Origin of the sequence: Caldovatus aquaticus (genome assembly GCF_019458025.1) — a bacterium.
Taxonomy (GTDB): Bacteria; Pseudomonadota; Alphaproteobacteria; order Acetobacterales; family Acetobacteraceae; genus Caldovatus; species Caldovatus aquaticus.
In genome coordinates, this window is sequence record NZ_JAHZUY010000028.1 from 1 (window position 1) to 43763 (window position 43763).

A 43763-nucleotide genomic window follows, 5' to 3' on the forward strand; every position below is an offset into this window, starting at 1 on the left:
CGCCCCGCCCGGCTCCGCCGCCGGCGCGGCGCGGCGCAGCGCGACCAGTTCCGCCTGGCGCGACAGGATCGCCCCGAACTCGGCGGCGAAGGCCTCGAGCCGCGCGGCGAAGCGGGCGAGGTCGGTGTTGAACTTGTTGTAGGCGAGCACCGCCGGGATCGCGGCGACCAGCCCCATCGCGGTCGCGAACAGGGCCTCGGCGATGCCGGGCGCGACCACGGCGAGGTTGGTGTTCTGCATCCCGGCGATCGCCGAGAAGCTGTTCATGATCCCCCACACCGTGCCGAACAGCCCGACGAAGGGCGCCGCCGAGCCGACCGAGGCGAGGAACACCATCCACCGCTCCAGCCGCTCCATCTCGCGCTGGATGGTCACCGCCATCGCCCGCTCGACCCGCTCCTTGAGCCCGGTCACGGCGAGCTCCGAGCCGCCGACGCGCTCCGCGCTGCGCCGCCACTCCCGCATCCCGGCGCCGAACACGGCGGCGAGCGGGTGCGCGGGCTGCGCGCCCTCGCGCTCGTAGAGTTCCTCGAGCGAGCCGCCGGACCAGAAGCGGTCCTCGAAGGCGTCGCCGGCGCGGTTGACGCGCCGCAGCGTCGCGATCTTCTCGAACACCACGGCCCAGACCCAGATGCTGGCGAGCAGCAGCAGGATCATGACCGCCTTCACCACCCAGTCGGCCTGCAGGAACAGGCCCCAGAGCGAGAGGTCGTGCGCCGCCTGGCCGAGCGCGGTCGCGGTCACGGTGCGGTCCAAGCCTGATCCTCCTTCGGTCCCCTGTGGCGCGGCCGCTGCCTAGCCCCCAAGCCCCCCTGGGTCCACGGCCTGCCGCGCCCGGCGACGACGGCCCCGCCCCCCGGGCGCCGCGGGCCGTCCGCCCCGAAACTCTACCCCGCCCGGCGCGGCCCGCCCCCCGCCGCCGCATCGCCCGGCGCGGCGGGCGGCGAGACCAGGCCGCGGAGGGTGGTCCGCCACGGCTCCGGGATCGGCGCGGGGCGCAGGCTGCCCCGCGCCACGCAGACCAGCCCGACGAGCAGCCGGGCCAGCGCCTCTCCCGCCCCGGCTTCCTCCGCTCCGTCCCCGGCCGCCGGGCCGGCGGCGCGGCGCACCGTCTGCTCCACCACGAGCCGGGCCCCGGTGGCGCGCAGGACGGCGGTCTCGACCACCAGCGACTCGTCGAGCCGAGCCGGGCGGAGATACTCCACTTCGACGCGCCGCACCACGAGGAAAGTCCCGTGGCGGTCCATCATCTCCTGGTGGGGCAGGCCGAGGGCGCGCAGCGATTCGGTGCGCGCCCGCTCCGCCCACCGGAGATAGGAGGCATGATAGGCCATCCCCCCGGCGTCGGTGTCCTCGAAATAGACCCGGACGGGATGGCGATGGACGCGGCGGGGAGATGGGGAGGGCGCTGAGAAGGGGTCGGGATCCGGAGGCATGGCGTTCGCGCCCGGCGCGGCCGCGATGGCCCCGTTGCCGGGGGACACGGAAGCGGGCGGCGCGGAAGCGCGCCCGGCCGGAGGGTTAGGCATAGCGGCACTGCCGCCCGCCGCCAATGGCGCGGGCGCGCCATGGCCCGGCCCGCGCCGCGCCCCCTCCGCGCCCGCCTTCGCCCCGCCGGAGCCGCGGCGGCCGCCCCGCCGCGCCGTCCGCTGGGCCGATCGGTGCCGGCGCGGGTCGCGAACGCCCGCCGAGCGGGCGGGACGGGCGGTCCGCGCCCGGAACGACGGACCGAAGCCGTTGGCGCGCACACGGCCGCAGCGCAACGGGCCGGGGGAGGGCGAACGGCATGCGGTGGGCCCGCCACCGGTTCGCCCTCCTTCGCGCTCCGGCCTCCGCGCCCGGTCCCATCGGATGCCGCGCCGTCACCGAGAGCCCCGCCTGGGCGCCGTCGCCGGCGTTCCGCGAGGAGAGCGGAGAGGACGGCCCTTGCGCCCGCGCGTCCTCCCCGGCGCGCCGCGCACCGCCTACTTCCCCGCCGCGTCGGGCGTCGCCAGCCAGTCCATCTGCACCGCCGCCCCGGCCGGCGGCGTCAGTCCGAGATGCCGCCACCCCGGCTCGCCCAGCACCCGCCCACGCGGCGTGCGCAGCACGAACCCCTCCTGGATCAGGTAGGGCTCCACCACCTCCTCCAGCGTGTCCCGGCTCTCGGCGAGCGAGGCCGCCAGCGTCTCCACCCCCACCGGCCCGCCGCCGTGGTGTTCGGCGATGCGCCGCAGGTAGCGCCGGTCGAGCGCGTCGAGCCCGAGGTGGTCCACCTCCATCCGCAGGAGCGCCGAATCCGCCAGCGCCCGGTCCGCCGCCACCCCGGCGACCAGCGCGAAGTCCCGCACCCGGCGCAGCAGCCGCCCCGCCACCCGCGGCGTCCCGCGCGAGCGCCGCGCGATCTCCATCGCCCCGTCCTCGGAGAGCGCGAAGCCGAGCTTCTGCGCCCCGCGCCGGACGATCGCGTACAGCTCCTCCACCGCGTAGAATTGCAGCCGGAGCGGGATCCCGAACCGGTCCCTGAGCGGCTGCGCCAGGAGCCCCGAGCGCGTCGTCGCCCCGATCAGCGTGAAGGGCGGCAGGTCGATGCGCACCGTCCGCGCCGCCGGCCCCTCGCCGATGATGAGGTCGAGCTTGAAGTCCTCCATCGCCGGATAGAGGGTCTCCTCGATCGCCGGCTGCAGGCGGTGGATCTCGTCTATGAACAGCACGTCGCGCGGCTGCAGGTTGGTGAGGATCGCCGCGAGGTCCCCCGCCCGCTGCAGGATCGGTCCGGAGGTGGCGCGGAACCCCACCCCGAGCTCGCGCGCCACGATCTGCGCCAGCGTCGTCTTGCCGAGACCCGGCGGCCCCGAGAACAGCACGTGGTCCATCGCCTCGCCGCGCGCCTTCGCGGCCTCGATGAACACCTTGAGGTTCTCGCGCAGCGCCTTCTGCCCGATGAAGTCGTCGAGGCTCTGCGGCCGCAGCGCGCCCTCGCCGTGGTCCTCCTCCAGCCGCTCGCCGCTCGTGAGGCGCGCTTCGGGCTCGGCGGGGCTCATCGGTTCGACAGCTCCTTCAGGCTGTCGCGGATCACGCTGGCGAGCGGCGCGTCCTCACCGAGCCGCCCGATCGCCCGCGCCACCGCCGCCGCCGCCTCCGGCCGCTTCCAGCCGAGGTTGAGCAGGGCGGAGACCGCGTCCGCCTCGACCCCCGGCGCCATCTCCGGCCCGGCCGGCCCGCCGGCGCCGATCCCCGGCCCGCGCCCCCTCGCCTGCGCCCCCGCCCAGTCGCGCAGCTCCGTCAAGAGCCGGCTCGCGAGCTTCGGCCCCACGCCCTTCGCGCGCCCGAGGCTCGCCTTGTCGCCGGTCCGGATCGCCTGCGCGAGCTCGTCCGGCGACAGCGCCGAGAGCACGGCGAGCGCCAGCGTCGGCCCCACCCCCTGCACCCGGGTCAGCGCCCGGAAGCAGGCGCGCTCGCTCTCCTCGGCGAAGCCGTAGAGCACGATCGCATCCTCGCGCACCTGCGTCTCGACCAGCACCGTCCCCGTCGCCGGGGGCGGCGGCAGCGCCGCGATGGTGCGCGAGGAGCAGGAGAGGAGATACCCCACGCCCCCCACGTCGAGGATGCAGCCGCCCTCGACCACACCGTCGAGCCTGCCCGTCAGCTTGCCGATCATGCCCCGACCGGCCCCTCCTTCGCCGCCGTCCGGCTCCACGCCAGCCGCGTCGCCCGGTGGTGGGCGTGGCAGATCGAGACCGCCAGCGCATCGGCGGCGTCCGCGCGCGAAAGCCGCGCGTTCGGCAGCAGGCGCCGCACCATCATCTGCACCTGCTCCTTGGTCGCCGCCCCGGTGCCGACCACGCTCTGCTTCACCAGCATCGCGCCGTACTCGCGCACCGGGATGCCGATCAGCGCCGGCGCCAGCATCACCACGCCGCGCGCCTGGCCGAGCTTGAGCGCCGATCCGGGATTGCGGTTCACATAGGTCTCCTCGACCGCCGCCTCGTCCGGCCGCCATTCCTCGAGCAGCGCGACCAGGCCGCGATGCAGCTGCACCAGCCGCTCGGCGAGCGGCAGCCGCTCGTCGGTGGACACCACCCCGTCGCCGAGATGGCGCAGCCGGTTCCCCGCCGCCTCGATCACCCCCCAGCCGGTGTGGCGCAGCCCGGGATCGAGCCCGATGACCCGAACGACGGCGCCGCCATGCGGGGCCCCAGGGCCGCTCACCCGCGCCGCGCGCCCGCGCTACGCCGCCGAGGAGAGCCGCTGCATCACGGCCTCCGGCACCTCGTAGTTGGCGTAGACCTGCTGCACGTCGTCATGCTCCTCCAGCGCGTCGAGCAGCTTGATCACGGCCGCGGCCTGCTCCTCGTCCAGCGTGACCGTCGTGATCGGCCGCCACTCCAGCCGCGCCGCCTCCGCCGGCCCGAAGCGCGCCTCCAGCGAGTCGCGGACGGCGAAGAGGTCCTCGGGCGATGTTCTTACTTCGTGCCCGTCGGCGCTGCTGTCAACATCGGCCGCCCCCGCCTCGATCGCCGCCTCCAGCATCGCTTCCGGCGAGGCCGCGGAGGCCGGATAGCGGATCACCCCGAGCCGCTCGAACTGGAACGCCACCGAGTTGGTCTCGCCGAGCACCCCGCCGTTCTTGGCGAAGATCGCGCGCAGGTCGCCCGCAGTGCGGTTGCGGTTGTCGGTCAGCGCCTCGACGATGATCGCGACGCCCCCCGGCCCGTAGCCCTCGTAGCGCACCTCCTCGTAGTTCTCGCCGGGCCCGCCCTGGTGCGCGCGCCGGATCGCGCGCTCCACCGTGTCGCGCGGCATGTTCGCCGCGCGCGCCGCGTTCACCGCCGCGCGCAGGCGCGGGTTCGCCGCCGGATCGGGCAACCCCTGCCGGGCCGCCACCGTGATCTCGCGGATGAGCTTGGCGAAGGTGCGCGCGCGCTTGGCGTCCTGCGCACCCTTGCGGTGCATGATGTTCTTGAACTGCGAATGGCCGGCCATCGCCGCCCGGTCCTCCGAGAAGCCCGCAAGGGAAGGGTGCTGACTGGGCCCGGCTTATACCGGCGCGCCCCGGCCCACGCCACCGAGGCCGGAGGTGCCGCGCCCGCACGGGCAGGGGCGCCTTCCCCCGTCTTCCGCGACCGCCGCGCCGGCTCAGGCGGCCGAGGCGCGGTCGCGCTGCACCCGGTAGGGACTCGGGTCGAGCACCCGCACCCCCTCCGGATTGGCCTCGGAGAACTCGTAGACCGGCCCCTCCCAGGCATCGAAGTCGATCGGGTCCGAGGCGCCCGACCCGGGAAAATAGTACTGCGTGTCGCGGGCGGCGATCACGCGCGCCCCGCTCCACAACGCGAGCTCGCCGCAGAAGCGCCTGCCGTCGCCCCAGGTGCCGCGGTTGGCCTCGTAGGTGTCGGCCGGGGCGCAGGCGAAGATCACGATCAGGTCCACCAGACCCTTCCAGGACGCGGTGAGGCCGACGTTGAACAGGCTGAGCCCCTCGCGCCCGAGCTGCAGGCCGAAGCCGCCGTGCGCGGAGGGCACGCAGGCACCGCTGCCGAGGTCCCAATTGGCTTCGAAGCCGTGGCAGAGGATGTGCAGGCGGGCGAGCCTGCGCCGCTGGCGCGCGCGCCGGGCCACGGTGTCCACGATGTGGCGGATGCCGGTGTTCGCGTTCACCTGCATCACGAACGAGTACCAGGTCGGCGTGGCGCCGGTCAGCCGGCGGTCGTGGACGATCATGGAGGCCATGGGCGCTCCCCGGTAATCCCTCCGGTCCCTGGCGCCGCTCCCGCCCGGCCGAGCGGCGGCGGCGGCTCCGGCTCGTTGTCCGTGAAGCGGGTCCGCGCAGCCGGCTGCCTGCGGCCGTCCGCGCTCCGCTACATTTCCGCAATCACGCTCCGCGAACAACAACGATCGCAGTCCCGTGACGAGGGCGCGCCTGGCCCGGCCGAGGGCGCTGCCGCCGCCTCCGCGCCGCGGCATGCCGCCCGACGGTCGAGGCGCAGACGCGCACGCACCGGCCCTGTGCCGCCTCCCGTCGTCGCAGCCCGGCGCAAGGGCGGCGAGGCTGCGGGGACCCGCGTCGCCGCTTCCTCGGCCGCCGTGGCGGCCGCGCGGGATCGCCCGGGACCGTATCCCGCGCGCCGGGGTCGCGGCAGCGGCTCTATCTTCGCCGACCTTCGCGCGGACGGGCGCGCCGCGCGGTCTCCCGCCGTCCGTGAGCCGCGCTAGCGCGGGTCGGGCCCAGGCCGCCCCTGTCGCGCGGGCGACGGCGGCGCCGCGATCGGCACCGGCGGCGCTGGCGGCACCGCGCCCCTCCGCCGGGCAGCCGCGCGCGCGAGCGCGTCGCCGCGGGCTCCCGCGAAGCTCAGTCCGCAGGCCGCCCCGCCCAGGATCGAACGCCCGCTCGCCTCGCTGCCCGGCGCATCCTGCGGCATGGGTTGCTGCGGCATCGGTCCCTCCCTCGCCTGCGGCGGCGGCGCGCATCGCCGCCGCCCCGGCGCGCTTCTCTCCTTCTTCGATTCTTGAGGGCGCGGCCGCGCGCCCTGCGGTGACGATCGCGTGAAGCCGGGCGATGCCCCGCCCGTCACGCCTCCGGCATCGCCGGCGCGAGCCGCCCGCCGAGCCGCACCGGCGCGATCCGCCGCGCGAGCCCGGTCGCGTCGTCGGTCTCGACGAACACGCCGCACACCGTCGCCTCGCCCTCCGCCGGCGCCAGGCGCTCGGCCGGCACCTTGCGCCAGAAGCGCAGCGTCGCGCCGACCTTGTGCATGCCGATCACGCTGTCGTAGTCGCCGCACATGCCGGCGTCGGTGACGAAGGCGGTCCCGCCCGGCAGCACCTGGTGGTCGGCGCTCGGCACGTGGGTGTGGGTGCCGACGACGAGGCTCGCCTGGCCGTCGAAGCTGTGCGCCATCGCCGCCTTCTCGCTCGACGCCTCGGCGTGGATGTCGATCACCACCGCCTGCACGGTGCCGTGCGCGCCCAGGCGGTGCTTCGCGAGCTCCGCCTGCACGGCGCGGAAGGGGTCGTCGAGCGGCTCCATGAACAGCCGCCCCATCGCCTGCAGCACCAGCGCCCGCCGCCCGCCCGGCGCCTCGACCACCACCGCCCCGCGCCCCGGCGTGCCGGGCGGGTAGTTGAGCGGGCGCAGGAGCCGCGGCTCGGTCTCGATGTAGGGGACGATCTCCTTGCGGTCGAAGGCGTGGTTGCCGAGGGTGAGCACGTCCGCCCCGGCGGCGAACAGCGCCCGCGCCATCTCGGGGCCGAGGCCGAAGCCGTGGCTCGCGTTCTCCGCGTTCACCACCGCGAGGTCGAGGCGCAGCCGCGCGCGCAGCAGCGGCAGCGCCGCGGCCACCGCCTCGCGCCCGCTGCGCCCGACCACGTCGCCGAGGAACAGGATCCTCACGCCGCGGCGTCCACGCAGATCACGATGCCCTTCTCCGTCGCCACGCGGCGGAGGCGCACGTCCTCGGGTCCCGCCGGCACCTCCGGCAGCTCCTGCGCCGCATAGGCGCAGCCGAGCGCCTCCGCCTCGGGCAGCGCCGCCAGCGTCCGGTCGTAGTAGCCGCCGCCGTAGCCGAGCCGCCGGCCGGCGCGGTCGAAGGCGAGCAGGGGGACCAGCAGGAAGTCCGGCCGCACCACCTCGCCCGCCGGCGGCTGGCGCGTGCCCATCGGCCCGCGCCCGAGCGGCTCGCCCCAGCGCCAGCGGCGGAAGATCAGCGGCGCCCCGCGCCGCGGCGTCACCGGCAGGGCGAGCGCGTGCCCGCGCGCCTCGAGCGCGCGCAGCAGCGGGCGGATGTCGATCTCCGGGCCGATCGGCCAGAAGCCGGCGACGAGCGCACCGGGCGGCGGCGGCGCCTCGCGCAGCACCAGCGCCGCGAAGCGCTCGGCGAAGCCGGGATCGGCCGCCGCCGCCTCGGCCGCCGCCAGGCGGCGGGCCAGGGCGATGCGCCGCGCCTCCGCCTTCAGTTCGGCGAGCAGCACGTCGCAATACGGCGCGGAGGCCGGGGCCGGCGTGGCCGCCTCCGGCGCCGCGGCGGCGCGGGGCGGCCTGTCGGAACGGTGCGGAGCCGCCATGGCCGTCGGCGTATCAACCCTCCCAAGGCCTGCTTGCGCAGGTGGGCGCCAGGTACCCGGACCACGGCCCGGGCAGAGCCAGCTCCCAAGAGGTTGCTTACTGGCCCCGGGGATGAATTGCCAAACGCACCGGGCAGCCCCGCCGGTGCTACCTAGGGAGCCTCGAGCGCGGCGGCAATGCCCTCGAGGCGCTCGGCGAGGCGCGCGAGCCGCGCCGCGAGCTCGGGCTCGGCCGCGGGCGCGGCGGGCGGCGGCGCCGGCCCGGCGGCGCCGGCCTTCAGCGCCGCGAGCTCCGCGCGCAGGTCGGAGGCCTCGTCCGCCAGCTGCAGCGCGGCGAGCAGCAGCATCCGCGCCTCGCCGAACTGCATGCCCATGGCGCGCAGCGCGCCGATGCGCTGGTCCACCTCGGCGGCCATGCGCTGGAGGTGCTCCTCCTGCCCGTCCTGGCAGGCGACCGGATGGGCGTAGCCGCCGACGCGGATCGTCACCTGGCCCATGAGCCGGCTATCCCCCCTCCCGCTCCGCCACCGCCTCGGCCTCGTCGCCCTCCTCGCCGAGCGCCGCGCGCAGCTTGGCGATCGCCGCGTCGAGCCGCGCCGCCAGCGCCGCGATCTCCTCCCGCCCGGGCCCGGCCTGGGCGTTCCCGGCCGCGCCGCCGCGCGCGGCCGCCGCGCGCGACGCGGCCCGCGCCAGGCGTTCCACCGCCGCTTCCAGCCGGGCCATGGCCTCGGCGACCGTATCCTTCGCGCTCTCGCTCATCCGCCCCCGGTCGGTCGCCCCCTGTCCCGTCCGCCGCCGCGCCCTCGCCCCGGTGCGCGCGCCGAACAGCGATGGACGAGAGCGGCGTCGCCGTGCTGGAAGCCTTTGCATGCGTGGCGCGGCGGGTCAATCAGTCCCACCCGGCGACGCCGGCGCGACGGGCGGCGCGGGGCCCGGCGCGCGGGCGCCGGCGGTCGTGGTGCATGGCGCGGCGCAGGCCGCGGCGGCGCTCGCCGCGGCGGGGCCGGCGGGCGTCACGCTGCTCTCCGCGCGCGGCGCCGGCGCCTATCTCGGCCCCGCGGTGTTCCTGCGCCTCGTCGCGCGCGCCGCCGCCCTCAATCCCGGCGTGCCGCACCTCGCCGTGCTCGACTGCGCCGACGCGCCCGGCTTCGCGCTCGCCGCGCTCCGCGCCGGGCTGCGCGCGGTCGTGCTCGATCCCGCCTGCCCCGCCTTCGCCGCGGTGGCCGCCGCCGCCGCCGAGGCCGGCGCCCGGCTCCTCTCCGCGCGGCCGGAGGCGCTCGACCTCGGCCGGCTCGACCTGCGCCGCCCGGGCGGGCGGGCGCAGCTCGCCGCCTGGCTGCGCCGCTGAGGCCGGGCGCCGCGCCTCACCGGGGCGCGAGCGCGCCCGGCGCGCCGCCCGCGCCGGGCGTGATCGCCGGGACGTCGGGTGACAGGCCCCGGACCCTCCGCTAATTCGCCTGCGCCATGCCGCCGCGCCGTCCGGCACGCGCGAGAGGAGACGCAGATGCAGCTCACGCCGAAGGTCAAGGAGATCCTCTCCTGGTACGAGAGCGACAACCCCGGCACCAAGGCCAACCTCGCCCGCATCCTGATGCAGGGGAAGCTCGGCGGCACCGGCCGCATGGTGATCCTCCCCGTGGACCAGGGCTTCGAGCACGGCCCGGCGCGCAGCTTCGCGCCCAACCCCCCGGCCTATGACCCGCACTACCACTTCCAGCTCGCGATCGAGGCCGGGCTCAACGCCTATGCCGCCCCGCTCGGCATGATCGAGGCCGGCGCCGCCACCTACGCCGGCTGCATCCCGACCATCCTCAAGGTCAACAGCGCCAACTCGCTCTCCACCAGCAAGGACCAGGCCGTCACGGGGAGCGTCGCCGACGCGCTCCGCCTCGGCTGCTCGGCGATCGGCTTCACCATCTATCCGGGCTCGGAGAGCCAGTACGACATGATGGAGGAGCTGCGCGAGCTGGCCGAGGAGGCCAAGGCCGCCGGCCTCGCCGTGGTCGTCTGGAGCTACCCGCGCGGCGGCTTCCTCGACAAGACCGCCGAGACGGCGCTCGACATCTGCGCCTACGCCGCGCACATGGCGGCGCTGATGGGCGCGCACATCATCAAGGTGAAGCCGCCGACCGCCGCGATCTCGCTGGAGGCGGCGAAGAAGACCTACGAGAAGCACCCGGTGGAGGTGAACGACCCCGCCGCGCGCATCCGCCACGTGGTGCAGGCCTGCTTCAACGGCCGCCGCCTGGTGGTGTTCTCGGGCGGCGAGGCGAAGGAGACCGGCGGCATCCTCGAGGAGGTCAAGGCGATCCACAAGGGCGGCGGCAACGGCTCGATCATCGGCCGCAACACCTTCCAGCGCCCGAAGGCGGAGGCGCTGAAGCTGCTCGACGAGATCATCGCCATCTACAAGTCGCCGGTCGGCTGAACCGCCCGGCGCCCGCCCCGCGCCAGCGCGGCCCTTTCGCATCCGGCCCTTGCGCGGAAGGGCCCGCGCGCCACATGCGCGGCATGCGTGCCGACGCCGACCGCTGCCGCCTCTACCTCATCACCCCGCCCGCCTTCGACCCCGCGCCCTTCGCGGAGCAGCTCGCCCGCGCCCTCGATGCGGGCGACGTCGCGGCGCTGCAGATCCGCCTCAAGGACGCCCCCGACGACGCCATCCGTCGCGCCACCGACGCGCTGCGTCCGGTCGCGCAGGCGCGCGGCGTCGCGGTGATCCTCAACGACCGCGCCGACCTCGCGGTCGAGCTCGGCTGCGACGGCGCCCATCTCGGCCAGCAGGACGGCGACCACGCCGCCGCGCGCGCCCTGCTCGGCCCCGAGCGCACCCTCGGCATCACCTGCCACGGCTCCCGCCACCTCGCGATGCGCGCCGGCGAGACCGGCGCCGACTACGTCGCCTTCGGCGCCTTCTTCCCCACCGGCACCAAGGAGGTCGTGCACCGCGCCGACCCGGAGATCCTCGCCTGGTGGTCGGAGCTGTTCGAGCTGCCCTGTGTCGCGATCGGCGGCATCACGCCGGGGAACTGCGCCCCCCTGGTCCGCGCCGGCGCCGACTTCCTCGCCGTCGTCGGCGCGGTGTGGAACCACCCGGACGGCCCGGCGGCCGGCGTCAGGGCGATGAACGCCGCGATCGGCCGGGCGCTGCGCGACGGCGGCTAGAGCGGATCGCGGACGGCGGGAGGCAGCCCGGAGCGTGAATCCAACGCGCCGGAGCCGTTGCCGCGCGCCCGGCCGGGCGGAAGCGGCCCTGGCCGGCGCGCTCCGCCCTTCCCGCCGGGCCGGGCGGCCGCCGGCGGGCCCGCGGCCTCACAACGGCTTCTGCGCCCGCTCCAGCAGCCGCGCGAAGAAGCCGGGCTTCTTCGCCGGCTTCGCCGGCTCCGCCTTCGCCGCCCCCGGCGCCGCCGCTTCGCGCGCCCGCTTCTCCTTCTCGGCAAGCCACCGCTCGAGGCTCATCCCCGCCTTGGCCGCGCGGCGCGCCTCGTAGGCGCGCTGGCCCTCGCTCATCCGCCGCGGGTCGGTTCCGCCGCTCCTGCCGCTCATCCTCCGCACCCCCTCAAGGCGCGCGCTGTGTGGCGCGGCGGACGGCGCCCGGCAAGGGCACCCTTGCGGCGGCGCGCCGGGCCGCCACCATGCGCCCGATGGACGCACGGGTGAAATCCGGCATCTGGGTCGCGATGGCGCTGCGCCTCTCCGACATGGCCGGCCGCGCCGCCGCCGTGCTGCGCAGGGGCGACCCCGATGCCGGCGGCATCCTCTGCGTCCTGCGCGCCCCGCAGGGCCTCGTCGTCCTCAGCCAGGTGCGCGACGCCGCGGGCCGCCTCGCCTGGCTGCGCGCCACCGGCGCCGATCCGGTGGACCAGGCCGCCGCCGACGCCTACGTCGAGCGCCAGATCCGGCGCGACCCCGACCTCTGGGTGGTCGAGTTCGACGCCCCCGACCTCAAGCCGCCCTTCGAGAGCCGCCTGCTCTGACCGGCCCGGGCCGGGGGCCCGCCGCCCGCCGGCACGCGCGAGAGCCGTTGCGCCCGGCCGTGCCGCCGCGTCGTGTGCCGCGCCGGGCCCCGCTCCCGGCTGTCTGCGGCCGGCCGCGATCCGCGCGCGCCGCCCTCGCCCGGTCGCGCTCGCGCCGGCGGCTCCCGCCGCCGTCGGCCGCACCGGGTCCCGCCCGGGCCCGGGCGGCCGCGACCGCCGCTCAGCGCCGCCCCGGCCACACCCCCGGCCGCACCGACGCCGCCGTCACCGCCCCATAGGCCGTGATGCCGAGCGCCACGCCGAGGAAGTGCCCGTCCAGCCCCATCCCCGCCGCATGGGCCAGCAGCCATCCCCCGCCCGCCGCCAGGGCCAGCCGCGCCAGGCCCGCCGCCACCAGCCAGCGCACCCGCGCCGCGCCGAGCGAGGCGAAATACAGCGCCATCCCCATCCCGAACCCGCCATAGGCCGGCCCGACGATGCCGAGCGCCCGCGCCGCCACCTCCGCCACCGCGGGATCGCCCGTGAACAGCGTCGCGACCTGCCGCGGCATCGCCCCCACCGCGACCCCGGCCGCCCCCGCCACCGCCAGCGCCAGGACCCCGCCGGTCCAGGCGATGCGCCGCGCCGTCGCCCACTCCCCCGCCCCGACCGCGCCCCCGACCAGCGCCGTCAGCGCCGAGCCGATGCCGAAGGCGAGCGGGATCATCAGGAACTCGAGCCGCGCCGCGATGCCGTAGGCCGCCACCGCCGCCGCCCCGTACGCCGCCACCTGCGCCGTCACCAGCACCGTCGTCAGGTTCGCCACCGCCGCGAGGCCCGAGGCGACCAGCCCGACCGCCAGGATGCGCCGGAACAGCGCCGCCCGCGGCCGCACGCGCAAGGACGGCGCGAACCCCGCGCCGCCGCGCAGCACCGCCGCCGCCATCGCCGCCGCCGCCGCCCAGAACAGCCCGGCATAGGCCGCCCCCGCCCCGGCAAGCCCCATCCCGAGCGGCTCCATCAGCCCCCAGGCCAGCACCGGGTGGGCGATCCACACCGCGCCGAGCACCCGCGCCGCCAGCGCATGCCGCCCGCCGCCGCGCAGCACCGAGGCCAGCGTGTTCGCCACCCACGCCGGCACCGCGCCGGCCCCGAACAGCCAGATCGCGTAGGCCGCCCCCGCCTCCGCCGCCTCCGTCCCCGCCACCGCCCCGAGCACGGCGCGCGGGAAGGCGCCGAGCGCCAGCGCGAACGCCATCCCCGCCCCGAGCGCGATCAGCAGCGCGTGCAGCACCAGCGCCGCAGCCTCCTCGCGCCGCCCCGCCCCGAGCGCGCGCGCGACCGCCGAGGCCACGCCGCCGCCCATCGCCCCCACCGACATCTGCTGCATCACCAGGACGAAGGGCAGCGCCACCGCCCACCCCGCGAGCGCCGCCGTTCCCTGGCGCGCGGCAAGCCAGGTCTCCGCCACCTGCGCCGCCGCCTGCAGCGCGGCGTTGGCGCTGGTCGGCGCGGCAAGCGCGAGGATGCGGCGCAGGATCGTGCGCAGCGGCGGCGCGGCGACCGGCGCCGCCGCCTCCGCGCCGGCTCCGCCGTCCGTCACCGGTCGGTCAGCCGCAGCTCGATGCGGCGGTTGCGCGCATGGGCCTCCGGCGTGTCGCCCGGATCGAGCGGCTGGGTGTCGCCGAACGCCGTCGCCGCCACCCGGTTCGGCGGCAGCCCCTCCTGGATCAGCAGCTGCACCACCGCGATCGCGCGCGCCGCGGAGAGCTCCCAGTTGCTGGCGAAGCGCGGGCTGCGGATCGGGTTGCGGTCGGCGTGCCCGTCCACGCGCAGGATCCAGGCGATGTCCGGCGGGATCTGGCGCGCGATCTCGAGCAGCACGCGGGCGAGCTCGCGCACGCTGCGCTCGCCGGCCGGCGTCAGCTCGGCCGAGGCCGGCGGGAACAGCACCTCGGACTGGAATACGAAGCGGTCGCCGACCACGCGCACCTCCGGCCGGTCGCCGAGGATGCGGCGCAGCCGGCCGAAGAAGTCGGAGCGGTACTGCTGCAGCTCCTCGACGCGCGCCGCGAGCGCCGCGTTGAGCCGCGCCCCGAGATTGGCGATCTGCGCGTCCTTGCCCCGCTCCGCGGCCTCCGCGGCCTCGAGCGCCGCGCCGAGGCGCGCCAGCTCCGCGCGCAGCGCCTCGATCTGGCGGTTGAGCAGCGCGAGCTGCGCCCGCGCGCTCTCCGCGAGCCGCGTCTGCTCCGCGGCCTCGGCCTGCGCCGCCTCGCGCGCCCGCGCCGCCTCCCCGGCCCGCGCCTCCGCCTCGGCGGCGAGGCTCTCGGCGGCGCGGCGGCGCCGCTCGGCCTCCGCCGCGCGCCGCTCCGCCTCCACCGCCCGTTCGCCCGCCTGCGCGGCGGCCGCCTCCGCCGCCTGGCGCAGCCGCTCGGCCTCCTCCGCCCGCGCCGCCGCCTGCGCGCCGGCGCCCTCGGCGGCGCGCCGCAGCCGCGCCTCCTCGGCGGCGCGCGCCATCGCCTCCCGCGCCTCGCGCTCCAGCTCGTCGCGCAGCGCGGTCAGCGCCTGCACCTGCTGGTTCAGCCGCGCGATGTCGGACAGCCGCGCCTCGATCGTCTCGCGGTCCGCGCGCACCTGGCGGTCCAGCTCCGCCGCCGCCTGGCGCATCGCCGCGAGCTCGCGCCGCGTCGCCTCCAGCGCGGCGCGCGCCTCCGCAAGCTGCGCGCGCGTCGCCGCGAGCTGCTCGCCGAGCGCCGCGCGCTCGCGTTCCGTCGCCTCGCGCGCGCCGCGCTCCTGCGCGAGGCTGCGGCGCGTCTCGGTCAGCTCGCGCACCGTGCGCGCCGCATCCCCGCCCGCCGCCTCGGCGCGCGCCAGCGCCTCGGCGAGGCGCTGCTCGAGCGTCGCCACCCGCTCCGCGTTGCCGCGCGCGGCGAGGTCGAGGTCGGCGAGCCGCGCCGCCAGCCGGTCGCGCTCGGCGCGCGCCGTGTCGCGCTCGGCGCCGAGGCGGTCGCGCTCCTCGCGCAGCCCGGCGAGCTGGCGGGCCAGCGCCTCGCGCGCCGCCACCGCCGCGCGCAGCTCCTCGGTCGTGCGGCCGAGGCTCGCGCGCAGCTCCTCCGCCTGGCCGCGCTCGAGCGCCAGCATCTCGCCGAGCTCCGCCACCTGCCGGTGCAGGCGGTCGAGCGCCCGGTCGCGCGAGGACAGCGCGACCGAGAGGAATCCCTGCGCCAGCACGAACACCAGGAGGACGAAGATGATGACCATCAGCAGCGTGGACAGCGCGTCCACGTAGCCGGGCCACGGATTGAGCGCCCCGCGTCCCCGCCGTGCCCCGCCGAGGTCGGGCATGGCGCGCTAGCCCCGTGCGCGCGGGGAGGCGCCGCCCCCCCGGCCCCCCCCGCCGGGGGCGAGCCCGTCCCTCACCGCGGCTGCTCCTCGGCGAGCGCGGCGATGGTGCGCGCGACGAGCTTGATCTCGCTGCGGATCTCCGCCGTCGCCTGCGCCCGCCCCTGCGCCACCTCTTCGAGCAGCCGGGCCATGTAGAGTTCGAGGTTGCGGATGTGCGCCCGCGTCGCCTCGTCGAGCGCGCCCTGCGCCTGCGCCTCGGCGAGCCGCTGCAGCGTCGGCGCCAGCCCCGCCTGCGCCTCGGCGAGCCGCACCATGATCTGCTGGTTCGCGCGCATCTGGTCGGTCAGCACCGCGAGCCGCTCGGTCAGCGTCGTCAGCGCCTGGCTGGTCGCCCCGCGCGCCTCCTCCCCGCGCGCCAGGATGCGCTGCAGCCCCTCCAGGTTCTCCGCCGTCTGCTCGAGCAGCGCCTGCACGTAGACCGGCACCGGGGCCCCCTCGCCCTCGGCGCCCAGCACGCCGGAGGAGAGCCGCGTCACCCCGGCGAGCCACTCCTCGAGCTCGTTGTAGAACCGGTTCTGCGCCTGCCCCGCCGTGAGGTCGAGGAAGCCCAGCACCAGCGCCCCGGCGAGCCCGAGCATCGAGGCCGAGAACGCCGTCCCCATCCCGCGCAGCGGCTGCGCCAGCCCCGACTTCAGCTGGTTGAAGAGCTGGTTCAGGTCCCCCGAGCCGACCGACATCCCCTGGATCACCTCCGCCACCGAGCCGATGGTCAGCAGCAGCCCCCAGAAGGTCCCGAGCAGCCCGAGGAAGATCAGCAGCCCCGTCATGTAGCGCGACAGCTCGCGCTGCTCGTCGAGCCGCGAGCGGATGCCGTCCAGCACGCTCCGCATCGCCAGCGCCGAGAGCGTCAGCCGGTCGCTCCGCCGCGCCGCCAGCATGTGCGCCATCGGCGCGAGCAGCCGCGGCGGCTCCTGTTCCTCCACCTCCGGCGCCTGGCGGATGTAGGCCTCGATCCACGCCACCTCGCGCCGGAGCGCCAGCACCTGCCGCACGGTCCAGAAGATGCCGAACGCCAGCACCGCGAGGATCACCGTGTTCAGGATCGGGTTGGCGGCGAAGGCGTGCGCCAGCTCCGCGCCCAGCACCGCGGCGAGCACCGCGACCGGCCCGAGGAACGCCGCCATCTGCCAGAGATACCGCGTCGGCGCCGTCATCGCGTCACCGCGCCGCCCGCCGCCTCGCGCCGCGGCGCGGGCGGCGGCAGGATGTCCACCGCGTCCACCCCCTCCTCCGTCCGTCCGAGCGGCCGCAGATCGATCCGCGTCGGGTCCACCCCGCCCGCGACCAGCGCCCGCTTCACGGCGAGCGCGCGCGCCAGCGCCAGGCGGCGCTGCACCGAGACCTCCGTCCCCGGCGCCGTCGCCACCTGCGCCACCACCGCGATCCGCCCCGCCTCGCGCGCCACGCCTTCGGCCGCGAGCCGGCGCCCGATCGCCTCGGCGGCCCGCGCCGCCGCCGGGTCGAGCGGCGCCGCGCCGCCCTCCTCCGTCGCCGCGTCGGCCGCGATGCGCAGCCGGTAGCCGCCGGGGCGCCTCTCCACCCCTGCGGGCAGGTCGTCCGGCGTCGCCGGCGCCCGCGCCGCGCCCGCCCTCTGCGCCCCGCTCTCCGCCACCGCACGGGGCGCGGCGCCCTCCAGCGCCACCGGCGCCGGCGGCGCCGGCGGCGGCTCCGGCAGCGGCGCCTCCGCGCCCGGCCCGGCGCCGGGCAGCAGCGGCGCGCGCAGCACCTCGATCAGCGGCGAGGCCGCCGGCGGCCCGGGCGCCGGCGGGTCCGGCAGGGGCTGCTCCGCAGCCGCGGCGGCACCGACGCCAGAGGGCGCCTCCGCCCCCTCCGCCGCCATCGCGACGCCCGCCGCCATCGCCACCACCCCGAACCCCGCCGCCAGCCCCGCCGCGAGCCTCGCCGTCAGCCCTTCCGCCGCGGCGCTGCGTCTCCGCGGCGGCGCGACGGCGCACCGCCGCGCCGCCAGGCGAGGCCCCGATTCCCGCCGCCGGATCACGCGGCACACCCTAGGCCAGCCGGCGTCCCCGCGTCCATTCATCCGCCGGGCCGGCCGCCGCCGGGCAGGGCCTCCCGGGCCTCCTCCCCGCCGGACCGTTCCGCCGCGCCATCGCCTCTGCCGCCCTGCCCGCCGCGCGCGGCGGCCGCGATCCCTTCCGCCACCACCTCGCGCAGCCGCGGCTGCAGCGCCGGGTTCCCCGCCACCACGTTCCCGCTCGCGTAGGGGTCCCCGCCCTCGGGATCGGTCGCGAATCCCCCCGCCTCCCGCACGATCACCAGCCCTGCGGCGATGTCCCAGGGCTTCAGGTTCAGCTCCCAGTATCCGTCGTACCGGCCTGCCGCCACCCACGCGAGGTCGAGCGCCGCCGAGCCGAAGCGCCTGATCCCCGCCACCAGCGGCATCAGCCGCGCGAGGGTGTGGCTGAACTCCGCCTTGCGCGGCGCCCCCGCGAACGGGATCCCGGTCGCGAACACCGCCTCCCGCATCTCCCGCCGCGCCGAGACCCGGAGCCGCCGCTCGTTGAGGAACGCCCCCTTGCCCTGCTCGGCCCAGAACAGCTCGTCCGCCACCGGGTTGTAGATCACCCCAGCGACCAGTTCGGACCCCCCGCGCCCGGCCGGGTTCCGCCGCTCCACCCCGACGCTGACCGCCCAGTGCGGGATGCCGTGCAGGAAGTTCGTCGTCCCGTCGAGCGGGTCCACGACCCAGCGCCAGCGCCAGTCCGCCGCCCCCTCCTCCCCGCTCTCCTCGAGCAGGAAGGCGAAGTCCGGCCTGGCGCGCGAGAGCTCCGCGCGCAGCACCTCCTCGGCCCGGAGATCGGCCTGGGAGACGAAGTCGGACGGCCCCTTCACGCTGACCTGGAGCTGCTCGACCTCGCCGAAGTCGCGCAGCAGCCGTCGTCCGGCCTTGCGGACCGCGGTGGCGAGCACCTGCATCGCCGGCGACATGCGGGGAGAGGGCGGGGGCATGGTTCAGGCCTGAACGCGCGAGGGCTGGGCGGGGTCGGTGGCCGGCCGGACGGCCGGCCGGGCGATCGTCCGGCGACCGGCCGTCGCCGGCGTCCCGCCCCCCCCGGGGGGCGGCGGGGGCGTAGCGCGGGAGCGGGCGGAGGGACGGAGCGGCGAGGCGGACGGACGGCGCGCGGGGAACCGGGCGCGGGCCGGCCGTGCGCCCGGCCGGCCCGCGCTCGCTCCGGCCGGCCCGGCGGGCGTCCCGCCCCACCGGCCGCCCGGTCCCTTCCGCCCGCCGCGCGCTCAGCCCTTCGCCCGCTCCACGTAGCTGCCGTCCGAGGTGCGGACGACGATCTTCTCGCCGGCGGTGATGAAGGGGGGCACCATGGTCTTCACGCCGTTCGACAGCACCGCGGGCTTGTAGGAGGAGGCGGCGGTCTGCCCCTTCACCACCGGATCGGCCTGGACCACCTCCAGCACCACCGTCTCGGGCAGTTCGATCGCGACCGGCTCGCCCTCGATGAGGCGGACGTTCACGGTCATGTTTTCCTGCAGGAAGGGCAGGCGGTCGCCGAGGATCTCCTTGGGCACCGAGATCTGCTCGTAGGTCTCGGGATCCATCAGGACGAGGTTGTCGCCCTCCATGTAGGAGAAGATGTATTCCTTGTCCTCCGTCGTCAGCCGCTCGACGGTGTCGGAGGTGCGCCAGCGCTGGTCCTTCTTCGCGCCGGTCTTGATGTTGCGCATCTCCACCTGGATCACGGCCGCGCCCTTGCCGGGGATCATGATGTTCTGCTTGAGGATGGTGTAGCGCTGGCCTTCGAACTCGATGACCATGCCAGGGCGCATCTGGTTGGCCTGCATCTTCGCCATGGGAGTCGCGTCCGGATCGGGTGGTGGAAAGGAGCGGGCGCGCCGGGGGCGCGGGTGGGCGGGGGTTTAGTCGCGCCGGGGGGAAAGGGGAAGAGCGGGGGCGACAACGCCGCTCCTCCGGGGCCTGCACCAGGCGGAGGGCCGCGGCGACGAGCCGTCCGGCAGGCCCGCAGCGGGGCCGCCCGCCCCGTCCCGTCAGTCCGGGGCGCCGGTGGCGGCGAGGCGCAGGATGACGGCGTAGTGGCACGCGGCGGCGGCGAGCACGAGCGCGTGCCAGAGGGCGTTGTGATAGGGCAGGCGCGTCGCGAGGTGGACCAGGACGCCCAGGCTGTAGAGCAGACCGCCCGCGACGAGCAGCGCCAGGTCCGGGGGCGGCAGCGCCGAGAGCAGCGGCCCGAGGGCCACCACCCCCGCCCAGCCGAGCACGAGGTAGGCGGCGATCGAGGCGCGCTCGAAGCGGGCCGGCGCCAGGAGCTTGACCGCCACCCCGCCCGCCGCGCCGGCCCAGACCGCGCCGAGCAGCCCCCAGCCCCAGGCGCCGCCGATGGCGAGCAGCGCGACCGGCGTGTAGGTGCCGGCGATCATCGCGAAGATCGCCGCGTGGTCGAGGCGCCGCAGCCGGGCCTTCCGCGCGCCGTCGGCGGCCAGGTTGTAGAGGGCGGAGCAGCCGAGCATGGCGAGGAGCCCGGCGGCGTAGAAGCCGAGCGCGACCGCGGCACGCAGGCCGACGGGCCGCGCCGCCGCCAGCAGGCCGCAGGCGGCGAGCGCGCCGGCGATGCCGAGCGCGTGCACGAGCGCGTCGGCCGCGCGCTCGCCCCGGCTGTAGCGGCTTCGTTCCCACATCGCGGCATCATGATGCCGCGCGGCGCGGTGGCCCGCCACCTGCCGGCGCGGCCGCGGGGTATCCGCGACTTGGCGCCCCCGTGCTGCGGGCGCAGCGCGCGCGGGACAGCCTGCCGCGGCCGGCCGCCGCTCCCGGGAGCGACCGCCCCGGCCCGGATGGCCGCGCGGCGGCCGTGCGCCGGACCGGCCGCCCGGCAGGGCGCCGGCCGGCAGGCCGGGCTTCACGCCCCCCGGATCGCGCCGGTGCGCGCCTCGCGCGCGGCCCTCACGCGGCCGGCCCGGCGTCGCCCGGCGGCGGCCCGGCGGACGCCTCCGCCGGGCCGGCCGGGGGCACCGGCCGCGCGCCGAGCAGGTGCGCGATCGCGTAGGTCAGGTCGGCCCGGTTCAGGGTGTAGAAGTGGAACTCGTCCACGCCGTTGGCCTGCAGCAGCCGCACCTGCTCGGCGGCGACCACGGCCGCGACCATGCGGCGCGTCTCCGGGTCCTCCTCCAGCCCCTCGAACAGCCGCGGCATCCAGGCCGGGATCGAGGCCCCGCACATCGCGCTGAACCGCTTCACCTGCTGGAAATTCGACACCGGCAGGATGCCGGGAACCACCGGCACGGTGATCCCGGCGGCGAGGCAGCGGTCGAGGAAGCGCAGGAAGACGTCGGTATCGAAGAAGTACTGGGTGATCGCCCGCGTCGCCCCGGCGTCTATCTTGCGCTTGAGGTTGTCGAGGTCCTGTTCGGGCGAGAGCGCCTGCGGGTGCGTCTCCGGGTAGGCGGCGACCGAGATCTCGAAGGGCGCCACGCGCGCGAGGCCCGCCACCAGGTCCACGGCGAAGGCGTAGCCCTCCGGATGCGGCTCGTAGCGGGCCTGGCCGGCGGGCGGGTCGCCGCGCAGCGCGACGATGTGGCGCACCCCGGCCTCCCAGTAGCGCCGCGCCACCGCGTCCACCTCGGCGCGCGAAGCGCCGACGCAGGTGAGGTGCGCCGCCGGCGTCAGCGTCGTCTCGCGCAGGATGCGCACGACCGTGGCGTGGGTGCGCTCCTGGGTCGAGCCGCCGGCGCCGTAGGTGACGGAGACGAAGCGCGGGCGCAGCGGCTCCAGCCGGCGGATGGCGGCCCAGAGCTGCTGCTCCAGCGCCTCGGTGCGCGGCGGGAAGAACTCGAAGGAGAGGCGCGGCGCGGCCTCGGGCGGCGCCGGCAGGCCGGCGACGCGCGGGCCGGTCAGCCAGCGCCGCAACGTTCCGGCGGCGCCGTCCTTCGCCGGGGCGGCGGCGCCGTCCGGCGCGGCGGGGGAGGAGTGGGCGTCCATGGGCCGGGCATCTCTCGCGAATCGCGGTCCCGCGCGCAAGGGATGCGCCGCGGGCCGGCCATGGCGGAGACGGGGGCGGGGCATGCAACATTCGGTTGCTTTCGGCGCCCGGAAGGCGTGCTAGGGGAGGCGCCGCGGCCCCGCGCACGGCCGCCCGCCCTCGGCCCGTCCGGGTGGCGTTCCGCCCCCGGCACGGCCTCCGCCCCCGGACCCGCCTCACCATGGGACACGCCGTCTCGCCCGCTCCGAATCCCATGCCGCCTCCGCTGCCGCCGGACCGGGGGCGGCCCCCTGCCGCCGCGCGGGCGCCGCTGTCCGGGCGGGGCGGTCCGGAGGCGGCGCGGCGGTGCGGCCGGCCCGAACACGGCGCCGCCTGGTCGCGCACGGCCGGGGCAGGGCCGGCCGAGGATCCGCCCGGCCCGCCTCCCGGCGCAGCGCAGGCAACCCGCGCGTCCCTGCCGGGTTTGTGCGGACGGCCCGGCCGAGGCGCCGCTCCGGCCGGGACCGGGCGCGGCGGACCTCCCGCATGCCGGGCGGGAGGCCGCCGGGGCGTGGACCCGCGCGACCGGCTGCCCGAAAGGGCGGCGGAGCCCCGGGGCCGCGGGCGCGCGCCCCGGGCGACGACCCGCCGCGCCGTCCGCCGGGAGTGGCGCGCGGCGGCCGCGGGCCGGGCCGGCGCCGCCGGGCCCGGCCCGGTTTCCGGATCGCCACCGCCGCGCCGCCATTGAGGCCCGCCGGCCTCGCCCCCGCGCCCACCGCATGAGGAGACAGGAGACGATGATGCCGGGAGAGCCTCCCGCCGGTCCCGCCGCCCACCCCGCCCGCCGCGCCGTCCTGCGGGCCGCCGGCATGGCCGGAGCCGCCGCCGTGGCGCTGCCCGCCGCCGGACTGCCGCCGCGCGGCGCCTGGGCCCAGGCGATGGACATCGCCCGCGCCACCGCCTTCATCCAGCAGACCGGCAACCAGCTCGTCGCCGCGATCAACGACCCGAACCTCACCCTGCCGCAGCGCCGCCAGCGGGTGGCGGACATCCTGCGCCGCGCCGTGGACATCGAGGGGGTGGGACGGTTCATCCTCGGCCGCTACGCGCGGCAGGCGACGCCGGAGCAGCTCGCCGAGTACATGCGGCTGTTCGAGGAGGTGATCATCCGCAACCTCTCGGCGCGCTTCGGCGAATACCAGGGGGTGCGGTTCTCCCTCGGCCGCAGCCAGCAGCGCACGGAGGACGACGTGCTGGTCACCACGATCATCGAGCGCCCCAACACCCAGCCCTTCACGCTCGACTGGCGGGTGAGCGAGGTCGGCGGCCAGCCGAAGGTCGTGGACGTGATCGCGGAGGGGACCTCGCTGCGGCTGACCACGCGGAGCGAGTACGCGGCGGTGATCCAGCGCAACGGCGGCAGCATCGACGCGCTGCTCGCCGCGATGCGCAACCAGATCCAGCAGCTCGCGGCGCGCGAGCAGGGCGGCGCGGCGCGCTAGGGCGGATCGCGGACGGCCCGAATCAGCCGGGAGCGGGAATCCGCCCGGCAGACACCGCGCCGGAGCCACTGCCGTGCGCCCAGCCGAGCGGAAAAAACGGCGCTGGCGGCGCGGGCCGCCGCTCCCTGCCGCCCCCCCGGCGTCCGCTCAGGCGGCAAGGAAGGCGCGGATCCGCTCGGCGGCCTGCGCGATGCCGAACAGCCCGTCCAGGTGTCCGCGGTCGCCGCCGAGCGGCGCGACCTCGACCGGGCGGCCGTGGCGGCGCAGCGCCTCGACCAGCTCGTCCACCGCGCCGGGCGGGAAGATCCAGTCGGTCGCGGCCGGCACCACCAGCCAGCGCGCCCGGCTGCGCGACACCGCCGCCTCCAGGCTCGGGTACTCGTTGAGGAAGAGCTGGTTCGCCCGCACCATGTAGAGGAAGGAATTGGCGTCCGTCGCCCGCGCCCGCGCCGCGCCGGCGGCGTCGAGGACGCGCTCGATCTCGAAGCGGTCGCCGAGGCGCCGCGCCGGGTCCTGCCCCTGCGCGACGCGGCGGTTGAACTGGCGCGTCCAGGCGCGGTCCTGCGCCTGCAGGGTGACGATCTTCCACGCCTCGGCGAGGCCGCGCAGCGGCGGCTCGCGGCCGTAGTAGTCGCCGTTGCGCCAGTTCGGATCGAGGCGGATCGGCGCCGCCCAGATGTCGAGCCAGCCCTGGAGCCAGGCGTCGAGCTCGCCGGCGATCACCGGCATCGCCCGCTCGACCATCTCGGGATAGGCCGCCGCCCACTCGATCGTGTTGAGGCCGCCGTTGCTCGGCCCGGCGACGAGGGCGAGGCGCCGGATGCCGAGGTGATCCACGAGGCGCCTGTGGACCTCGACGAAGTCGCGCAGCGAGACCACGGGGAAGGACAGGCCGTAGGGCCGCCCGGTCGCGGGATCCGTGGTGGCCGGCCCGGTCGTGGTGGTGTTCGGGTCGGCCGCGTTGACGTTGACCAGGTTGTCGGCGGCGACGACGAACCAGCGCTCGGTGTCGATCGCCTTGCCCGGGCCGATGATCGCGTCCCACCAGCCGGGCGGGCCGTCGCCGCCGCCGAGACGGCCGAAGGCGTGGCTGTTGCCGCTGAAGAAGTGGCTGATCAGCACCGCGTTGTCGCCCGCGGCGTTCAGCCGGCCCGCGGTCTGGTAGCCGATCCGGACGTTGGCGATGGTGTCGCCGCCGCGCGTGCGGTAGCTGCCGGCCTCGAAGACGCGCTTCTCCACGACCAGGGGCGGCGCCGCGGGCTGCGTCGGGGCGGGCCGGGCAAGCATCCCGCCGCCCAGCGCGGCCGCCGCGCCCGCCGCGACCAGTCCGCGCCGCGTCCAATCCCGCCTCATCGGTCCCTCCCGAACAGCGATCGCTCCCGCGCGGTATCGTGCCGGCGGCGGACGCACTTCGGCAAGGCTCGCGGCCCGGGCCCCGGGGCGGCGCCCGGGGCCGCACGTTGCGTCCCCTCCCCCTCCCTGCCAGGATCGCCCGTTCCCGGAGGCGATGCCCCATGCGTCTCGACGCCATCCCCATCGGCGAGGACCCGCCGCACGACGTCAACGTCGTCATCGAGGTCCCGATCGGCGGCGAGCCCATCAAGTACGAGATGGACAAGGAGGCGGGGACGCTGGTCGTGGACCGCTTCCTGCACACGCCGATGCGCTACCCGGGCAATTACGGCTTCATCCCGCACACGCTGTGCGAGGACGGCGACCCGATGGACGTCCTCGTCGCCAACACCCGCCCGATCGTGCCCGGCGCGGTGATGAACGTGCGGCCGGTCGGCGTGCTGAAGATGGAGGACGACGGCGGGACGGACGAGAAGATCATCGCCGTCCCGGTGACGCGGCTGACCCAGCGCTACGTGCACGTGCGCAACCATACCGACCTGCCGCGGATCACGCTGGAGCAGATCCGCCACTTCTTCGAGCACTACAAGGACCTCGAGCCCGGCAAGTGGGTGCGGGTGCTCGGCTGGGGCGACGCGGAGGAGGCGAAGCGCCTGATCGCCGAGGCGATCGCCCGGGGCGCGGCCGGCCGCGCCCGCGGCGGCCGATAGGCCCCGCGTCCGGGGCCGGCCGCGCCCCGCCCCACCGGCCCGCCGTTGCGCCTCCGCCGCGCCCTGCTTATACGGGGCCGCCCGATGGGGGCCGCCCGGGGCGGGGCGCCCCTCCCCGCCGTGCCCGCCCCACACGGAACACCGAGGGAGTACCGGTCTTGCAGACCATCGCCCTGCTCCTGGTCATCGCGCTGGGAGCGCTGTCCATCGTCTATGGCTACCTGACCGTGAAGGACGTCATGGCGCGCGACGCCGGCTCCCCACGGATGCAGGAGATCGCGCGCGCCATCCAGGAGGGCGCCTCCGCCTACCTCAAGCGCCAGTACACCACGATCGGCGCCGTCGGCCTGGCGCTGTTCGTCGTCGTCTGGGTGCTGCTCGGCTTCTGGGTCGCGCTCGGCTTCCTGATCGGCGCCGTGCTCTCGGGCGCGGCCGGGTTCATCGGCATGAACGTCTCCGTGCGCGCCAACGTCCGCACCGCGCAGGCGGCGATGCAGTCGCTGGCCGCGGGGCTCGACGTCGCCTTCAAGGCGGGGGCGGTGACCGGCATGCTGGTGGCCGGCCTCGCCCTGCTCGGCGTCGCGATCTACTTCTTCGTGCTCAGCACGCTGCTCGGCTATCCGGCGACCAGCCGCACCGTGATCGACGCCCTGGTGGCGCTCGGCTTCGGCGGCTCGCTGATCTCGATCTTCGCCCGCCTGGGCGGCGGCATCTTCACCAAGGGCGCCGACGTCGGCGGCGACATGGTCGGCAAGGTCGAGGCCGGCATCCCCGAGGACGATCCCCGCAACCCGGCGACCATCGCCGACAACGTCGGCGACAACGTCGGCGACTGCGCCGGCATGGCCGCCGACCTGTTCGAGACCTACGCGGTCACGACGGTCGCGACCATGGTGCTGGCGGCGATCGCCTTCGCCGAGGACAGCCTGCGCTGGGCCGGCATGCTGTTCCCGCTGGCGATCGGCGCGGTCTGCGTGGTGACCTCCATCGTCGGCACCTTCTTCGTGAAGCTGCCGGCGAACAACTCGATCATGGGGGCGATGTACCGCGGCTTCATCGTCACCGGGGTGCTCTCGCTGGTCGCGCTGCTGCCGCTCACCTACCTGGTGTTCGGCTCCGGCCCTATCACCGCGGGCGGCTTCAGCTTCGGGCCCTTCGCGCTGTTCCTCTGCGGGGTGGTCGGCCTCGCGGTGACCGGCCTCATCATCTGGGTGACCGAGTACTACACCGGCACCGACTTCCGGCCGGTGCGGGCGATCGCGGAGGCCTCGCAGACCGGGCACGGCACCAACGTGATCCGCGGCCTCGCCGTCTCGATGGAGGCGACCGCGCTCCCGGCGCTGATCGTCATCGCCGGCGTGCTGATCGCCTACAACCTGGCCGGCCTCTACGGCATCGCCGTGGCGGTGACGACGATGCTCTCCCTCGCCGGCATGGTGGTCGCGCTCGACGCCTTCGGGCCGGTCACCGACAACGCCGGCGGCATCGCCGAGATGGCGGGGCTGCCGAAGGAGGTGCGCCACGCCACCGACGCGCTGGATGCGGTCGGCAACACCACCAAGGCGATCACCAAGGGCTACGCGATCGGCTCGGCGGGCCTCGGCGCGCTGGTGCTGTTCGCGGCCTACACGCAGGACCTCAGCTACTTCGCGGCGAACCCGGACCGCTTCCCGTACTTCCGCGACGTCGGGCCGATCACCTTCTCGCTCTCCGACCCCTACGTCGTGGTCGGCCTGCTGTTCGGCGGGCTGCTGCCCTACCTGTTCGGCGGCATCTCGATGACCGCGGTCGGCCGCGCGGCGCAGAGCGTGGTCGAGGAGGTGCGCCGGCAGTTCCGCGAGAAGCCGGGGATCATGCAGGGCACCGACCGGCCGGACTACGGCCGCGCGGTGGACATGCTGACCAGGGCGGCGATCCGCGAGATGATCGTCCCCAGCCTGCTGCCGGTGCTGGGGCCGATCGTGGCCTTCCTGGTGGTGCTGTGGATCGCGGGCAAGGCCGCGGCCTTCTCTGCGCTCGGCGCGATCCTGCTCGGCGTGATCGTCACCGGCTTCTTCGTCGCGGTCAGCATGACCACGGGCGGCGGCGCCTGGGACAACGCGAAGAAGTACATCGAGGACGGGCACTACGGCGGCAAGGGCTCGGAGGCCCACAAGGCCGCGGTGACCGGCGACACGGTCGGCGACCCGTACAAGGACACGGCGGGGCCGGCGGTGAACCCGATGATCAAGATCACCAACATCGTCGCCCTGCTGCTGCTCGCGGTGCTCGCGGCCGGCGGGCACTGAACGGCGCCGACGCGGCCGGCGCGCCGCGTCCCGTCCCGGGCCCCTCCCTCGCGGCCGCGAGGGAGGGGTTTTCCTTGTCCGGCCGTCGCCGGCGCGCCGGGGCCCCCTCAGCCGGCCCTTAGGCGGTCGGGCACGTGCAGCCCGAGCCGCACCGGGATCGGCCACAGCTCGCGCACCGTGCGCAGCACGCGGAACCCGGCCGCGAGGTAGCCCGGCAGCGCCCGCGGGTGGTCGGCGGTGCAGGTGTTGACCGTCAGCGCCCGCGGCTTCTCCGCCCAGGCGGTATCCACCGCGTGGCGGAGGAAGGGGGTGCCGAGCCGCCTGCCGATGGCGAACGGCATCAGCCCGAAATAGCTGAGGTTGGTCGCGTGCGGCGCGCGGCGGTCGAGCTCGTAGAACCCGGCCGGCTGCCCGCCGAGGTAGAGCACGTGCACCGTGACGCCCGGATGGGCGAGGATGGCCGCGATCTCGGCGTCCGGCGCCGCCCGCCGCAGCCACCAGAGATAGTCCTGCCCGACCGTGTTGTAGAGGAAGCGGTAGAAGGGCACCGTGCAGCGCGGCTGCACGCGCACCACCTGCGCGCCGCGCGGCAGCGGCCGCCCCGGCCCCTCGGGCGGCGCGTCCATGCGCAGGAAGGTCACGTCCACGGCGGCGGTGACGGTCGCCTCCCTCGCCTCCGCCGCGGACATGGCGTCAGTTGTCCAGGAAGGAGCGCAGCTTGCGCGAGCGCGAGGGGTGCTTGAGCTTGCGGAGCGCCTTGGCCTCGATCTGGCGGATGCGCTCGCGCGTGACGTTGAACTGCTGGCCGACCTCCTCCAGCGTGTGGTCGGTGTTCATGCCGATGCCGAAGCGCATGCGCAGCACGCGCTCCTCGCGCGGCGTCAGCGAGGCGAGCACCCGCGTCGTCGCCTCGCGCAGGTTGGACTGGATCGCGGCCTCGAGCGGGATGACCGCGTTCTTGTCCTCGATGAAGTCGCCGAGATGGCTGTCCTCCTCGTCGCCGATCGGCGTCTCGAGGCTGATCGGCTCCTTGGCGATCTTCAGCACCTTGCGCACCTTCTCGAGCGGCATGCCGAGCTTCTCGGCGAGCTCCTCCGGCGTCGGCTCCCGCCCGATCTCGTGCAGCATCTGGCGCGAGGTGCGCACCAGCTTGTTGATCGTCTCGATCATGTGCACGGGGATGCGGATGGTGCGCGCCTGGTCGGCGATCGAGCGCGTGATCGCCTGGCGGATCCACCAGGTGGCGTAGGTCGAGAACTTGTAGCCGCGGCGGTACTCGAACTTGTCCACCGCCTTCATCAGGCCGATGTTGCCCTCCTGGATCAGGTCCAGGAACTGCAGGCCGCGGTTGGTGTACTTCTTGGCGATGGAGATGACGAGGCGCAGGTTGGCCTCGATCATCTCCTTCTTCGCCTGGGTCATGTCGCGCTCGCCGCGGCTGACCGTGGCGAAGACGCGCTTGAACTCGCCGATCGGCAGGCCGGCCTCGTTGGCGACCTCGGCGATCCTAGCGCGGATCGCCTCGACCTCGTCGCGCGACCTGGCGGCGAAGGCCCGCCAGTGCTTGCCGAGCTTCGCGACGCTGTCGAACCAGCCCGGGTCGAGCTCGCGGCCGCGCCACTGCTCGAGGAACTCCTCGCGCTTGATCTTGCTCGCCTCCGCGAGGCGGAGCACCTGGCCCTCGAGGCTGGTGAGGCGGCGATTGAGGCCCTTGAGCTGGTCGACCAGCTCCTCGATCCGGTTGTTGTGGAGATGGACCTTCTCGACCAGCGCGACCAGCTCCTGGCGCTGCCTGTCGTAGGCCTTCTCGCTGCGGCCGGCGAACTCCTCCCCGGAGGCGTAGGCCTCCATGCGGCGGCTGGCGAGCTTCTGCAGGCGCGAATAGGCGGTCTCGATCGCCTCGAAGGCGGCGAGCGCCTCGGGCTTGAGCTTCTCCTCGAGGGCGGAGAGCGAGAGGCCGATCCCCTCGGCGTCCTCGTCCTCGGCCTCCTCCTCCGCCTCGGCCCGGGCGGCCGCGGCGCCGTTGCCGCCCGCGGCCGCGGCGGTCCCGCCGCCGGCCACCGCCGCCTCGGCGCTCTCGGCATTGGCCGTGGCCTCGAGGTCGATGACGTCGCGCAGCAGCATCTTTCCTTCCTTGACCGCCTCGTGCCAGCGCACGATCGCCTGGAAGGTGAGGGGGCTCTCGCACAGGCCCCCGATCATCATGTCGCGACCCGCCTCGATGCGCTTGGCGATCGCGATCTCGCCCTCGCGCGAGAGCAGCTCGACCGAGCCCATCTCGCGCAGGTACATGCGCACGGGGTCGTCGGTGCGGCCGAGGCTCTCCTCGTCCACGTTGCCGCCCGACTCCTCCTCCTCCTCGCCCTCGCCGGCGGCCGCCCGGGCGACGGGCCGCGCCGCGGCGGGCCCCTCGATGTCCTCGCTCTCCTCGCTCTCGACGACGTTGATGCCCATCTCGTTGAGCTGGGCCATGGTGTCCTCGATCAGCTCGGAGGACACCTGCTCGGAGGGCAGCGCGGCGTTGAGCTCGTCATAGGTGACGTAGCCGCGCTCCTTGCCCCGGGTGATGAGCTTCTTGACCGAGGCGGTCAGCATGTCGAGAAGGACGCCCTCCACCGCGTCCTCGCGGCCGTCCACCGTCTCGCCGCCGCCCCCCAGCTTGGTGCTCGCCATCCTGCGCTACCCCGCTCCATCGGACGCGGCGCGCCCCGGGTGTGCGAGCCGGGCGCGCCACGGTGATCCGCTACGTTATGGGTCCCCCGCGAACCCGTCCCGCCCGGAGGTGCCATCGCCGCGCCGCAGCGCGGCCAGCGCCTCGGTGAGGCGGATCAGGCGCCGCTGTGCCGCCGGGTCGTTGGTCTCGACCAGCGCCCGCTCCGCCTCGCGCCGGTCCTCGGCCAGATCGGCCTCCCCCCGGAGATAGCCGAAGAAGTGCCACCACGCGTCCAGCGCCTCTGCCGGCTGAGCATCGGCCATCGCGGCCGCCGGGAGGCCCGTGCCTTCGAGGGCCCAGGCCAGCGCGTCCGCCACGCCCGCCGAGGCGAGTTGGGACATCAGACCAGCCGAGTCAAGCGCACCCGCCCCGGCCCGCGAGGCCGCGGCGTGGCAGGCGAGGATCGCATCGCGAAGCCGTGTCGCCGCGCCCTGCGGCAGATCGAGCGCGGCGAGCGGCTCCTCGACCTCCGCGAGCAGCCAGGGATGGCGCAGCGTGATGGCGAGCAGGATGCGCGCGCGTTCCCGCCGCACCGCGGGCGGGTCCACGGGCGGGCGCGGCAGGCGCGGCGGCGGCGCGGCCGGCGCGCCGCGGAGGCGCGGTGCGCCGGCCGGGCGCCGCGCGGCGGCGAAGAAGCGGTCGAGCAGCGCGCGCCGGTATTCGGCCGCCAGCGCCCGATCGCGGATGGCCCCGGCCGCGGCCACCAGGCGGTGGCGCAGCGCCGCGCGCTGCTCCGGCGCCTCCGGCAGCCGCCGGCCGGCAAGGATCGTGAACAGCGCCTCCGCGAGCGGGCGCGCCGCGTCCAGCACCGCCTGGAACGCCTGCGGCCCCTGCTTCGCCAGCAGCGTGTCGGGGTCCTCGCCGGCGGGCAGGGTCGCGATGCGCAGCGTCCGCTCCGGCGCGAGCAGCGGCAGGGCGGCCATGGCCGCGCGCTCCGCCGCGCGCGCGCCGGCGGCGTCGCCGTCGAAGCAGAGCACCGGCTCGGGCGTGAGGCGCCAGAGTTCCTCGAGCTGCTCCTCCGTCAGCGCCGTGCCGAGAGGGGCCACCGCGCCGGCGAAGCCCGCCTGGTGCAGCGCGATCACGTCCATGTAGCCCTCGACCACGACCACCGCGGCGCCGCGGAATGCCGCCTCGCGCGCGAGGTCGAGGCCGTAGAGCGCGCGGCGCTTCCGGAACAGCGCCGTCTCCGGGCTGTTGACGTATTTCGGCTGGCCGTCGCCGAGCAGGCGCCCGCCGAAGCCGATCACGCGGCCGCGCCGGTCGCGGATCGGGAACATCACCCGGTGGAAGAAGAAGTCGGCGAAGCCGCCCTCGTCCTCGCGCGGCTTCAGGAGCCCCGCCGCGACGAGCTGCTCGGGCGCGATCCCCTCCGCCCGGAGGTCGGCGGCGAGCGCGCCGCGCCCGGCGCCGGACCAGCCGAGGCCGAAGCGGGCGATGGTCTCCTCGCTCAGGCCGCGGCGCCGCAGGTAGTCGAGGGCGGGCTGGCCCTCGGGCAGGCGCAGCCGGCGCGCGAAGGCGGCGGCGGCGGCGGCGAGGACGGCGTGGAGGTCGCGCGCCTCGCGCTCGCGCTCGGCGGCGGCCGCGCTCGGCTTCGGCACCTCGAGCCCGGCCTCCGCCGCCAGCCGCTCCACCGCCTCGGGGAAGGAGGCGCCCTCGGCGCGCATGAGGAAGGCGATGGCATCGCCGTGCGCGCCGCAGCCGAAGCAGTGGAAGTGGTCCTCGTAGACGTAGAAGGACGGGGTCTTCTCCTGATGGAAGGGGCAGCAGCCCTTCCACTGGCGCCCCCCGGCGCGGGCGAGCCGCACCTTGCGCCCGATCAGCGCGGCGAGCGGGGTGCGGGCGCGCAGCTCGTCGAGGAAGGCGGAGGGCAGGGCCATGGCGCGGGCACGCGATCCTAGCACGATCCGGGCACGATCCGGCGGCGGATCGCCCGCGGCGGCCGCCGGGCGGGACGGTGCCGGCGCGGAGCATCCGGCACGGCGCCGGGATTCGGCCCGGCGGGCCGGAGGCGCCGGGGCGGCCGGATCGGGACCGCCGGTGCGGCGCGCGGCGCGGCCTCCCCTTCCCCCGCAGCCGGCGCGCGCGGCGGGGAGGGGGGCGGCGCGAGCGGATCGAGGACGGCTGCAACGGCCGCGAGCGTGGATCCGCCCGGCGCCAGCGCGCCGGCGCCCTTTGCGCGCACTGCCGGGCGGCGACGACGCGGAAGCCGTTCCCGCGCGCCCGTGCTCGCGGCAACCGCTCTGGCGCCGTGTCTGCCGCGCGGATTCACGATCCCGACCGTTCCCGGCCGAGCGCGCTCCGCGCTAGCCGCCGAGCCGCGCCTTCACCAGCGGGCCGGCCTTGGCGAGATCGAGCGTGGCGCCGTGCTTCGCCCGCAGCGCGGCCATCACCTTGCCCATGTCCCTGGGGCCGGCGGCGCCGGTCTCGGCCACCGCCTGCTCGATGGCGGCGCGCATCGCCGCCTCGTCCATCTGCTGCGGCAGGAAGGACTCGATGATGCGGATCTCGGCCTCCTCCTTCTCCGCCAGGTCCTGGCGGCCGCCCCGGCGATAGAGCTCGGCGCTCTCGCGGCGGGACTTCACCATGCCGCGCAGCATGGCGACGATCTGCTCCTCCGGCACCTTGTCCACGCCGGAGGGACGGGCGGCGATGTCGGCCTCCTTGAGCCGGGCGAGGATCATCCGCAGGGTCGAGGTGCGCGCGGCGTCGCCGGCCTTCATCGCGGCCTTCAGCTCCTCGGTGAAGCGGGTGCGCAGGTCCATCGGCGGCTCCTCGGGCGTGGGAGGCCGGGGTATAGCGCGGCCGGCGCGGCGGCGGCAGGCGGGGCGCCGGGCCCGGCCGCGCGCCTTGGAAAAAACTTCCCGCCCCGCGCTCGCTCTCCGTTGCCACGGGAAGTTTTTTCCGGCATGAGGGGGCCATGCGCTCCGTCGAAGAGATCCTCGCCCTGATGGGCGGGCCGGAGGCCGCCGCCGCGCGCTGTGGCGTCGGCGTCGAGGCCGTGCGCAAATGGCGCCAGGCGCGCGCCATCCCGGCCAAGCACTGGCCGGCGGTGCTCGCCGCCACCGGCCTCCCGCTCGCCGAGCTGCCCGGCGCCCCCGCCCCCCTCGCCCCCCGCCCGGAGACCCCCGCGATGCCCGAGACGCCCGACAGCGCCGCGCCGCCGGAGGGCGCGACCGCCGCCCTCGTCCTCGGCGACGGCACGGTGCTCTGGGGCCGGGGCTTCGGCGCGCACGGGACGCGGGTGGGCGAGGTCTGCTTCAACACCGGCATGACCGGCTACCAGGAGACGCTGACCGATCCCTCCTACGCCGGGCAGATCATCACCTTCACTTTCCCCCACATCGGCAATGTCGGCGCCAATGCGGAGGACATCGAGGCGACGACCCCGGCCGCGCGCGGCCTCGTGGTGAAGCAGGACATCACCGAGCCGTCCAACTGGCGCGCCACCTGGCGCCTCGACCAGTGGCTGAAGAGCCACGGCGTGCCGGGCATCGCCGGCGTGGACACGCGGGCGCTCACCGCGCGCATCCGCGACGGCGGCGCGCCGAACGGCGTGCTGTGCTTCCCGGCCGACGGGCGCTTCGACCTCGCCGCGCTGCGGCGGGAGGCGCGGGCGTGGTCGGGCCTCGAGGGGATGGACCTGGCGCGCGAGGTCTCCTGCCGGCAGTCCTACCGCTGGGACGAGACGGAATGGGTCTGGCCGCGCGGCTACGGCCGCCAGACCGCGCCGCGCCACCGGGTGGTGGCGGTGGACTACGGGGCGAAGCGCAACATCCTGCGCTGCCTCGCCTCCGCCGGCTGCGAGGTGATCGTGGTGCCCGCCACCGCGACCGCGGAAGAGATCCTGCGCCACGCCCCGGACGGCGTGTTCCTCTCCAACGGCCCCGGCGACCCGGCGGCGACGGCGGAATACGCCGTGCCCGCGATCCGCGGCGTGCTGGAGCGCGGCGTGCCGCTGTTCGGCATCTGCCTCGGCCACCAGCTGCTCGCCCTCGCCCTCGGCGCGCGCACCTACAAGATGGCGCGCGGCCACCGCGGCGCGAACCAGCCCGTGAAGGACCTGGCCACCGGAAAGGTCGAGATCACCAGCCAGAACCACGGCTTCGCGGTGGACGAGGCGACCCTGCCGCCGCAGGTCCGCCCCACCCACGTCTCGCTGTTCGACGGCTCCAACGAGGGCATCGCCTGCGCCGACCGCCCGGCCTTCTCGGTGCAGTACCATCCGGAGGCGAGCCCGGGGCCGAGCGACAGCCACCACCTGTTCCACCGCTTCGTCGCGCTGATCGAGAGGCACAAGGGAGGGGGCGCCAGGGCATGAGCGGGATGTTCGACCTCGGCGGGCGCGTGGCGCTCGTCACCGGCGGCAACGGCGGGATCGGCCTCGGGCTTGCGCGCGGGATGGCGCGCTGCGGCGCGGCGGTGATGGTGGCGGGGCGGAATGCGGCGAAGAACGCGGCGGCGGTGGCGGAGCTCTCCGCCCTCGGCGCGCGGGCGGAGGCGGTAGAGGCGGACGTCACCGACCCGGACTCGGTCGCGGCGATGGTGGCGCGCACGGTGGAGCGCCTCGGGCGGCTCGACATCCTGGTGAACAACGCCGGCACCAACATCCGCCGCCGGCCGGAGGAGTACCGCCTCGAGGACTGGCGCACCGTGCTCGACACCAACCTCACCAGCGCCATGCTGGCGGCGCGGGCGGCCTATCCGCACCTCAAGGCCGGCGGGCACGGGCGGGTGATCAACATCGGCTCGATGCTCTCGATCTTCGGCCTGCCCTTCCACATCGCCTACGGCGCCTCCAAGGGCGGGATCGTGCAGATGACGCGCTCCCTGGCGGTGGCGTGGGCGCCGGACGGGATCACGGTGAACGCGCTGCTGCCGGGCTGGATCGACACCGAGCTGACGCGCAAGGCGCGCGAGGACATGCCGGCGCTGAACGCCAACGTGCTGGCGCGCACGCCGATGGGGCGCTGGGGCGACCCGCGGGATTTCGAGGGGATCGCCGCGTTCCTCGCCTCCGACGCGGCGGCCTTCGTCACCGGCACGGCGATCCCGGTGGACGGCGGGTTCTCGGTGCAGGGGTGAGATGCCCGCGGCCGAAACCCTCCTCGTCTTCGCCGCGCTCTCGCTCGGCCTGGCGCTGACGCCCGGGCCGAACATGCTCTACCTCGTCTCGCGCACGCTGGCGCAGGGGACGCGGGCGGGGGTGATCTCGCTGCTCGGCTGCCAGTGCGGCAGCCTGGTGATCATGCTGCTCGCCGCCGCCGGCATCACCGCGGCGCTGCTCGCCATTCCCTACGCGTGGGACGCGCTGCGGCTCGGCGGCGCGGCCTATCTCGGCTACCTCGCCTGGCAGTGCCTGCGCCCCGGCGCGGCGCCGGTCTTCGCCCCGCGCGCCCTGCCGCGCGAGGGCGCGGCGCGGCTGTTCGGCCTCGGCTTCGCCACCGCGGCGCTGAACCCGAAGGTGGCGCTGTTCTACATGGCAGTGCTGCCGCCCTTCCTCGACCCGGCGCGCGGCGCCGTGTTCCTCCAGGGTGCGGCGCTCGGCGCGGTGCAGATCGCCATCGCGATCGCCTTCGACGCCGCGCTCGTGCTCGGCGCCGGCTCCGTGGCGCGCTTCCTCGCCGGGCGGCCGGCCTGGATGGCGGCGCAGCGCTGGGTGCTGGGCGGCGCGCTGGCGCTGCTCGCGGCGAAGCTCGCCACCGAGACGCGGCGATGACCGCCCGCCCCCCGCCGCGCCGCGCCGCCCCGGGCGGCGCCGTCCGCCCCTGTCCGCCCCGTTCCCCGTTCCGCTGAGTCCGCCCCCATGCCGAAGCGCACCGACATCGCCTCCATCCTCATCATCGGCGCCGGCCCGATCGTCATCGGCCAGGCCTGCGAGTTCGACTATTCCGGCGCCCAGGCCTGCAAGGCGCTGAAGGAGGAGGGCTACCGGGTGATCCTGGTGAACTCCAACCCGGCGACGATCATGACCGACCCGGGGCTCGCCGACGCCACCTACATCGAGCCGATCACGCCCGAGATCGTCGAGAAGATCATCGCCAAGGAGCGCCCCGACGCGCTGCTCCCCACCATGGGCGGGCAGACGGCACTGAACACGGCGATGAAGCTCGCCGCCTCCGGCGCGCTGGAGAGGTACGGCTGCGAGCTGATCGGCGCCCGCGCCGAGGTGATCGAGAAGGCCGAGGACCGCCAGAAGTTCCGCGACGCGATGGCGCGGATCGGCATCGAGAGCCCGAGGAGCGCCATCGCCCACAGCATGGCGGAGGCGTGGGAGGCGCTGGAGCAGGTGAAGCTGCCCTGCGTCATCCGCCCCTCCTTCACCCTCGGCGGCACCGGCGGCGGCATCGCCTACAACCGCGAGGAGTTCGAGCAGATCGTCACCGCCGGCCTCGCCGCCTCGATGACCACCGAGGTGCTGGTCGAGGAGAGCGTGCTCGGGTGGAAGGAGTTCGAGATGGAGGTGGTCCGCGACCGCGCGGACAACTGCATCATCGTCTGCTCGATCGAGAACCTCGACCCGATGGGCGTGCACACGGGCGATTCCGTCACCGTCGCCCCGGCGCTGACGCTGACCGACAAGGAATACCAGCGCATGCGCGACGCCTCGATCGCCTGCCTGCGCGAGATCGGGGTGGACACCGGCGGCTCCAACGTCCAGTTCGCGGTCAACCCGGCCGACGGGCGCATGGTCATCATCGAGATGAACCCGCGCGTCAGCCGCAGCAGCGCCCTCGCCTCCAAGGCCACCGGCTTCCCGATCGCCAAGGTCGCGGCCAAGCTCGCCGTCGGCTACACGCTCGACGAGCTCCGGAACGACATCACGCGCGTGACGCCGGCGAGCTTCGAGCCGACGATCGACTACGTGGTGGTGAAGATCCCGCGCTTCACCTTCGAGAAGTTCCCCGGCACGCCGCCCGTCCTCACCACCTCGATGAAGAGCGTCGGCGAGGCGATGGCGATCGGCCGCAGCTTCGCCGAGGCGCTGCAGAAGGGGCTGCGCAGCCTGGAGACCGGCCTCTCCGGCCTCGACGAGGTCGAGCCGCCGGGCGACGGCAGCGCCCAGGCCTTCCACGCCGCGCTGGCGACGCCCAAGCCGGACCGCGTGCTGATGGCCGCGCAGGCGCTGCGCGCCGGCGTCTCCGTCGCGGAGATCCACGAGGCGTGCCGCTACGATCCGTGGTTCCTGCGCGAGATCGAGAAGATCGTGCAGGCCGAGCGGGAGGTCCGCGCCCACGGCCTGCCGCGCGACGCGGCCGGCCTGCGCCGCCTCAAGGCGATGGGCTTCTCCGACCGCCGCCTCGCCGCCCTCGCCGGCACGACCGAGGCCGAGGTCGCGGCGCGCCGCCTCGCGCTCGGCGTCACCCCGGTGTTCAAGCGCATCGACACCTGCGCCGCGGAGTTCGCCTCCGCCACCGCCTACATGTACTCGACCTACGAAGGCGGCTTCGGCGCACCGGAGTGCGAGGCGCGCCCCTCCGACCGGAGGAAGGTCGTCATCCTCGGCGGCGGTCCGAACCGCATCGGCCAGGGCATCGAGTTCGACTACTGCTGCGTCCACGCCGCCTACGCGCTGCGCGAGGCCGGCATCGAGACCGTCATGGTCAACTGCAACCCGGAGACGGTCTCGACCGACTACGACACCTCCGACCGCCTCTACTTCGAGCCGCTGACCGCCGAGGACGTGATCTCCCTCATCCGCAAGGAGCAGGAGAGGGGCGAGCTGCTCGGCTGCATCGTGCAGTACGGCGGGCAGACGCCGCTCAAGCTCTCCCAGGCGCTGCACAAGGCGGGGATCCCGATCCTCGGCACCTCGGCGGAGGCGATCGACATCGCCGAGGACCGCGAGCGGTTCCAGCAACTGCTGAAGTCGCTCGGCCTCAAGCAGCCGCAGAACGGCACCGCGCGCACGCTGGAGGAGGCGTGCGCCGAGGCCGAGCGCATCGGCTATCCGGTGGTCGTCCGCCCCTCCTACGTGCTCGGCGGCCGGGCGATGGAGATCGCGCACGACCGCGCCCAGCTCCTGCGCTTCGGGCAGGAGGCGGTGCGCGTCTCCGGAGAGAACCCGATCCTCATCGACCAGTACCTCGCCGACGCGATCGAGGTGGACGTGGACTGCATCGCCGACGCGGCGGGCGAGGTCTATGTCGCGGGGGTGATGGAGCACATCGAGGAGGCCGGCATCCATTCCGGCGATTCCGCCTGCTCGCTGCCGCCCTACTCGCTGCCGCCCGCCGTCGTCACCGAGCTCAAGGCGGAGACCGAGGCGCTGGCCAGGGCGCTCAAGGTGCAGGGCCTGATGAACGTGCAGTACGCCGTCAAGGACGGCGAGATCTACGTCCTCGAGGTCAACCCCCGCGCCTCGCGCACCGTCCCCTTCGTCGCCAAGGCGACGGGCGTGCCGGTCGCCAAGATCGGCGCCCGCGTCATGGCCGGCGCGCTGCTGCGCGAGTTCGACCTCGACGACGCCGCCATCGCCCCGCATGTCGCGGTGAAGGAGGCGGTCTTCCCCTTCAACCGCTTCCCCAACGTGGACGTCATCCTCGGCCCCGAGATGAAGTCCACCGGCGAGGTGATGGGCCTCGACCACTCCTTCGAGCGGGCCTTCGCCAAGTCCCAGCTCGGCGCCGGGGTGCGGCTGCCGCTCGCCGGCACCGCCTTCCTCTCGGTCAGGGACAGCGACAAGGCCGCCGCCGTCTCGCTCGCCCGGCGCCTGCACGAGATGGGCTTCCGCCTGCTCGCGACGCGCGGGACGGCGGCGCGCATCCGCGAGGCCGGGCTGCCCTGCACCGTCGTCAACAAGGTGCTGGAGGGGCGGCCGCACTGCGTGGACGCGATCCGCTCGGGCGAGGTCCAGCTGGTCATCAACACCACCATGGGCGGGCAGAGCGTGGCGGACAGCTTCGACATCCGCCGCGGCGCGCTGACCCACGGCATCCCCCACTACACCACCATCGCCGGGGCCCGGGCGGCGGTGCACGCGATCGCCGCCCTCCGGGCCGGGACCCTTGATGTGGCGCCGCTTCAGGCCTATTTTTCCCGCAAGTTCTGAGCGGATCGGACGAGGCGGCCGACGGCAGGGTCCGGGCGGCGATCGTCGTCCTGTCCGCGCCATCCCCCGCCGGACGAGACGCTGACAGGAACGGGCGCCAGCGCCGGCGGGGCCGATCACGGGTTCCAGGGAAGGGCGTAGCGTCGTGCAGAAGATCCCCATGACCGCGGAAGGCCTCGCGCGCCTCGAGGAGGAGCTGAAGCAGCTCAAGTCCGAGGCGCGCCCCGCGATCATCCGCGCGATCGCGGAGGCCCGCTCGCACGGCGACCTCTCCGAGAACGCGGAGTACCATGCCGCGCGCGAGCGCCAGTCCTTCATCGAGGGCCGCATCGCCGAGCTCGAGGGCATCGTCGCCGCGGCCGAGGTGATCGACGTCTCGCGCCTCTCCGGCGACCAGGTGAAGTTCGGCGCGCGGGTGACGCTGATCGACGAGGAGACGGAGGAGCAGAAGACCTACCGCATCGTCGGCGCCTACGAGGCCGACATGAAGGAGGGCTCGATCTCCATCACCTCGCCGCTGGCCAAGGCGCTGATCGGCCGCCGCGTGGGCGAGTCCGTCGAGGTGCCGGCGCCCGGCGGCCCGCGCGCCTACGAGATCGCCGACATCCGGTTCGGCTGAGCCGCGGCGGCCCCGCCCGTGCCGCATCGCGGCCTCGCCCTGGGCGCGCCGGCGGAGCCGCCAGCGCCGCCGCCGATCGGCCTCGCCGAGCTGCGCGCCGCCGCGGAGCGCATCCGCGGCGCCGTTCGGCGCACGCCGACCGTCGAGTGCGGCACCCTCTCGCGCGCCGTCGGCTGCCGGGTCTTCCTCAAGCTCGACAACCTCCAGGCCACCGGGGCCTTCAAGGAGCGCGGCGCCGCCAACCGCCTCGCGCTGCTGAGCGCGCGCGAGCGCGCGGCGGGCGTGATCGCGATGTCGGCCGGCAACCACGCCCAGGCGGTGGCGCGCCACGCCCAGCGGCTCGGCATCGCCGCGACCATCGTCATGCCGCGCTTCACCCCCGCGACCAAGGTCACCCGCACCGAGGCCTGGGGCGCGCGCGTCGTGCTGCACGGCGAGACCCTGGCCGAGGCCGCGGCGCACGCGCACGAGCTCGCGCTGCGCGAGGGCCTCACCTTCGTCCACCCCTACGACGATCCGGCGGTGATCGCGGGCCAGGGCACGCTCGCCCTCGAGATGCTGGAGGACGCGCCGGAGATCGAGACGCTGGCGATCCCGGTCGGCGGCGGCGGGCTCGTCGCCGGCTGCGCCGCCGCGGCGGCGGAGCTGCGCCCCGACGTGACCGTGCTCGGCGTCGAGGTCGAGGGCTATCCCGCGATGGCGCAGCGCCTCGCCGGCCGCCCGGTCCAGGTCGGCGGCCCGACCATCGCCGAGGGCATCGCGGTGCGCGACGTGGGCGAGCTGCCGCTCGCCATGCTCCGCCGCCTCGGCACCGAGGTCCTGGTGGTGCCTGAGCGCGCGGTGGAGCAGGCGATCGCCATGCTGGTCGAGGAGGCCAAGGTGGTGGCGGAGGGCGCCGGCGCCGCCGGCCTCGCCGCCGTGCTCGCCCATCCCGAGCGCTTCGCCGGCAAGGCGGTCGGCGTGGCGGTGTGCGGCGGCAACATCGATTCCCGCATCCTCGCCAACGTGCTGCTGCGCAACCTGCTGCGCGACGGGCGGCTGCTGCGCCTGCACCTCGACATCCCGGACCGGCCGGGGGTGCTGGCGGACATCGCGGCGCGCGTCGCCGCCGCGGGGGGCAACGTGATCGAGGTCTCGCACCAGCGCCTGTTCGCCGCGCCCTCGGTGCAGTCGGCCGAGCTCGAGCTGATGATCGAGGTGCGCGACGCCGCCCAGGGCAACGCCATCGTCGCGGCGCTGGAGGCGGGGCAGTACGCGGTGCGGCGCGGGTAGCGGGCCGGCGGCGGCCGGCCGCAACCGGCCCAACGCCCCCTCGCAGAGGCGGCGGGCCGCCGGGGGGCCGGCGCGCCCGTACCCGGAGCGCCCGGCGCGGAGCGCGAGGGCCGCGCCCGCCGCGGTATCGGCTGGGGAGGACGGCGATCCGGAGGCGGTGGGGCCGCGCGCGGAGGCGGTCCGTCCCGCCCCCGCGGGCCGGCGCGGGGCCGGGGCGCCTTGCCAGCGGGCGGCGCGCGCGCCATGCATGGGGCGGCGCAGCCGCGGCGGCACGCCGGGCCCGTAGCTCAACGGTCAGAGCGGGCCGCTCATAACGGCTTGGTTGCAGGTTCGAGTCCTGCCGGGCCCAGGGCCGCGCCGGCATCCCCGCCCCGCGGCGGGCGGTGCCTTGCGCGCGCGGGGCGGGCCGGTAGAACGCGGCCCACCCCCCTTGATCCGTCAGGTCCCCCGCATCATGGCCGCCTACCAGTACGTCTACGTGATGAAGAACCTCACCAAGGCCTATCCGGGCGGACGTGAGGTCTTCAAAGGGATCACCCTCTCCTTCTTCCCCGACGCCAAGATCGGCGTGCTCGGCCCGAACGGCGCCGGCAAGTCCACGCTGCTGCGCATCATGGCGGGCCTCGACAAGGACTTCGGCGGCGAGGCGTGGGCCGCGGAGGGCGCGCGCGTCGGCTACCTGCCGCAGGAGCCGCAGCTCGACCCCAACCTGACGGTCGGCGAGAACGTGATGGGCGCCTTCGCCTCGGTGCAGGCCGACCTCGCCCGCTTCAACGAGATCAGCGCGAAGTTCGCCGAGCCGATGTCGGAGGAGGAGATGAACGCCCTCCTCGCCGAGCAGGCCGAGCTGCAGGAGCGCATCGACGCCGCCAACGGCTGGGAGCTCGAGCGCACGGTCGAGATCGCGCTCGACGCGCTGCGCTGCCCGCCGGCGGACAGCCCGGTGACGCACCTCTCGGGCGGCGAGAAGCGGCGCGTCGCGCTCTGCCGCCTGCTGCTCGAGAAGCCGGACCTGCTGCTGCTCGACGAGCCGACCAACCACCTCGACGCCGAGAGCGTCGCCTGGCTCGAGCGCACCTTGCGCGAGTACCCCGGCGCGGTGCTGGTCGTCACCCACGACCGCTACTTCCTCGACAACGTCACCGGCTGGATCCTGGAGCTCGACCGCGGGCGGGGCATCCCCTACCAGGGCAACTACTCCTCCTGGCTCGAGCAGAAGAGGAAGCGCCTGCAGCAGGAGGAGCGCGAGGAGAGCGCCCGCCAGCGCGCGCTGGCCGAGGAGCGGGAGTGGATCGCCTCCTCCCCGCGCGCGCGCCAGGCGAAGTCGCAGGCGCGCATCCGCGCCTACGAGGAGCTGCTCGCCAAGGCCAACGAGAAGGGGCCGGAGACCGCGGAGATCGTCATCCCGCCCGGACCGCGGCTCGGCAGCCTGGTGATCGAGGCCGAGCACCTGCGCAAGGGCTACGGCAACCGGCTGCTGATCGACGACCTCTCCTTCAAGCTGCCCCCGGGCGGCATCGTCGGCGTGATCGGCCCGAACGGCGCCGGCAAGACGACGCTGTTCCGCATGATCACCGGGCAGGAGCGGCCCGATGCGGGCAGCCTGCGCATCGGCGAGACGGTCGTGCTCGGCTACGTGGACCAGAGCCGCGACACGCTGAACGACGACAACACGGTGTGGGAGGAGATCTCCGGCGGCCAGGACACGATCCAGCTCGGCCGGCGCACGGTGCAGTCGCGCGCCTATGTCGCGGCGTTCAACTTCAAGGGGCCGGACCAGCAGAAGAAGGTCGGCGTGCTCTCGGGCGGCGAGCGCAACCGCGTGCACCTCGCCAAGGTGCTGAAGTCGGGCGCCAACGTGATCCTGCTCGACGAGCCGACCAACGACCTCGACGTGGACACGCTGCGCGCGCTGGAGGAGGCGCTGATGGACTTCGCCGGCTGCGCGGTGATCGTCAGCCACGACCGCTGGTTCCTCGACCGCGTCGCCACCCACATCCTCGCCTTCGAGGGGGACAGCCAGGTGGTCTGGTTCCAGGGCAACTACCAGGCCTACGAGGAGGACCGGCGCCGCCGCCTCGGCGCCGCCGCCGACCAGCCGCACCGCATCAAGTACAAGCCGCTGACGCGGTGAGCAGCGTCGCGCCGCTCGGCCCGCTCGCCACCCCGGGGCGCATCCTGCGCACCGAGCGGCTGATGCTGCTGCCGCCGGGCCCCGAGAACCTCGCCGACCTGATCCGCCTCAAGGCCGACGAGCGGGTCTTCGGCTGGATGCTTCACGGCACCCGCACGCCCGAGCGCACGCGCGAGGAGCTCGAGGACGACATGGAGTTCTGGCAGGTGCGCGGCTACGGCACCTGGTGCGTGTTCGAGCGCGCGAGCGGCGCCTTCCTCGGCATCTGCGGCTTCATGGAGCGGCCGGACGGGCGCGGCGTGGCGCTGCGCTTCGCGCTGTGGCCGGAGTGCCGCGGCAAGGGCTTCGCGCGGGAAGCGGCGCGGGCGGCGCTCGCCTTCGGCCACCGCGCGGGGCTGCGGCGCATCATCGCCGTGGCGCGCGAGACCAACCGCGCCTCGCGCGCCGTGCTCGCCGACATCGGCATGCGCGAGTGCGGGGAGTTCCTGCACCAGGGCCACCGCATGCTGGTGTTCGAATCGGTGGCCTGAGCGGGCGCGGACCGGAGCCGCTTCCGCCCGGCCGGGCGCGCGGCCACGGCTCCGGCGCGTTGGCTGGCGGACGGATTCCCGCTCCCGGCCGTTCCCGGCCGTCCGCGCTCCGCTCTAGGTCCTGGACTCAAACCGTGTCCACAGCCGGATGGCGGCGAGGGCGACGGTGGAGAGGTAGTTGCGTGCGAGCTTGTCGAAGCGTGTGGCGATGCGGCGGAAATGCTTGAGGCGATTGAAGCAT

Annotated in this window: 40 protein-coding genes, 1 tRNA gene and 1 other RNA gene; 16 read left to right on the plus strand and 26 right to left on the minus strand. The window is 75.5% G+C overall.

The features are described 5' to 3' along the window. The 12 genes from tolQ to K1J50_RS11210 all read right to left on the minus strand — a co-directional run. A partial coding sequence (gene tolQ, locus K1J50_RS11155; protein WP_220117792.1) for a protein TolQ occupies window positions 1–756 on the minus strand: 756 nt, incomplete at its 3' end. A gap of 131 nt (window positions 757–887) precedes the next feature. Further along, entirely contained in the window at window positions 888–1436 is a 549-nt protein-coding gene (locus K1J50_RS11160; RefSeq protein WP_220117793.1) for a YbgC/FadM family acyl-CoA thioesterase, read from the minus strand. A gap of 528 nt (window positions 1437–1964) precedes the next feature. Next, a complete protein-coding gene (gene ruvB / locus K1J50_RS11165) occupies window positions 1965–3023 on the minus strand; it encodes a Holliday junction branch migration DNA helicase RuvB (RefSeq protein ID WP_220117794.1) in 1059 nt (352 codons plus the stop codon). Then, the gene (gene ruvA, locus K1J50_RS11170; protein WP_220117795.1) at window positions 3020–3640 is read right to left on the minus strand and encodes a Holliday junction branch migration protein RuvA; all 621 of its coding nucleotides are present in this window, start codon (window positions 3638–3640) and stop codon (window positions 3020–3022) included. The genes ruvB and ruvA overlap by 4 nt, the downstream gene beginning before the upstream one ends. After that, window positions 3637–4191, minus strand: coding sequence for a crossover junction endodeoxyribonuclease RuvC (gene ruvC / locus K1J50_RS11175; RefSeq protein WP_220117796.1), 555 nt, complete (start codon window positions 4189–4191; stop codon window positions 3637–3639). Before ruvC ends, ruvA begins: the two co-directional genes overlap by 4 nt. A gap of 18 nt (window positions 4192–4209) precedes the next feature. Beyond that, complete coding sequence (locus K1J50_RS11180) at window positions 4210–4965, minus strand: YebC/PmpR family DNA-binding transcriptional regulator (protein WP_220117797.1); 756 nt, start codon at window positions 4963–4965, stop codon at window positions 4210–4212. A gap of 153 nt (window positions 4966–5118) precedes the next feature. Beyond that, window positions 5119–5712 (minus strand): hypothetical protein, encoded by a 594-nt coding sequence (locus K1J50_RS11185; protein ID WP_220117798.1) that lies wholly within the window; start codon window positions 5710–5712, stop codon window positions 5119–5121. Window positions 5713–6550: 838 nt separating this feature from the next. Beyond that, a complete protein-coding gene (locus K1J50_RS11190) occupies window positions 6551–7372 on the minus strand; it encodes a TIGR00282 family metallophosphoesterase (protein ID WP_220117799.1) in 822 nt (273 codons plus the stop codon). Next, window positions 7369–7950: a 5-formyltetrahydrofolate cyclo-ligase gene (locus K1J50_RS11195; RefSeq protein WP_369413576.1), complete on the minus strand. Its 582-nt coding sequence runs from the start codon at window positions 7948–7950 to the stop codon at window positions 7369–7371. The genes K1J50_RS11190 and K1J50_RS11195 overlap by 4 nt, the downstream gene beginning before the upstream one ends. A gap of 79 nt (window positions 7951–8029) precedes the next feature. Next, a non-coding RNA gene (ssrS, locus tag K1J50_RS11200) (6S RNA) lies at window positions 8030–8186 on the minus strand. A gap of 9 nt (window positions 8187–8195) precedes the next feature. Further along, a complete protein-coding gene (locus tag K1J50_RS11205; protein WP_220117801.1) occupies window positions 8196–8540 on the minus strand; it encodes a cell division protein ZapA in 345 nt (114 codons plus the stop codon). 7 nt (window positions 8541–8547) lie between these two features. Next, entirely contained in the window at window positions 8548–8802 is a 255-nt protein-coding gene (locus K1J50_RS11210; protein ID WP_220117802.1) for a hypothetical protein, read from the minus strand. 196 nt (window positions 8803–8998) lie between these two features. On the opposite strand from K1J50_RS11210, the gene K1J50_RS11215 reads away from it, so the two are divergent. From K1J50_RS11215 to thiE, 3 genes are all read left to right on the plus strand, one after another. Further along, the gene (locus tag K1J50_RS11215; RefSeq protein ID WP_220117803.1) at window positions 8999–9391 is read left to right on the plus strand and encodes a hypothetical protein; all 393 of its coding nucleotides are present in this window, start codon (window positions 8999–9001) and stop codon (window positions 9389–9391) included. A 156-nt stretch (window positions 9392–9547) separates the two neighbouring features. Then, window positions 9548–10471, plus strand: a complete 924-nt coding sequence (locus K1J50_RS11220; protein ID WP_220117804.1) for a class I fructose-bisphosphate aldolase — start codon at window positions 9548–9550, stop codon at window positions 10469–10471. A gap of 74 nt (window positions 10472–10545) precedes the next feature. Then, window positions 10546–11208: a thiamine phosphate synthase gene (thiE, locus tag K1J50_RS11225; protein ID WP_255575198.1), complete on the plus strand. Its 663-nt coding sequence runs from the start codon at window positions 10546–10548 to the stop codon at window positions 11206–11208. Between the two features lie 147 nt (window positions 11209–11355). On the opposite strand, the gene K1J50_RS11230 is transcribed toward thiE, so the two are convergent. Continuing rightward, window positions 11356–11589, minus strand: coding sequence for a hypothetical protein (locus K1J50_RS11230; protein WP_220117805.1), 234 nt, complete (start codon window positions 11587–11589; stop codon window positions 11356–11358). Window positions 11590–11687: 98 nt separating this feature from the next. Here K1J50_RS11230 and K1J50_RS11235 point away from each other — a divergent pair, with 98 nt between their 5' ends. Beyond that, complete coding sequence (locus K1J50_RS11235; protein WP_220117826.1) at window positions 11688–12020, plus strand: DUF1491 family protein; 333 nt, start codon at window positions 11688–11690, stop codon at window positions 12018–12020. A gap of 220 nt (window positions 12021–12240) precedes the next feature. Here the strand turns inward: K1J50_RS11235 and K1J50_RS11240 are convergent, their stop codons facing one another. The 8 genes from K1J50_RS11240 to metF all read right to left on the minus strand — a co-directional run bounded on the left by K1J50_RS11240 (window position 12241) and on the right by metF (window position 21372). Beyond that, complete coding sequence (locus K1J50_RS11240) at window positions 12241–13602, minus strand: MATE family efflux transporter (protein WP_220117806.1); 1362 nt, start codon at window positions 13600–13602, stop codon at window positions 12241–12243. Next, on the minus strand, window positions 13599–15344 hold the full coding sequence (locus K1J50_RS11245; RefSeq protein ID WP_255575199.1) for a peptidoglycan -binding protein: 1746 nt from the start codon (window positions 15342–15344) through the stop codon (window positions 13599–13601). The genes K1J50_RS11240 and K1J50_RS11245 overlap by 4 nt, the downstream gene beginning before the upstream one ends. A 71-nt stretch (window positions 15345–15415) precedes the next feature. Next, window positions 15416–16558, minus strand: coding sequence for a flagellar motor protein MotA (locus K1J50_RS11250; protein WP_220117807.1), 1143 nt, complete (start codon window positions 16556–16558; stop codon window positions 15416–15418). Then, window positions 16555–17262, minus strand: a complete 708-nt coding sequence (locus K1J50_RS11255; protein ID WP_220117808.1) for a hypothetical protein — start codon at window positions 17260–17262, stop codon at window positions 16555–16557. The genes K1J50_RS11250 and K1J50_RS11255 overlap by 4 nt, the downstream gene beginning before the upstream one ends. A 179-nt stretch (window positions 17263–17441) precedes the next feature. Then, window positions 17442–18341 (minus strand): inositol monophosphatase family protein, encoded by a 900-nt coding sequence (locus K1J50_RS11260; protein WP_220117828.1) that lies wholly within the window; start codon window positions 18339–18341, stop codon window positions 17442–17444. Between the two features lie 318 nt (window positions 18342–18659). After that, complete coding sequence (gene efp / locus K1J50_RS11265; protein WP_220117809.1) at window positions 18660–19229, minus strand: elongation factor P; 570 nt, start codon at window positions 19227–19229, stop codon at window positions 18660–18662. A gap of 195 nt (window positions 19230–19424) precedes the next feature. Next, window positions 19425–20072 carry a PAQR family membrane homeostasis protein TrhA gene (gene trhA, locus K1J50_RS11270; RefSeq protein WP_220117810.1) on the minus strand — a complete coding sequence of 216 codons (648 nt, stop codon included), beginning with the start codon at window positions 20070–20072 and terminating at the stop codon, window positions 19425–19427. 265 nt (window positions 20073–20337) lie between these two features. Continuing rightward, a complete protein-coding gene (gene metF / locus K1J50_RS11275; protein ID WP_220117811.1) occupies window positions 20338–21372 on the minus strand; it encodes a methylenetetrahydrofolate reductase [NAD(P)H] in 1035 nt (344 codons plus the stop codon). An 867-nt stretch (window positions 21373–22239) separates the two neighbouring features. Between metF and K1J50_RS11280 the strand changes: the two genes are divergently transcribed. Continuing rightward, a complete protein-coding gene (locus tag K1J50_RS11280; protein ID WP_369413577.1) occupies window positions 22240–22854 on the plus strand; it encodes an MlaC/ttg2D family ABC transporter substrate-binding protein in 615 nt (204 codons plus the stop codon). Between the two features lie 147 nt (window positions 22855–23001). Here the strand turns inward: K1J50_RS11280 and K1J50_RS11285 are convergent, their stop codons facing one another. After that, window positions 23002–24207, minus strand: coding sequence for an E22 family MetX-like putative esterase (locus K1J50_RS11285; RefSeq protein WP_220117813.1), 1206 nt, complete (start codon window positions 24205–24207; stop codon window positions 23002–23004). Window positions 24208–24368: 161 nt separating this feature from the next. Here K1J50_RS11285 and ppa point away from each other — a divergent pair, with 161 nt between their 5' ends. Both ppa and K1J50_RS11295 read left to right on the plus strand, forming a co-directional pair. After that, on the plus strand, window positions 24369–24917 hold the full coding sequence (gene ppa / locus K1J50_RS11290) for an inorganic diphosphatase (protein ID WP_220117814.1): 549 nt from the start codon (window positions 24369–24371) through the stop codon (window positions 24915–24917). 158 nt (window positions 24918–25075) lie between these two features. Further along, complete coding sequence (locus tag K1J50_RS11295; protein WP_220117815.1) at window positions 25076–27205, plus strand: sodium-translocating pyrophosphatase; 2130 nt, start codon at window positions 25076–25078, stop codon at window positions 27203–27205. 107 nt (window positions 27206–27312) lie between these two features. Here the strand turns inward: K1J50_RS11295 and K1J50_RS11300 are convergent, their stop codons facing one another. The 4 genes from K1J50_RS11300 to K1J50_RS11315 all read right to left on the minus strand — a co-directional run bounded on the left by K1J50_RS11300 (window position 27313) and on the right by K1J50_RS11315 (window position 32680). Continuing rightward, on the minus strand, window positions 27313–27894 hold the full coding sequence (locus tag K1J50_RS11300) for a GNAT family N-acetyltransferase (protein ID WP_220117816.1): 582 nt from the start codon (window positions 27892–27894) through the stop codon (window positions 27313–27315). Between the two features lie 4 nt (window positions 27895–27898). Beyond that, window positions 27899–29878 (minus strand): RNA polymerase sigma factor RpoD, encoded by a 1980-nt coding sequence (gene rpoD / locus K1J50_RS11305; RefSeq protein ID WP_220117817.1) that lies wholly within the window; start codon window positions 29876–29878, stop codon window positions 27899–27901. Between the two features lie 75 nt (window positions 29879–29953). Continuing rightward, a complete protein-coding gene (gene dnaG, locus K1J50_RS11310) occupies window positions 29954–31795 on the minus strand; it encodes a DNA primase (protein WP_220117818.1) in 1842 nt (613 codons plus the stop codon). 426 nt (window positions 31796–32221) lie between these two features. After that, entirely contained in the window at window positions 32222–32680 is a 459-nt protein-coding gene (locus K1J50_RS11315; protein WP_220117819.1) for a GatB/YqeY domain-containing protein, read from the minus strand. Between the two features lie 155 nt (window positions 32681–32835). On the opposite strand from K1J50_RS11315, the gene carA reads away from it, so the two are divergent. The 9 genes from carA to K1J50_RS11360 all read left to right on the plus strand — a co-directional run bounded on the left by carA (window position 32836) and on the right by K1J50_RS11360 (window position 43522). Continuing rightward, a complete protein-coding gene (gene carA / locus K1J50_RS11320; protein WP_220117820.1) occupies window positions 32836–34236 on the plus strand; it encodes a glutamine-hydrolyzing carbamoyl-phosphate synthase small subunit in 1401 nt (466 codons plus the stop codon). Then, entirely contained in the window at window positions 34233–35000 is a 768-nt protein-coding gene (locus K1J50_RS11325) for an SDR family NAD(P)-dependent oxidoreductase (protein WP_220117821.1), read from the plus strand. Before carA ends, K1J50_RS11325 begins: the two co-directional genes overlap by 4 nt. Window position 35001: 1 nt before the next feature. Beyond that, window positions 35002–35634 (plus strand): LysE family translocator, encoded by a 633-nt coding sequence (locus K1J50_RS11330; RefSeq protein ID WP_220117822.1) that lies wholly within the window; start codon window positions 35002–35004, stop codon window positions 35632–35634. 87 nt (window positions 35635–35721) lie between these two features. Next, complete coding sequence (gene carB, locus K1J50_RS11335) at window positions 35722–38967, plus strand: carbamoyl-phosphate synthase large subunit (RefSeq protein WP_220117823.1); 3246 nt, start codon at window positions 35722–35724, stop codon at window positions 38965–38967. 145 nt (window positions 38968–39112) lie between these two features. Then, window positions 39113–39586, plus strand: coding sequence for a transcription elongation factor GreA (gene greA / locus K1J50_RS11340; RefSeq protein WP_220117824.1), 474 nt, complete (start codon window positions 39113–39115; stop codon window positions 39584–39586). A 75-nt stretch (window positions 39587–39661) separates the two neighbouring features. Next, the gene (locus K1J50_RS11345; protein WP_220117829.1) at window positions 39662–40858 is read left to right on the plus strand and encodes a threonine ammonia-lyase; all 1197 of its coding nucleotides are present in this window, start codon (window positions 39662–39664) and stop codon (window positions 40856–40858) included. A gap of 276 nt (window positions 40859–41134) precedes the next feature. Then, a tRNA-Ile gene (locus K1J50_RS11350) sits at window positions 41135–41207 on the plus strand. 105 nt (window positions 41208–41312) lie between these two features. Then, window positions 41313–42992 (plus strand): energy-dependent translational throttle protein EttA, encoded by a 1680-nt coding sequence (gene ettA, locus K1J50_RS11355; RefSeq protein ID WP_220117830.1) that lies wholly within the window; start codon window positions 41313–41315, stop codon window positions 42990–42992. Continuing rightward, complete coding sequence (locus tag K1J50_RS11360) at window positions 42989–43522, plus strand: GNAT family N-acetyltransferase (RefSeq protein ID WP_369413579.1); 534 nt, start codon at window positions 42989–42991, stop codon at window positions 43520–43522. Before ettA ends, K1J50_RS11360 begins: the two co-directional genes overlap by 4 nt. Window positions 43523–43763 lie beyond the last annotated feature (241 nt).

Bases quoted from the DNA above. Each gene is read 5' to 3' on its own strand.
- ppa (WP_220117814.1), top strand. From the start codon at position 24,369: ATGCGTCTCGACGCCATCCCCATCGGCGAGGACCCGCCGCACGACGTC.
- ruvA (WP_220117795.1), bottom strand. From the start codon at position 3,640: ATGATCGGCAAGCTGACGGGCAGGCTCGACGGTGTGGTCGAGGGCGGC.
- K1J50_RS11325 (WP_220117821.1), top strand. From the start codon at position 34,233: ATGAGCGGGATGTTCGACCTCGGCGGGCGCGTGGCGCTCGTCACCGGC.
- K1J50_RS11250 (WP_220117807.1), bottom strand. From the start codon at position 16,558: ATGACGGCGCCGACGCGGTATCTCTGGCAGATGGCGGCGTTCCTCGGG.
- K1J50_RS11160 (WP_220117793.1), bottom strand. From the start codon at position 1,436: ATGCCTCCGGATCCCGACCCCTTCTCAGCGCCCTCCCCATCTCCCCGC.
- K1J50_RS11245 (WP_255575199.1), bottom strand. From the start codon at position 15,344: ATGCCCGACCTCGGCGGGGCACGGCGGGGACGCGGGGCGCTCAATCCG.
- carA (WP_220117820.1), top strand. From the start codon at position 32,836: ATGCGCTCCGTCGAAGAGATCCTCGCCCTGATGGGCGGGCCGGAGGCC.
- trhA (WP_220117810.1), bottom strand. From the start codon at position 20,072: ATGTGGGAACGAAGCCGCTACAGCCGGGGCGAGCGCGCGGCCGACGCG.
- carB (WP_220117823.1), top strand. From the start codon at position 35,722: ATGCCGAAGCGCACCGACATCGCCTCCATCCTCATCATCGGCGCCGGC.
- rpoD (WP_220117817.1), bottom strand. From the start codon at position 29,878: ATGGCGAGCACCAAGCTGGGGGGCGGCGGCGAGACGGTGGACGGCCGC.
- K1J50_RS11255 (WP_220117808.1), bottom strand. From the start codon at position 17,262: ATGGCGGCGGGCGTCGCGATGGCGGCGGAGGGGGCGGAGGCGCCCTCT.
- K1J50_RS11210 (WP_220117802.1), bottom strand. From the start codon at position 8,802: ATGAGCGAGAGCGCGAAGGATACGGTCGCCGAGGCCATGGCCCGGCTG.
- K1J50_RS11180 (WP_220117797.1), bottom strand. From the start codon at position 4,965: ATGGCCGGCCATTCGCAGTTCAAGAACATCATGCACCGCAAGGGTGCG.
- K1J50_RS11230 (WP_220117805.1), bottom strand. From the start codon at position 11,589: ATGAGCGGCAGGAGCGGCGGAACCGACCCGCGGCGGATGAGCGAGGGC.
- K1J50_RS11235 (WP_220117826.1), top strand. From the start codon at position 11,688: ATGGACGCACGGGTGAAATCCGGCATCTGGGTCGCGATGGCGCTGCGC.
- K1J50_RS11300 (WP_220117816.1), bottom strand. From the start codon at position 27,894: ATGTCCGCGGCGGAGGCGAGGGAGGCGACCGTCACCGCCGCCGTGGAC.
- K1J50_RS11285 (WP_220117813.1), bottom strand. From the start codon at position 24,207: ATGAGGCGGGATTGGACGCGGCGCGGACTGGTCGCGGCGGGCGCGGCG.
- dnaG (WP_220117818.1), bottom strand. From the start codon at position 31,795: ATGGCCCTGCCCTCCGCCTTCCTCGACGAGCTGCGCGCCCGCACCCCG.
- K1J50_RS11315 (WP_220117819.1), bottom strand. From the start codon at position 32,680: ATGGACCTGCGCACCCGCTTCACCGAGGAGCTGAAGGCCGCGATGAAG.
- K1J50_RS11260 (WP_220117828.1), bottom strand. From the start codon at position 18,341: ATGCAGGTGCTCGCCACCGCGGTCCGCAAGGCCGGACGACGGCTGCTG.
- K1J50_RS11220 (WP_220117804.1), top strand. From the start codon at position 9,548: ATGCAGCTCACGCCGAAGGTCAAGGAGATCCTCTCCTGGTACGAGAGC.
- thiE (WP_255575198.1), top strand. From the start codon at position 10,546: ATGCGCGGCATGCGTGCCGACGCCGACCGCTGCCGCCTCTACCTCATC.
- ruvB (WP_220117794.1), bottom strand. From the start codon at position 3,023: ATGAGCCCCGCCGAGCCCGAAGCGCGCCTCACGAGCGGCGAGCGGCTG.
- metF (WP_220117811.1), bottom strand. From the start codon at position 21,372: ATGGACGCCCACTCCTCCCCCGCCGCGCCGGACGGCGCCGCCGCCCCG.
- efp (WP_220117809.1), bottom strand. From the start codon at position 19,229: ATGGCGAAGATGCAGGCCAACCAGATGCGCCCTGGCATGGTCATCGAG.
- K1J50_RS11330 (WP_220117822.1), top strand. From the start codon at position 35,002: ATGCCCGCGGCCGAAACCCTCCTCGTCTTCGCCGCGCTCTCGCTCGGC.
- K1J50_RS11185 (WP_220117798.1), bottom strand. From the start codon at position 5,712: ATGGCCTCCATGATCGTCCACGACCGCCGGCTGACCGGCGCCACGCCG.
- ettA (WP_220117830.1), top strand. From the start codon at position 41,313: ATGGCCGCCTACCAGTACGTCTACGTGATGAAGAACCTCACCAAGGCC.
- K1J50_RS11205 (WP_220117801.1), bottom strand. From the start codon at position 8,540: ATGGGCCAGGTGACGATCCGCGTCGGCGGCTACGCCCATCCGGTCGCC.